Origin of the sequence: Acinetobacter guillouiae CIP 63.46 (genome assembly GCF_000368145.1) — a bacterium.
Taxonomy (GTDB): domain Bacteria; phylum Pseudomonadota; class Gammaproteobacteria; order Pseudomonadales; family Moraxellaceae; genus Acinetobacter; species Acinetobacter guillouiae.
In genome coordinates, this window is the sequence record NZ_KB849283.1 from 1 (window position 1) to 57,671 (window position 57,671).

The 57,671-nt window shown below is 37.8% G+C and carries 50 protein-coding genes and 1 tRNA gene; 22 read left to right on the forward strand and 29 right to left on the reverse strand.

Features of this window, described 5'->3' with window-relative positions:
* The 4 genes from F981_RS05040 to F981_RS05055 all read left to right on the forward strand — a co-directional run.
* On the forward strand, positions 1 to 1,989 hold a 1,989-nt coding region (locus tag F981_RS05040), incomplete at its 5' end, for a SwmB domain-containing protein (protein ID WP_004719206.1).
* Between the two features lie 110 nt (positions 1,990 to 2,099).
* A complete protein-coding gene (locus tag F981_RS05045) occupies positions 2,100 to 2,696 on the forward strand; it encodes an IMPACT family protein (protein WP_004719208.1) in 597 nt (198 codons plus the stop codon).
* On the forward strand, positions 2,689 to 3,306 hold the full coding sequence (locus F981_RS05050; RefSeq protein WP_004719210.1) for an acyltransferase: 618 nt from the start codon (positions 2,689 to 2,691) through the stop codon (positions 3,304 to 3,306). Before F981_RS05045 ends, F981_RS05050 begins: the two co-directional genes overlap by 8 nt.
* Before the next feature lie 131 nt (positions 3,307 to 3,437).
* Positions 3,438 to 4,280 carry a universal stress protein gene (locus F981_RS05055; protein WP_004719212.1) on the forward strand — a complete coding sequence of 281 codons (843 nt, stop codon included), beginning with the start codon at positions 3,438 to 3,440 and terminating at the stop codon, positions 4,278 to 4,280.
* A 382-nt stretch (positions 4,281 to 4,662) separates the two neighbouring features.
* On the opposite strand, the gene F981_RS05060 is transcribed toward F981_RS05055, so the two are convergent.
* Together F981_RS05060 and F981_RS05065 are read right to left on the reverse strand one after the other, a co-directional pair.
* The gene (locus F981_RS05060; protein WP_004719214.1) at positions 4,663 to 5,328 is read right to left on the reverse strand and encodes an O-methyltransferase; all 666 of its coding nucleotides are present in this window, start codon (positions 5,326 to 5,328) and stop codon (positions 4,663 to 4,665) included.
* A 199-nt stretch (positions 5,329 to 5,527) separates the two neighbouring features.
* On the reverse strand, positions 5,528 to 6,580 hold the full coding sequence (locus F981_RS05065; RefSeq protein ID WP_004719216.1) for a Rieske 2Fe-2S domain-containing protein: 1,053 nt from the start codon (positions 6,578 to 6,580) through the stop codon (positions 5,528 to 5,530).
* Positions 6,581 to 7,439: 859 nt separating this feature from the next.
* Here F981_RS05065 and F981_RS05075 point away from each other — a divergent pair.
* The 4 genes from F981_RS05075 (at position 7,440) to pstB (ending at position 12,250) form a co-directional block, all read left to right on the forward strand.
* Entirely contained in the window at positions 7,440 to 8,447 is a 1,008-nt protein-coding gene (locus F981_RS05075) for a substrate-binding domain-containing protein (RefSeq protein ID WP_004719220.1), read from the forward strand.
* Positions 8,448 to 8,550: 103 nt separating this feature from the next.
* Entirely contained in the window at positions 8,551 to 9,930 is a 1,380-nt protein-coding gene (pstC, locus tag F981_RS05080) for a phosphate ABC transporter permease subunit PstC (RefSeq protein ID WP_004719223.1), read from the forward strand.
* Complete coding sequence (pstA, locus tag F981_RS05085) at positions 9,927 to 11,321, forward strand: phosphate ABC transporter permease PstA (RefSeq protein ID WP_004719227.1); 1,395 nt, start codon at positions 9,927 to 9,929, stop codon at positions 11,319 to 11,321. The genes pstC and pstA overlap by 4 nt, the downstream gene beginning before the upstream one ends.
* Positions 11,322 to 11,338: 17 nt before the next feature.
* Positions 11,339 to 12,250, forward strand: coding sequence for a phosphate ABC transporter ATP-binding protein PstB (pstB, locus tag F981_RS05090; protein WP_004719228.1), 912 nt, complete (start codon positions 11,339 to 11,341; stop codon positions 12,248 to 12,250).
* Positions 12,251 to 12,840: 590 nt separating this feature from the next.
* Here pstB and F981_RS05095 read toward each other — a convergent pair.
* Positions 12,841 to 14,187, reverse strand: a complete 1,347-nt coding sequence (locus F981_RS05095; RefSeq protein WP_004719230.1) for a dicarboxylate/amino acid:cation symporter — start codon at positions 14,185 to 14,187, stop codon at positions 12,841 to 12,843.
* Positions 14,188 to 14,816: 629 nt separating this feature from the next.
* On the opposite strand from F981_RS05095, the gene sohB reads away from it, so the two are divergent.
* Positions 14,817 to 15,779 (forward strand): protease SohB, encoded by a 963-nt coding sequence (gene sohB / locus F981_RS05100; protein ID WP_004719233.1) that lies wholly within the window; start codon positions 14,817 to 14,819, stop codon positions 15,777 to 15,779.
* 194 nt (positions 15,780 to 15,973) lie between these two features.
* Positions 15,974 to 17,116 carry an acyl-CoA dehydrogenase family protein gene (locus tag F981_RS05105; protein ID WP_004719235.1) on the forward strand — a complete coding sequence of 381 codons (1,143 nt, stop codon included), beginning with the start codon at positions 15,974 to 15,976 and terminating at the stop codon, positions 17,114 to 17,116.
* A gap of 85 nt (positions 17,117 to 17,201) precedes the next feature.
* On the opposite strand, the gene F981_RS05110 is transcribed toward F981_RS05105, so the two are convergent.
* Positions 17,202 to 17,720: a DJ-1/PfpI/YhbO family deglycase/protease gene (locus tag F981_RS05110; protein ID WP_004719237.1), complete on the reverse strand. Its 519-nt coding sequence runs from the start codon at positions 17,718 to 17,720 to the stop codon at positions 17,202 to 17,204.
* Between the two features lie 251 nt (positions 17,721 to 17,971).
* On the opposite strand from F981_RS05110, the gene pheA reads away from it, so the two are divergent.
* From pheA to F981_RS05130, 4 genes are all read left to right on the forward strand, one after another.
* Positions 17,972 to 19,078: a prephenate dehydratase gene (gene pheA, locus F981_RS05115; protein ID WP_004719240.1), complete on the forward strand. Its 1,107-nt coding sequence runs from the start codon at positions 17,972 to 17,974 to the stop codon at positions 19,076 to 19,078.
* A 32-nt stretch (positions 19,079 to 19,110) separates the two neighbouring features.
* Positions 19,111 to 21,357 (forward strand): bifunctional prephenate dehydrogenase/3-phosphoshikimate 1-carboxyvinyltransferase, encoded by a 2,247-nt coding sequence (locus F981_RS05120; protein ID WP_004719242.1) that lies wholly within the window; start codon positions 19,111 to 19,113, stop codon positions 21,355 to 21,357.
* 118 nt (positions 21,358 to 21,475) lie between these two features.
* Entirely contained in the window at positions 21,476 to 21,856 is a 381-nt protein-coding gene (locus F981_RS05125; protein WP_004719243.1) for a hypothetical protein, read from the forward strand.
* 20 nt (positions 21,857 to 21,876) lie between these two features.
* Positions 21,877 to 22,461, forward strand: coding sequence for a GAD-like domain-containing protein (locus F981_RS05130; RefSeq protein WP_004719245.1), 585 nt, complete (start codon positions 21,877 to 21,879; stop codon positions 22,459 to 22,461).
* Positions 22,462 to 22,549: 88 nt separating this feature from the next.
* Here F981_RS05130 and F981_RS05135 read toward each other — a convergent pair whose 3' ends face one another.
* The 9 genes from F981_RS05135 to F981_RS05175 form a co-directional block, all read right to left on the reverse strand.
* Complete coding sequence (locus tag F981_RS05135; RefSeq protein WP_004719248.1) at positions 22,550 to 22,993, reverse strand: DUF2147 domain-containing protein; 444 nt, start codon at positions 22,991 to 22,993, stop codon at positions 22,550 to 22,552.
* Positions 22,994 to 23,178: 185 nt separating this feature from the next.
* Complete coding sequence (gene rtcA / locus F981_RS05140; protein WP_004719249.1) at positions 23,179 to 24,210, reverse strand: RNA 3'-terminal phosphate cyclase; 1,032 nt, start codon at positions 24,208 to 24,210, stop codon at positions 23,179 to 23,181.
* Between the two features lie 403 nt (positions 24,211 to 24,613).
* Positions 24,614 to 24,793: a CPCC family cysteine-rich protein gene (locus F981_RS05145; protein WP_004719252.1), complete on the reverse strand. Its 180-nt coding sequence runs from the start codon at positions 24,791 to 24,793 to the stop codon at positions 24,614 to 24,616.
* Between the two features lie 486 nt (positions 24,794 to 25,279).
* Positions 25,280 to 25,741, reverse strand: coding sequence for a DIP1984 family protein (locus F981_RS05150; RefSeq protein ID WP_004719253.1), 462 nt, complete (start codon positions 25,739 to 25,741; stop codon positions 25,280 to 25,282).
* Positions 25,742 to 25,767: 26 nt separating this feature from the next.
* On the reverse strand, positions 25,768 to 26,019 hold the full coding sequence (locus F981_RS24460) for a DUF7684 family protein (RefSeq protein WP_434087043.1): 252 nt from the start codon (positions 26,017 to 26,019) through the stop codon (positions 25,768 to 25,770).
* A 25-nt stretch (positions 26,020 to 26,044) separates the two neighbouring features.
* A complete protein-coding gene (locus F981_RS05160) occupies positions 26,045 to 27,310 on the reverse strand; it encodes an RtcB family protein (protein WP_035371851.1) in 1,266 nt (421 codons plus the stop codon).
* Between the two features lie 722 nt (positions 27,311 to 28,032).
* Positions 28,033 to 28,314 carry a hypothetical protein gene (locus F981_RS05165; RefSeq protein WP_004719259.1) on the reverse strand — a complete coding sequence of 94 codons (282 nt, stop codon included), beginning with the start codon at positions 28,312 to 28,314 and terminating at the stop codon, positions 28,033 to 28,035.
* Positions 28,315 to 29,482: 1,168 nt separating this feature from the next.
* Entirely contained in the window at positions 29,483 to 31,114 is a 1,632-nt protein-coding gene (locus F981_RS05170; RefSeq protein WP_004719262.1) for a TROVE domain-containing protein, read from the reverse strand.
* Between the two features lie 593 nt (positions 31,115 to 31,707).
* Positions 31,708 to 32,685 (reverse strand): ribonuclease Z, encoded by a 978-nt coding sequence (locus F981_RS05175; protein ID WP_004719264.1) that lies wholly within the window; start codon positions 32,683 to 32,685, stop codon positions 31,708 to 31,710.
* 273 nt (positions 32,686 to 32,958) lie between these two features.
* Here F981_RS05175 and rtcR point away from each other — a divergent pair, with 273 nt between their 5' ends.
* Positions 32,959 to 34,560 carry an RNA repair transcriptional activator RtcR gene (gene rtcR / locus F981_RS05180; protein ID WP_004719265.1) on the forward strand — a complete coding sequence of 534 codons (1,602 nt, stop codon included), beginning with the start codon at positions 32,959 to 32,961 and terminating at the stop codon, positions 34,558 to 34,560.
* A gap of 49 nt (positions 34,561 to 34,609) precedes the next feature.
* Here the strand turns inward: rtcR and F981_RS05185 are convergent, their stop codons facing one another.
* Positions 34,610 to 35,242, reverse strand: a complete 633-nt coding sequence (locus F981_RS05185; RefSeq protein ID WP_004719268.1) for an alpha/beta hydrolase — start codon at positions 35,240 to 35,242, stop codon at positions 34,610 to 34,612.
* A gap of 124 nt (positions 35,243 to 35,366) precedes the next feature.
* Here F981_RS05185 and yaaA point away from each other — a divergent pair, with 124 nt between their 5' ends.
* Positions 35,367 to 36,146 (forward strand): peroxide stress protein YaaA, encoded by a 780-nt coding sequence (gene yaaA / locus F981_RS05190; protein ID WP_004719270.1) that lies wholly within the window; start codon positions 35,367 to 35,369, stop codon positions 36,144 to 36,146.
* Positions 36,147 to 36,188: 42 nt separating this feature from the next.
* Here the strand turns inward: yaaA and F981_RS05195 are convergent, their stop codons facing one another.
* A complete protein-coding gene (locus tag F981_RS05195; RefSeq protein ID WP_004719271.1) occupies positions 36,189 to 36,761 on the reverse strand; it encodes a hypothetical protein in 573 nt (190 codons plus the stop codon).
* Positions 36,762 to 36,817: 56 nt separating this feature from the next.
* Between F981_RS05195 and F981_RS05200 the strand changes: the two genes are divergently transcribed.
* Positions 36,818 to 37,450 carry an HD domain-containing protein gene (locus tag F981_RS05200; RefSeq protein WP_004719274.1) on the forward strand — a complete coding sequence of 211 codons (633 nt, stop codon included), beginning with the start codon at positions 36,818 to 36,820 and terminating at the stop codon, positions 37,448 to 37,450.
* A gap of 137 nt (positions 37,451 to 37,587) precedes the next feature.
* A complete protein-coding gene (locus F981_RS05205; RefSeq protein ID WP_004719277.1) occupies positions 37,588 to 38,277 on the forward strand; it encodes a hypothetical protein in 690 nt (229 codons plus the stop codon).
* 36 nt (positions 38,278 to 38,313) lie between these two features.
* On the opposite strand, the gene F981_RS05210 is transcribed toward F981_RS05205, so the two are convergent.
* Both F981_RS05210 and F981_RS05215 read right to left on the reverse strand, forming a co-directional pair.
* Positions 38,314 to 38,751, reverse strand: coding sequence for a PaaI family thioesterase (locus tag F981_RS05210; protein ID WP_004719280.1), 438 nt, complete (start codon positions 38,749 to 38,751; stop codon positions 38,314 to 38,316).
* 108 nt (positions 38,752 to 38,859) lie between these two features.
* Positions 38,860 to 39,105 carry a hypothetical protein gene (locus F981_RS05215; protein WP_004719281.1) on the reverse strand — a complete coding sequence of 82 codons (246 nt, stop codon included), beginning with the start codon at positions 39,103 to 39,105 and terminating at the stop codon, positions 38,860 to 38,862.
* Between the two features lie 166 nt (positions 39,106 to 39,271).
* Here F981_RS05215 and F981_RS05220 point away from each other — a divergent pair, with 166 nt between their 5' ends.
* Positions 39,272 to 39,691: a GFA family protein gene (locus tag F981_RS05220; RefSeq protein ID WP_004719283.1), complete on the forward strand. Its 420-nt coding sequence runs from the start codon at positions 39,272 to 39,274 to the stop codon at positions 39,689 to 39,691.
* 108 nt (positions 39,692 to 39,799) lie between these two features.
* Here the strand turns inward: F981_RS05220 and F981_RS05225 are convergent, their stop codons facing one another.
* From F981_RS05225 to F981_RS05250, 6 genes are all read right to left on the reverse strand, one after another.
* Positions 39,800 to 41,812 (reverse strand): esterase/lipase family protein, encoded by a 2,013-nt coding sequence (locus tag F981_RS05225; RefSeq protein WP_004719284.1) that lies wholly within the window; start codon positions 41,810 to 41,812, stop codon positions 39,800 to 39,802.
* A gap of 102 nt (positions 41,813 to 41,914) precedes the next feature.
* On the reverse strand, positions 41,915 to 42,841 hold the full coding sequence (locus F981_RS05230; RefSeq protein WP_004719286.1) for an ABUW_2363 family tetratricopeptide repeat lipoprotein: 927 nt from the start codon (positions 42,839 to 42,841) through the stop codon (positions 41,915 to 41,917).
* Positions 42,842 to 43,303: 462 nt separating this feature from the next.
* Positions 43,304 to 44,128: a serine O-acetyltransferase gene (gene cysE, locus F981_RS05235; RefSeq protein WP_004719288.1), complete on the reverse strand. Its 825-nt coding sequence runs from the start codon at positions 44,126 to 44,128 to the stop codon at positions 43,304 to 43,306.
* Positions 44,128 to 44,961 (reverse strand): RNA methyltransferase, encoded by an 834-nt coding sequence (locus tag F981_RS05240; RefSeq protein WP_004719290.1) that lies wholly within the window; start codon positions 44,959 to 44,961, stop codon positions 44,128 to 44,130. Before F981_RS05240 ends, cysE begins: the two co-directional genes overlap by 1 nt.
* 41 nt (positions 44,962 to 45,002) lie before the next feature.
* Complete coding sequence (gene dnaE / locus F981_RS05245) at positions 45,003 to 48,575, reverse strand: DNA polymerase III subunit alpha (protein WP_004719292.1); 3,573 nt, start codon at positions 48,573 to 48,575, stop codon at positions 45,003 to 45,005.
* A 484-nt stretch (positions 48,576 to 49,059) separates the two neighbouring features.
* Complete coding sequence (locus F981_RS05250) at positions 49,060 to 49,932, reverse strand: ATP-binding protein (RefSeq protein ID WP_004719293.1); 873 nt, start codon at positions 49,930 to 49,932, stop codon at positions 49,060 to 49,062.
* Between the two features lie 201 nt (positions 49,933 to 50,133).
* On the opposite strand from F981_RS05250, the gene F981_RS05255 reads away from it, so the two are divergent.
* From F981_RS05255 to F981_RS05265, 3 genes are all read left to right on the forward strand, one after another.
* The gene (locus F981_RS05255; protein WP_004719294.1) at positions 50,134 to 51,645 is read left to right on the forward strand and encodes a DUF3336 domain-containing protein; all 1,512 of its coding nucleotides are present in this window, start codon (positions 50,134 to 50,136) and stop codon (positions 51,643 to 51,645) included.
* On the forward strand, positions 51,642 to 52,454 hold the full coding sequence (locus F981_RS05260; RefSeq protein ID WP_004719295.1) for a protein kinase domain-containing protein: 813 nt from the start codon (positions 51,642 to 51,644) through the stop codon (positions 52,452 to 52,454). The genes F981_RS05255 and F981_RS05260 overlap by 4 nt, the downstream gene beginning before the upstream one ends.
* A 108-nt stretch (positions 52,455 to 52,562) precedes the next feature.
* Positions 52,563 to 52,647 (forward strand) — tRNA-Leu (locus F981_RS05265).
* Positions 52,648 to 52,819: 172 nt separating this feature from the next.
* Here the strand turns inward: F981_RS05265 and F981_RS05270 are convergent.
* The 6 genes from F981_RS05270 to F981_RS05295 form a co-directional block, all read right to left on the reverse strand.
* A complete protein-coding gene (locus F981_RS05270) occupies positions 52,820 to 53,023 on the reverse strand; it encodes a hypothetical protein (protein WP_004719296.1) in 204 nt (67 codons plus the stop codon).
* A gap of 322 nt (positions 53,024 to 53,345) precedes the next feature.
* Entirely contained in the window at positions 53,346 to 54,086 is a 741-nt protein-coding gene (locus F981_RS05275) for an alpha/beta hydrolase (protein ID WP_004719297.1), read from the reverse strand.
* Between the two features lie 24 nt (positions 54,087 to 54,110).
* Positions 54,111 to 54,842 carry a hydroxyacylglutathione hydrolase gene (gene gloB, locus F981_RS05280; protein WP_004719298.1) on the reverse strand — a complete coding sequence of 244 codons (732 nt, stop codon included), beginning with the start codon at positions 54,840 to 54,842 and terminating at the stop codon, positions 54,111 to 54,113.
* A gap of 204 nt (positions 54,843 to 55,046) precedes the next feature.
* Positions 55,047 to 55,667 carry a hypothetical protein gene (locus tag F981_RS05285; protein WP_004719299.1) on the reverse strand — a complete coding sequence of 207 codons (621 nt, stop codon included), beginning with the start codon at positions 55,665 to 55,667 and terminating at the stop codon, positions 55,047 to 55,049.
* Positions 55,668 to 55,868: 201 nt separating this feature from the next.
* Positions 55,869 to 56,564 carry a methionine ABC transporter permease gene (locus F981_RS05290; RefSeq protein WP_004719300.1) on the reverse strand — a complete coding sequence of 232 codons (696 nt, stop codon included), beginning with the start codon at positions 56,562 to 56,564 and terminating at the stop codon, positions 55,869 to 55,871.
* Positions 56,561 to 57,586, reverse strand: coding sequence for a methionine ABC transporter ATP-binding protein (locus F981_RS05295; RefSeq protein ID WP_004719301.1), 1,026 nt, complete (start codon positions 57,584 to 57,586; stop codon positions 56,561 to 56,563). Before F981_RS05295 ends, F981_RS05290 begins: the two co-directional genes overlap by 4 nt.
* Positions 57,587 to 57,671: the final 85 nt, after the last annotated feature.

Here is a 57,671-nt window from a genome sequence, read left to right on the forward strand (position 1 = left end):
ACAGCGCCTACATTTGTCAGTGCTACAGTGGGTCTATTAGGCACCACATTGACACTGACCTATAATGAACTGCTTGATTTAAATCCTTTGCACTTACCAACAGCAGGTAGCTTTACCGTGACTGCAGGTGGTCAAGTGGTGACTGTCACTGGTGTTGCGGTAGTGGGTAATAACGTGGTGTTGACTTTAGGTACGGCAGTGACAGTAGGCCAAGCGGTTACAGTGGCTTATACCGATCCAACAGCAGGCAATGATCTCAATGCAATCCAAGATCTTGTAGGGAATGATGCAGCAACACTTCCAGTGACTACAGTGACCAATAGTTCAGCTGTACCAGATATCACACCGCCAGTTTTTGTAAGTGGTACTGTGGGAACTTCAGGGACAGTATTAACATTAACCTACAACGAAGCACTAGATTCAGTTCATTTGCCAACAACGGGTAGTTTTGTAGTGATGGTTGGTGGTCAAGCCGTAACGGTGAGTGGCGTAGCAGTAGTTGGAAGTAATGTTGTGCTGACATTGGCCACCGCAATTGCAACAGGTCAAACGGTGAGAGTGGGCTATACTGATCCAACCATACTTAATGATGTCAATGCGATTCAAGATCTTGCAGGTAATGATGCAGCAACATTGAGCTTAACATCAGTAACAAATGCTTCTCTGATTCCACCTGCACCAATTATTTTAAGCGCTCAAGATAATTTTGGAATAGCAGCAAATCTTTATTCAAATGATAGTACAGATGATACAACACCAACATTATTTGGTACTGCTCAAGCAAACAGTGTCGTAACGATTTATGTGGATGGTACTCAAGTTGGAACGGCAAATGCAGATGTTAATGGTCATTGGAGCTATACGCCGACTCTGAGTATAGCAACACATACAATTACGGCTACAGCTAAAGATACTTTAGGAAATACAAGTATTAATAGTGATGCATTTGTAGTTAATGTAATTGCGCCAATCACAGAATCGAATCCTACAGTTCTACTAAAACAAGGTGCATTGTTAGGATTGGTTGAAGCAAATGTTTTAGGTTTAATTAAGTTAGATAATCAACCACTTGTCGCAATAGATGCAAACAATGATTTGAAAAAAGTGATTATTAATACAACTACTTTAATTAATCTAGGAAGTTGGACTTATTCTGATAATTTGGCAAAAATTTTAGGATTAACTGTAACTTCAACTGCATCGATTATTGGAGGTTCGGAAATAACGATCACAGCTGCAAATGGTGGAACTATAAGTAATGCAACAATGGTTGAGTTTCTAGCAACTGTTCATAACTCACAACTGTTGGGGTTGGGATTAGCTACAACTACTTCAGTAAAAGCATGGGATAGTCGTTCAGATTTATCTGTAGAGTCTGGGATAGGTTTTTCTAAAGTTGCTGTAACTAGTTTATTGGATATAAAATTACTCAGCGGAGCTGCATCCAATTATTACGATACTGCTCTTGGTTATGATCAAAGTTTAAATATAAATAACGTCCGAATATATGGTTCAGATAACGCTGAAACTATTAAGGGGGGAGCAGGAGATGACATACTTCGTGGTGGTGCTGGTAATGACATACTTATAGGAAATGCTGGTAATGATTGGTTAGAAGGTGGTAAAGGTAATGATACGCTAACAGGTGGTGCAGGATCTGATACAGCAGTTTATCGTTTGTTGGTCTCTAATGATGCGACTGGCGGAAATGGAACAGACACATGGACTGATTTCCATAAAGGGAATGTGAGCACAGATACCGAAGCTGATAAGATCGATATTAGAGGGTTACTAGACTATAATACGGTCAATATGGGTAATATCTCACAATATGTCTTTACCACTTACGATGCTGTAAATAACAAAACAGTTGTTCAAATTGACCGTGATGGTTCAGGTGGAACTTATGTCAAATCAGATCTTTTAATCCTTGAACATGTCAATACAACACTTGAAGAGTTGCTGCAGAATCATCAGCTTATATTCTAATTGATGAGAAATAAGAAACCCTAAGTTCGCTTAGGGTTTTTTATTGCCCAATGTTTTTAAAATCCACGTTATAATCAGAACATGTTGAGTTTGAATGTTTTATTTTCATTATGGTTTATACACTTGCATCCGAAACGATTTTTGAAGAAGAGATTAAAAAAAGTCGATTTCAAGCCATTGCAGCGCCTGTTGAAAATGAACAGCAAGTTAAAATGTTTATGGAAAAACATTTAGATCTAACAACAACACATCAATGCTGGGCATGGAAAATAGGTCATAATGTTCGTTTTAATGACGATGGTGAACCTTCAGGTACAGCAGGTCGCCCGATCCTTGCCACCATTGAGGGCAATGATTTAACCAACGCAATTGTATTGGTCAATCGTTGGTATGGTGGCATCAAGTTGGGTACAGGTGGTTTAGTTCGTGCTTATGGTGGCTGTGCAGGGCAATGTTTGCTTTTGGCTGAAAAAATAGAACTGATTGAAAAGAAGAAAATTTATTTTCAATGCCAATTCAGCGAATGGTCAATTTTTCAGTATGAATTGAATACTCAAGACATTGAATATAAAGAACAATATACTGTTGATGGGGTTGAAGTTGAGGCATTATTACAAATACATCAAATTGATCCACTTAAGTTAAAAATTCAAGATGTAACGCGTGGGCGTGAGCAACTTAAATTGTTGGAAGACGTTGATGATTGAACAAGACCCATTATTGAAATATCGCGAACAACATAAGCATCGCTTAAATTATATGCCGTGGCTGTATTATTCACTTAAACCGAAAAATCGAGTTTGGGCGGAGCAGTGGCAGCAGCAGTATCAAGCGTATTTAATGGCTATGGAAACCGTTGAAATAGGTCAAAATTGCTTTATTTCACCATTGGCGCATATATTTGCTGAGCCTGGACGGAAAATTGTCATTGGGGATGATACTTTTATTGCGGCAGATTGTACCTTGCATGGACCGTTAGAGATTGGTAATGAAGTCGCGATCAACCATCATTGTATTTTGGATGGGGGCAAAGTCGGTATTAAATTACATGATCAAGTTCGTATAGCCGCCTATTGTCATCTTTATGCTTTTGATCATGGGATGGATTTGAGTATTCCTGTTTATCAACAAGCTGTGACTTCCAAAGGCATTGAAATTGGTCAGGATGTTTGGTTGGGCGCGCATGTTGGTGTGAAAGATGGTGTAAAAATTGCTTCACATGCGGTGATTGGAATGAATAGTATGGTTACTAAAAATGTAGCTGAACGAGAAATTGTGGCAGGGAACCCAGCGCGTTTTATTCGTTATCGTGAATGAACGCACAGTTTGTACAAATACATAATTAAATTATGGGATTAATTACATAAAGTTGTCCAAACTTATAAAAACTTATGCTAATTTAAAACAATAATATAGACCCAAAGCTGTAAAGCTAAAGCGAGGTTAAAATGAACAGAGTAGTTGCTTGTATTGACTCTTCTCCGTGCATCAATGCATTGGCAGAAGCAGCCGCATGGATTGCTCAAAAAACTGGTCGTGAACTGGTTTTATTGCAAGTATTGGATTATTACCCTGCAAGTTATCATTTAGGGGAAATTAGTGGGGTAATTGGCTTTGAAAGTAATGCGATGTTACTTAAAGAGCTGGCTGAACTTGAACAAAAGCAAAGTGAGTTAGCACTGGATTACAGCAATAATTTACTCAAGCATATTTCTGAAATGATTCAAGAAAAATACAATATCACACCGATTCAAATTCAAGCCAAAGGTGATTTTCTCGAACAAAGCTTCAATGAATTGACTGAAGATGATATCGCTGTCATCGGTCGAGTGGGTGAGCGTTCAGCTGAGAAGAATAAAATACTGGGCAGTAATGTTGAAAACTTTATTCGTGGAACGAAAAGTACCGTATTAACCGTTGGGCAAACATTTAAACCACCTACACGGTTTATTTTTGCTTATGAGCTTTCAGAAACATGTCAAAAAATGCTAAAACGTGTTGAAAAAAGTGATTTGCTTAAACTTTTGCAATGCCATTTACTCTATGTTGGTGATCATCCTGAGATTCTCAATGAGCCTGCGCAACGTTTAAAAGATGCGGGTTTGGATGTGGTGGTAGAGTACCGTTATGGTGATGTTGCTGAAAATATTTTGGATTATCAAGATCAGCATCAAATTCAATTGATTGTTTTAGGTGCATTTAGTCATAGTAAAATTCATCAGTTCTTTTTAGGTAGTGTAACCACCACTATTTTTAGAAATGCTGCAGTTCCATTGTTGGTCGCAAAATAAGTTTGATTTGAAGTTAAAAGACAACGCGTCTGAGCAATCGAGATTGAGTCAAATGACCGATCAAACAGAAGAGATTAAATGCCACAAATAATATGATTTGTGGCATTTTTTTTGATTAAAAAATTTGATAAAAATATTGCATTTTGAAATGCAAGCACTTTTTCATGAACCATGAATTTAACTGGTTGAAAATTAATCGACGATTAAAAGTATTTTATTTTCATGAGTTTATTAAAGCATTATTGAGTTATCCACAATTCTACAAACAAGTTCAGGGGATAACTCTAAGAAGAATGATTGAAGCTAAGATGGAGTTGTTAAAATTTTAGCTATAAAAAAGCTGCTATCTAAATAGCAGCTTTAAAAATTAAATCAGCATGCTTTATTTTACAATTGCAATGGCAAAACCATCATGCCCTTTGCTACCTACAGTTTGCAAAGCCGTACATGACAGAATTTTAGGATGGTTTTGCATGGCTTTATACATGTCACGGATCCCTTCAATACTTGGTTTGACATTGTCTGGGTCAAGAATGTCACCAGCACGAATCACGTTGTCCAAAACAATCACTGTACCTGAATGTGACAGACTTAAGCTTAATTCTAAATATTCAGGATAGCTTTGTTTATCAGCATCGACAAAAATAAAGTCAAAAGGTTCTGTAGCTTCAGGCAACGCTTTTAAAATATCGGCTGCACGACCACACTTTAATTCAACGGTTTGTTTGAGCTTGGCCTGATCTATATTTTCTTGACCTAGAGCAGCATGCGTATCACGACCTTCAATCGTTAAAATATAACCATCATCAGGTAAGGCACGGGCTAACCACATAGTGCTATAAGCTGCAAAAGTACCTAATTCTAAAACACGTTTGCATTTGTTCATTTGAATCAACATTTGCAATAACATGCCCTGATTTGCGGCAACAGCAAGGTGGTCTGGAAATCCTTTATCCTCAGTGTTTTTTAATGTTTGTATGAGGATTGGATCTTCAGGAATTAAATGTGATTCGATATAGGCATCGATGTCTGACCACATTTGTTGCATGTTATACCACCTAATTGGAGTCACTTCATTTATGTAATGTGCATTTTAATCTTTTAATCGAAGAGTGCAATTTTAATAGAAACTTTTGAGTTAAATTTAATCAACTTGAAAAAATTATAAATATATAGAGCGATACGTTCAGGTTTTATTGTTTTAAAGAAGCCTGATCAACTTCTATAAAACATGGCATGAAACTGATTTATGCGGCGAATAATGGGCTAAATCCTATTTTTCTTAATAAACGGCGATACATACTTGAACTGCGGTCAGCAGGGAAGTGCGCCTCAATGGATAAATCTAAAGGTAGATATTCTGGTTTTTGAGTCTCAACGATCAAACGGTCTTCTTCAAAGATTTTAAGGTTGTATTCATAAGCATCTTCTATTGGTAAATCTTGATCATAGTTACGACAAATTGGGGCAAATAATCGAGTACTACGTGCTGTCATGGGCGAGGCAGCATTCATAATGACCTGTTTCGCTTGATTGGGGAAATGAATGGTTAATGTTGCGGTAAAAGGCAAATGAATTTCAAAATGGCGTAACCATTGAAAATCCGCTTGTCCTAATTGATCTAGACCAATCGGGTAACGACCTACACTACTGATATAATCAGCACTAAAACCATAGTCTGTTTCTTGCGTGGTGTAATCAGGCACTTCAGTATTTTCTGGGTCACCAAAAGTTTCTGGATGTACCCATGCAAAATGAGCAACATCGATAAAACCTTCCAATTGTCGACCAGCAAAACATTTTAAATCGACTTGAGGGCAAATCAGTTGTTGATACGTGGTCTCATCCCAATGCGGCATATTTGGGATATTGGGTATATCTTGCTTTTTTGCTAAAAGTGAACACCAGATTAATCCATAACGTTCAACTGCAGCATAGGTTTTTAGGTGGAAGCGGTCCGAAATTTTATGATTGGGATGCGCAGGGATACGATTACATTTTCCATTTTCACCAAAGCGTAAACCATGATAACGGCAAACGATACCTTGACCATCATTTGTTCCGATGCTTAAAGGAACACCGCGATGTGGGCAGGCATCTTTGGCAACAATGATTTCAGTATCTATTTTATAAATGACCAATGGCATATCCAGCAACATGGTTCCGAGTGGCTGCTCAGTAATGTCTCTTGCTAATGCAATTGGATACCAATATTGGGCTAAGAGCTGCCAGTCATGTTCTGAGAAGGTCATATGAACGGGAAGGTCAGGATTGAAGCTGCTAGACGTTTTGCTATTCATATTCAAATCTTTTATGGAGTGCTCATTTGAATATAAAACAATGCCGTGTTCTTTGAAATTTCAATTATTGTGTTGAATGATTAAGAAAAATAGAACACTTGATTGAATAGTGGGCATGTTAAGCGGTGGATCTTTTGTATTGGCTTAGCTGTAATAATCTTTTAACATTTTTCCAAAATTTAATAAAAATGAGCTGACTACAATGAGTGCGATGGAGAAACTGCTGCAAAAGAAAATTATTTTTTGATAATTTAACCTGCAACTATTCATTAAAGGTAAATAGTAGACTTGATACATTGAACGTAAGGTTTGCATGGTTAATATAAATAAACTGATGAAGCTAAAACTAATGACAATATTTTGGATCAGATTGTATTGACTAGTTTGTGCCAATAAAAAGTAAATGATCCAACAACTCATATAGATAATGAACGTAATCATGCTGGCCGAGGCCACCATCTTTAGAAAAGTTTCATGCCATTCTTTACGATTTAATCTGATCATTTAAATTGCTCTTTTTTATTTATTTTAAGGGTTTTTAGATGGAAAAATAAGGCTATCACGACTTAACGTGTCGTTTGAAATGGGTAAACCTTAATACAACTTTTGTGACATACACATGAAATATTACAATTTGAATTGTAATATCCTTAATTTTAAAAAATAGAACACAGTTAATTACATATTGAATTTAAAAGATTTTTAATAAAATCAAATGTGAATTATCAAATATCATAAAAGCGTCATAAAGCTGTAACTTATTTGTCATATTTTAAAATCAAAATGCAGTTATCCGAAAAGTACGACACAACAAGAAGTGGTGTACTTCAAAATTGCAGTTTATTTAAGAGAGAAAAGAATGCGCATTAATCACATCGCACTTGCATTAGCAGTTTCAGGGGCAGCAGTAGCAGCAAACGCTCGTGATACCATCCAAATCGCTGGTTCTTCTACTGTACTTCCTTATGCGAGTATTGTTGCTGAAGAATTTGGTAATACTTTCCCTCAATTTAAAGCACCTGTAGTTGGCTCAGGCGGTAGTTCTGCTGGTCTTAAACAGTTCTGTTCAGGTGTGGGCGATAACACAATTGATATCGCAAATGCTTCACGTAAAATTAAAGATACTGAAATCGCAGCGTGTAAAAAAGCTGGCGTAAATAAAGTCCAAGAAATAAAAATCGGTTATGACGGCATCGTTTTTGCTTCGAATGCAAGCAAAGCAGCTTATAAATTACGTCCACAACACGTATTTGCAGCCCTAGCAGCTGAATTACCATCAAATGGTAAATTGGTACCAAACCCATATACACGTTGGAACCAAATTGATAAATCGCTTCCAAATGAGCCAATTACTTTAGTTGTTCCTGCTTCTAACCACGGTACACGTGAAGTGTTCCAAGAAAAAATGGTTGAAGCGGGTTGTGAAAGTTATGATTACTTTAAAAAGTTAGACAAAGATGCTCAGAAAAAAGCATGTTCTAGCTTCCGTAAAGACGGTAAAGTAATTGAAATTGCAGGTGATTATACTGAAACTCTAGCGCGTTTAAAAACATCTCCAAGTGCGGTAGGTGTATTTGGCTTAGGTTTCTATGATCAAAATAAAGATAAATTACGTGTTGCTACAGTGAACAATGTTGTTCCTTCTGAGCAAACTGTTTTAAATGGTACTTACCCTGTATCTCGTCCTTTATACTTCTATGTAAAAGGTGAACACTTACAGTCAATCAAAGGCTTAAAAGAATATACTGAATACTTCCTTAACAAGAAGGTATCTGGTAAAGGTTCTAAGTTAGATAAAGCTGGTTTGATTTCATTGTCAGACGCTGAACGTGCAAAAGTATTGGCTGGTTTTAAAGCTGGTAAATAATAAAACCGCAATAATGGAGCTGATGGTGGGTGACTACCATCGGCTTTCCTTGCTAAGTAGAGTTTTTTCAAATTATTGAAATTGAAAAAACGGTGGAGAATACATGAATCTGCTACTCATTGGCGTGTTATTGGCTTTAATCGCTATCGCATATCAAATCGGGCTACGAAAAAGCCGAAGCCTAGCAGGTAAGGGAAATAACACTGCAATTTTACATTCACGTCCTGGCTATTATGGCTCTTTGGTGGCGTTGTGGTGTGGAATTCCAGCTTTTTTAATTTTGATAGTTTGGAACTTGGTAGAACCAAGTGTTTTACAACATCTAATTTTAAAAAATGTTCCAGCAAATATTGCTTCAACGCTAGATACAGCTGGGGTAGATGTACTGGTGGATCGTATTAAAGCAATTGCCTCTGGCTTTGGTGTGACAGATACGCCAGCAGCTTATGAGGTTGCAGCTGCAGAACAACTCTCAAAATTTGAAAGAATTGGCTCGTTTGCAAAGTTTGCTGTGGTAACTTGTGCTGCGATCCTTGGATTGATTTGGGCAAGAAAAAGAATTAGTCAACAATTTCGTGCACGTAACGAAGTTGAAAAAACCATTAACGTTGTTTTGATCCTGTGTTCAGGTGTTGCGATCCTCACGACTGTGGGTATTGTGATGTCGATGTTCAGTGAAGCGATGCACTTTTTCCAGTTTGTCAGTCCAATCGACTTCTTCTTTGGTACAGAGTGGAATCCTGGCTTTAGTACTTCAGGTAATGCTGAAGGAAGTTATGGTTTATTACCATTACTGTGGGGAACACTCATGGTCAGTGGTATTGCACTACTGGTTGCTGTTCCACTGGGTTTAATGATTGCAATTTATCTTGCTGAATATGCATCACCTCGATTCCGTTCATGGGCAAAGCCAACAATTGAAGTTTTAGCGGGTATTCCAACCATTGTTTATGGTGTTTTTGCCATGATGGTGATTGGTCCAATCTTCAAATCTATTGGCGACTCTATTGGCGTTGAGGTTAATGCGACCAGTGCTTTAACAGCAGGTTTTGCAATGGGTATTATGATTATCCCATTTGTATCTTCTTTGTCAGATGACATTATCACTCAAGTGCCACGTGCCTTACGTGATGGTTCTTTAGGTTTAGGTGCGACCAAATCTGAAACTATTCGTCAAGTGGTTCTTCCAGCGGCCTTACCAGGTATTACGGGTGCATTCTTACTTGCAGTATCTCGCGCAGTCGGTGAAACCATGATTGTGGTACTCGCTGCTGGTAATAGTCCACTGTTACATATCAATCCACTAGAAGCTGTCTCAACAGTCACTGTAACGATTGTAAAACAATTAACAGGCGATACAGACTTTGCAAGTCCGCAGGCATTGGTTGCGTTTGCACTGGGTTTAACTTTATTTACCATTACATTGTGTTTAAACATTGTCGCACTTTATATTGTGCGTAAATATCGTGAGCAATACGAATGAGTACATCAAATACATCTCCTGTGGATCAAAATGTATTTGATCCTCAAGCTGCCGCTGAGTTGCGAGAGAAACGTAAAGCTAGAATCGCCAGCTCATTGTCAAAACGTCATCGTAAAGAAAAGACCTTCCGTTTTGCTGGCTTTTCAGCAGTGATTATTGGTTTGGCATTTGTTGCAATTTTATTTGGAAGTATCTTATACAAAGGGTTGCCAGCATTTTGGCAAGCAAGTATGACTGTACCTGTGTATTTTGATCCAAGTATGATTGATGCAGGACCAAAACCAACACAAAAAGTAGGTGAATCTCCTGCTGTATTTCAAGAACGTTATGTCGACTGGCAAACTAAAATGGGTATGGTTGATTGGGATGCATTGATTGTAAATGCAATCATTGCAAAAGACCCAGCACTTGAAAGTCGTCGTGATGATCTTTCTGGCATCTATACCAGTTCAGAGGCATATCGTATCCGTGATATGGTCTTTAAAGATCCAGCATTGATTGGTAAAACAGTAGAGCTCAATTTCCTTGCTGATGCCAACATTGATGTGTGGTTAGCTGGTCATATTGATCGTTCATTGCCTGATGAGCAACAACAACTTAGTCCAGAAGTACGTCAACTTTCTGATGACTTAGCTGCGAAAGGGATTATTAACCGTACTTTTAACACGCAAATGTTCACCAACCCAGATTCACGCAGCTCACCAGCAACAGCAGGTTTGGCTGGTGCATTTATGGGTTCATTGTTCATGATGTTAATTGTGATCGCGATTTCTATTCCATTGGGTGTAGCAAGTGCGATTTATCTAGAAGAGTTTGCACCGAAAAACTTTATTACTGACATCATTGAAGTCAATATCAATAACCTTGCAGCAGTTCCATCGATTGTATTTGGTCTGTTAGGTGCTGCCATCTTTATTGGTTGGATGCATTTACCTATATCCGCACCTTTGGTTGGTGGTTTGGTCTTAAGTTTAATGACTTTGCCTACAGTGATTATTACCACACGTGCTTCATTGAAGGCAGTACCACCATCAATTCGCCAAGCGGCGTTAGGTATTGGTGCTTCTCGTTTACAAACAGTATTCCACCATGTATTGCCTTTGGCTCTACCGGGGATTATGACAGGTGCGATTATTGGTATTGCTCATGCATTGGGTGAAACCGCACCATTACTATTAATTGGTATGAGCGCTTTCGTTGCAAATATTCCAGTATCTCCATTAGATCAATCTACGGCTTTACCTGTTCAAGTTTACTTATGGCAAGGTAATGAATTACGTAACTTCTTCGAAGGGCGTACGGCTGCAGCCATCATTGTGTTATTGGCACTTATGGTCGGTCTAAACAGCTTTGCAATTTGGTTACGTAAGAAATTTGAAGTTCGCTGGTAAAAGAGGGCAGAATAGAGATGAATACTGTAGAAACTAAAAATTCCTTAAGACAGGATACAACCGTGAATTCTGAACAATCTCAATTTACATCGACTGATAGTAAGCAAAAGCAAGCAAGCACTTCTTTTGTCTCCCAGTTTGAGTCTTCGACACCGAAGAAAGAAAAAAATACAACTGTGAAACTTAGTGCTGAAGATGTGCATGTTTACTATGGTGACGCAGAAGCGATTAAAGGTATTGATCTTCAAGTTTATGAAAATGAAGTGATTGCATTTATTGGACCATCAGGTTGTGGTAAATCAACATTTCTACGTACCTTGAACCGTATGAACGATACGATTGATACTTGCCGTGTAACAGGTAAAGTGCGTTTAGACAACCAAGACATTTATGATCCAAATCTAGATGTTGTGTTGCTCCGTGCTCAAGTTGGAATGGTATTTCAAAAACCAAACCCGTTCCCTAAATCAATTTTTGATAATGTTGCTTATGGTCCTAAACTGCATGGTTTAGCCAAAGATAAGTATGATTTAGAAGAGATTGTTGAAAATAGTTTGCGTAAAGCAGGTTTGTGGGATGAAGTAAAAGATCGTTTAAGTCAGCCAGGTACAGGACTTTCAGGTGGTCAGCAACAACGTTTGTGTATTGCACGTACGATTGCGGTAAGCCCTGAAGTGATTTTAATGGATGAACCATGTTCTGCGCTCGATCCAATTGCAACAGCAAAAGTTGAGGAGTTAATCTCTGAGCTTTCTACGCAATATACAATCGCAATTGTAACCCACTCCATGCAACAAGCAGCGCGTGTCTCTGATCGTACAGCATACTTTCATTTAGGTGACTTAATCGAAGTTAACTCTACAGAGAAAGTCTTTACTCAACCAGATCACCAATTGACTGAAGCTTATATTACCGGCCGTTTTGGTTAATTCGAGTACTGATTAAGTTAAGTTTAGATGTGTAATTAAAGAGCCGAAAGGCTCTTTTTTTATAGATAAAGTATATAAACCTCTGTGGCAATGAATCAAATTGACGAGAATGGTAGATCAAAAAACAATTAAAAATTTAAGCTTCAAAATAATGAATTGATTGTCTAAGTCTATTCTTTGATAAGTGTTGAAATAGGGATGTAATGCAGTTTTAATGAAGTCTTGTAAGTGAGGTATTGTTGACTAAGTTTATTTTGTTCTAGTAAAACCCACCTAATATGAATGGGTGAGGCTAAATAATTTAAGAGGCTGGAATAGATGAGCTATGTGTTCATACTTTTATATACGTGATACGAAATAAATGCTTAATTGTTTGAACTTATAATCGCGGAACATTAGACAAATGTTTTTTTAAGAAACACATCATTTTAAGCTTTGTGTATTAAACATATTTTTCAGTTAGTTCTTCATTTTATATGCAAATAGCAGTTGATTGTTATTTCTAATTTTCTGATCTATTCATAGTTACTTTATATAAAAAAGGAGCTCAAAAGCTCCTTCTTATTACAAATATTGCTTATAGGGTGTTTTTAATCGATTGGATCTTCACGATGTTGTTCAACTGCTTTAGCATCATAGTGTGCTTTACTCGGATGAGCGAATGCAGCAGCCAGTTTGTCTTTATCTAAAGCATTGTCCCAACGTGCCACAACAATCGTTGCACACGCATTACCGACTAAATTGGTCAGTGCACGGCATTCAGACATAAAGCGGTCAATACCTAGAATTAAAGCCATACCTGCAACAGGAACTGCTGGAACAACAGATAATGTTGCAGCTAAGGTAATAAATCCAGCACCTGTAACACCAGCAGCACCTTTAGAGCTCAGCATTGCAACGAGCAATAATAAGATTTGGTCTTGAATACTCAAATCGATATTACATGCTTGTGCAATAAAGAGCGCCGCCATCGTCATATAGATGTTGGTACCATCGAGGTTAAATGAATAACCAGTAGGAATAACCAAGCCAACTACAGATTTTTCGCAGCCTGCTTTTTCCATTTTACGCATCAATGATGGAAGTGCGGCTTCGGATGAACTGGTCCCTAAAACTAACCATAATTCATCTTTGATATAGCGAATCAGATCTGTAATTCTAAATCCATTATAGCGCGCCACTGCACCCAAAATAACCAGAATAAAGAGTAAGGCCGTGATATAGAATGTCATAATTAAAAGTAAAAGATTTCCAATACTTTCAATACCATACTTACCAATTGTAAATGCCATTGCACCAAAAGCACCAATCGGAGCAAATTTCATCAGCATTCCAACTAAATGAAATACGGGTGCTGTAAGATTGTTTAAGAAGTCTACAATCGGTTGACCTTTTTCGCCTACCGCAGCCAAGGATAAACCAAATAATACGGCAACAAATAGAACTTGTAGAATGTCGCCACTTGTTAATGGGCTAACGATGGTTGTTGGAAGAATATTCAGTAAGAAGTCGACAATAGAAGCGTCATGTGCTTTCTCAGCATACTCAACAACTTTCTCTGATTTTAATGATGTAGGGTCAATATTTAAACCTTGTCCTGGTTTAATAATATTGGCAACAATCATCCCGACGATTAATGCGAGTGTAGAGAATGTTAGGAAATAAAGCATCGCTTTACCCGTTACTCGTCCTACAGTTCCCATATGTTTCATGCCTGATATTCCAGTGACAACCGTCAAGAAAATAACAGGTGCAATAATCATTTTGACCAGTTTAATAAATGCATCACCTAATGGTTTTAAACTTGCACCAATATCTGGCCAAAAGTGTCCAAGAAGGATACCAAGTACAATGGCAAAAATAACCTGAACATAGAGGATTTGATAAAACTTTTGTTTTTTAGGGGGTAGGTGTTCATCGTGTGAGGAGATATCCATACTCAATCCTTATCCTTGATGTTGATAAAATTAAACATTTTTTAAAAAAATGACTCATAAATGTTCATAAATTTACAAAATGTAATTATTCTTTTTAACGTGTTGATTTTAAATAGTTTAATCAAAATAACAAATATGTTATTTAGATAAAAAGAGTTGGTAAATAACCTATTATAAATTTTAAAAATGTGTGATATATGTTTATTTGTATTATCTGTTTGATATAAACATGTCTATGTTTTTTTATGTGAATTTATCATAAGAAAAGCCAGCAAAAGTTCTACTAAGTGGCATTTGCGTTATTTTCGAGGTAAAGTCACTGAATATGCTGAAATCAGCAAGGCTTAACTTAGATGTAAAAACTATTAATAAAATCTTAATTTATTCAAAACGCGTATCTTTACTCGAATTTTCATGCGTTTTTAACTATAAAAAAAAGCTATGTATTCTATAACTAAAATTTAATTATTGTTGTTTGTTAAAAGTGTGTAGACAAAGCTTTTTATCATGCATAAAGACTAAGTGGACTGAGCTTTGTCGAATTTTTCAAAAAGTGTATTGAAATTTAGCTGATCCGTCCGCATCTTATTAGAAAAGCATTTCCTTAGATATTAGAGATTATAAATTCTATGTTATTTCATTTACCCAAAGTACCCGCAGAAATTCGTATCAGTCATTTAAATGCCCGAATAAATGAGCAGCGAAAAAGAATTGCTCAATCTACTGCATCGAAATTGGAACTGTTTCAACTGACTCAACAGTTTGTAAAAGAAGCGCGAGTACGTAAAAAAAATAATCAAAAAATCTATGTCCTAGATTTTAAAGGAGATGTACAGGCTTCAGCTGTAGAAAACTTAAGAGAAGAGATTACATTGATTCTTGCGACAGCAAAAGCAGGCCGTGATCGTGTCATTGTTCGTTTAGAAAGCCCCGGTGGTATGGTGCATAGTTATGGTCTTGCAGCTGCACAATTGGTTCGTTTACGTGATGCAGGCTTTAATCTTACGATTTGTGTGGATAAAGTGGCTGCGAGTGGCGGTTATATGATGGCGTGTATCGCAAGTGAAATCGTCTCTGCACCATTTGCTGTGGTTGGTTCGATTGGTGTTGTTGCCCAAGTCCCTAATTTTAATCGACTGTTAAAAGAACATCATGTTGATTTTGAGCTATATACCGCAGGTCAGTTTAAGCGTACTGTGACGATGTTTGGTGAAAACACCCCAGAAGGTAAAGCAAAATTTGAAGAAGAGTTACAACAAACGCATCAACTATTTAAGCATTTTGTTGAAAAATATCGCCCGCAACTCAATGTCGAAAAAGTTGCAACAGGTGAACACTGGTATGGTGAAGACGCGCGCAATTTAAATTTAGTGGATAAATTGCAAACTTCAGATGAATATTTGCTGAGCTTATTGCCACAACATGACGTATATGTGATTCAAACACGTCGTAAGCCAACACTTGGCGAGAAGTTAGGTTTACAAGCTGCACAAATGGCAGATGCCTTAATTCCATCAGTTGTGAATAAATTGATGAGTGAGATTACGAAGCTAAATTCCTCTTTACCGATGTTTAAAGATGATAAATTCTAAGTTTTAATTGCTTATTGACAACCTGAAGAGTAATTGGCGAAAGCTGATTACTCTTTTTTTATGGAAAAGTCTTTTCTTTATTCGCAAAAATGCTCAGAAAAAATGACCTCATGTGGTCATGACAAGTCTGCAAAAAATGATTAGCATGCTAAGGATCATAAAATCAAAAACTCAGATTGAAAGGAATACAAGACATGTTGGCATATGATGCAGATTTAGAACTTTTTCGTGATAACTTTAAACGTTTTATGAGTGAACACGTTGCTCCATTTTATGAGCAATGGGAAAAAGAAGGTTTAATGCCACGTTCAGTATGGTCATTATTGGGTGAAAATGGCTATCTTTGTGTTGATGTACCTGAAGCGTATGGTGGTTACGGCGTTCCAACTGAATATTCATTGATGTTGGTTGAAGAGTCTGCACGTGCAGGCTATGGTGCATTGTCTACCGCGATTTCATGCCATTCAGAAATTGCAGCTCCTTATATTTTGCATATTGCCAACGAAGAACAAAAACAATACTGGTTACCTAAAATGGTGTCAGGTGAAGTGGTGGGCGCAATTGGGATGACGGAACCGGGTGCGGGTTCAGACCTACAGGGCATGCGTAGTAGTGCGATTTTAAATGGTGATCATTATGTTTTGAATGGTTCTAAAACATTTATTTCAAATGGTCAACATGCAGATTTAGTGGTATTGGCAGCAAAAACTGACCCGCAAGCGCGTGCAAAAGGTGTGTCACTTTTATTGGTTGATACACATCTAGATGGATTTAAAAAGGGCACCAACCTCGATAAAATTGGTTTGCATTCTCAAGATACCTCAGAACTGTTCTTTGATAATGTTAAAGTTCCAGCAAATCAATTGTTAGGTAGCGCAGGTCAAGGTTTTGCCTATTTGATGCAGGAGTTACCTCGTGAACGTACTGCAATTGCAGCAACGGCACTTGGTGCAATTCGTGGTGCAATCGATATCACTACTCAGTATGTACAGGAACGTCAAGCGTTTGGTCAGAAAATTGGCAGCTTCCAAAATACTCGTTTTGTTTTGGCTCAAGCAAAAATTGATGAGTTGGCAACAGCAGCATTCTATAACCAAAATTTAGCTTTATATAAACAAAGTAAATTGGATGTTGAAACAGCAGCGGCTTTAAAAAGTTTTAGTACGGATATGCAGATGAAAATCATCGACAGCTTGCTACAACTGTTTGGTGGTTATGGCTATATGACGGAATATCCAATTTCTCGTTTCTTTGTAGATGCACGTATTCAACGTATTTATGGTGGAACAAATGAAATCATGAAAGAGATCGTGGCACGTGGCATCATTGGTCGATAATGCATAAATAAATAGCAACGATAAAGTTTTTAAATAAAAAACCTTCTTTATTTAAAGAAGGTTTTTTATTATCAAGGTTCAGGGATTAAGCACTTAATACATTTAAACATTCATTAATAAAGATAGGCAGTTCAAAAGTCGAGCGTGAAGAAATATATAAATTGTTGTCGTTTACCACTTCGCGATCAAAAACCACAGCGCCAGCGTCTTTAAGTTCTTTGAGGATATCTTCAATCGAAGTTAAGCGCCGTCCAATTGCAATTTGTGCATCGATAAGCAAATGGCTACTGTAACAACATAAAAAAATAGGTTTTTGTGCGTTGGCAAAATTACGTAAAAAATCAATAAATCGTTCATCTTCTTTAAGATGATAAGGGGAATATCCACCAGGAATCATTAGCGCATCAAAATCCCGAACAGAGATTTCATCAATGCCTAAATCTATACTGACCGAAGATTTTCTTTGTTTGCTATACACAATATTCCCCGCAGACTTTTCAATATTGCGCACAGAATGGCTTGCAGCTCGAAAAGCTTCAACGGGATGATGATATTCCGCATCTTCGAAATCATGGGTAATGAGAACAGCGATTTTTTTATTCATATTCTATGACTCGAAATGCGCTTATGCTTTTTATCATAGAGCGCAATGCTTAAAATTCTATAGCTGCTTTGTAATTCATTTTGTGGTCAGAAAAGTTATAAAGTGATGACATTTTATTCAATATATAAGTTGAAAGTGAAACATTGAAAAATGCACTATTGCCCAACAAATTAAACTGAACTATTGTTATACTGTCAGTGGTCTAAAACATAGACTTCTCGTAATTCTCGACTTTAAAGGGCGACATAACAATGATCAACGATGATCAAAAAACGACTTCTCTAGATCTTGCTCAAATCCGTGAAGATATTGACTCTGTAGATCAGCAAATCCAACAACTTATCAATCGCCGTGCAAAACTGGCGGAATCAGTTGCTAAAGCAAAATTTGCAGCAGAAGAGAATCCGTTATTTTATCGTCCTGAACGTGAAGCACAGGTTTTACGTCAAGTTATGGAGCGCAATGAAGGGCCATTGTCAGATCAAACCATGGCACGTTTATTCCGTGAAATTATGTCTGCATGTTTGGCACTTGAAGCACCACAAAGTATTGCATTTTTAGGTCCAGTCGGTACTTATACACATTCTGCTGTATTAAAACATTTTGGTCAGGATGCTGTGGTTCGTCCACTACCAACGATCGATGAAGTGTTCCGTGAGGTTGAAGCGGGCAGTGCACATTATGGTTTAGTTCCAGTTGAAAACTCGTCTGAAGGTGTGGTCAACCATACTTTAGACTGTTTTAAAGCATCGCATTTAAATGTGATTGGTGAAGTTGAATTGCGTATTCATCACCAATTCCTGATTTCTTCAAATACTCGTAAAGACAGTATTAAACAAATTTATGCACATCAACAAACACTTGCGCAATGTCGTAAGTGGTTGGATGCACATTATCCGGGTGTAGAACGTGTGGCTTTAAGCTCAAATGCGGAGGCTGCACGCCGTATTCGCAATGAATGGCATTCAGCAGCAATTGCATCTGATGTGGCTGCAAGTATCTACGACTTAGAAGTTCTCCACGGCAATATTGAAGATAACCCTGAAAATACGACACGATTCTTGGTAATCGGCCGTGAAAAAGTACCGCAAAGTGGCAATGATAAAACCTCATTACTGATTTCAGCACATGACCGTGCAGGGGCTTTATTGGAAATTCTTGCACCATTTGCAAAACACAACATTAGTTTGACCAGTATTGAAACCCGTCCTGCATTACCTGAAAAATGGGCGTATGTATTCTTCATTGATCTTGAAGGTCATGTGGAACAGGACAATGTTAAAGCGGCGATTGAAGATATTCGCCCACTGGTTAAAGAAGTACGTGTACTGGGTTCATATCCGATTGCTGTGCTTTGATGTCGTTGTGAAATAGGTAGTTCAAAATCGTTATGTCACAACCTTTATTTAAAAAAGTTGCTTTTATTGGACTTGGACTGATTGGTTCAAGTCTAGCCCGTGTGATTGCAGCCGAACATCTTGCTGAAAATGTTGTTGCATCAACACGCTCAAAAAAAACATTGGAAGATGCAAAAGCTTTAGGAATTATTTCTGCGGGTTTTAGTGATCCTGTCGAAGCTGTAAAAGATGCAGATTTAATCGTTCTGGCTTTGCCCGTTCGCGCGACACAGAAAGTGCTTGAAACGATTCAAGCCTATGTTTCTGAAAACGCCATCATTACCGATGTCGGAAGTACCAAAGGGAATGTGGTGGCTGCGGCACATGCTGTTTATGGTGAAAATCTTCCTGTAGGTTTTGTACCTGGTCATCCAATTGCTGGTGCAGAACATACAGGTGTCCATGCTGGTAAAGTTGACTTATTTGTGAATCATAAAGTGGTTCTAACGCCGTTGCCGAGCAGTGCTGATTGGGCAGTTGAAAAACTGATTCAGCTTTGGCAGGCTGCAAAAGCAGAAGTCATTTGTATGGATGTGGACAAACATGATGAAGTGTTGGCACATACCAGTCATTTACCGCATCTGATGGCATTTAATCTGGTCGAACAGCTTGCAAATCGTGAAGATAACTTAGATATTTTCCGTTATGCCGCTGGAGGTTTTCGTGACTTCTCACGTATTGCTGCCAGTGATCCGCAGATGTGGCATGATATATTTTTTGCCAATAAAACAGCCATATTGAAAGCAGTTGATGGTTTTGAAACGCAACTTGCGACATTACGTCAACTGATTGAAGATGAGAATTCACAAGCCCTGATGGGATTGCTAGGACATGCACAAGCGGCACGACAGCATTTCAATCATATGCTCGCCAATAAACCTTTGATGGAGAAAAATAAGGTGACACAACAATTTACCATTTTGCCAGGTGAGAAGACATTTAAAGGTAAATTTACCGTGCCGGGTGACAAGTCAGTGTCACATCGTTCCATCATGTTTGGTGCAATCGCTGAAGGTACAACCCACGTTACAGGTTTCCTTGAAGGTGAAGATGCTTTAGCAACACTTCAAGCATTTCGCGATATGGGTGTCAGTATTGAAGGCCCTAAAAATGGTGAAGTGACCATTCATGGTGTGGGTATTCATGGTTTAAAAGCACCCAAAACGGCACTGTACATGGGTAATTCTGGTACGTCGATGCGTTTGCTTTCAGGCATGCTTTCAGCACAACAGTTTGACTCTGTGATGACGGGTGATGCGTCTTTGTCTAAGCGTCCAATGGAGCGTATTGCAAAACCTTTACGTGAAATGGGTGCGCAAATTCAAACCACGGGTGAACGTGGTACTCCGCCTGTTTCAATCACTGGTGCTCAAGCATTGAAAGGCATTCACTACGATTTGCCAATGGCATCTGCGCAAGTCAAATCTGGGATTTTATTGGCAGGTTTATGGGCAGAGGGTGAAACCTCTGTGACTGAACCTGAACCAACCCGTGACCATACTGAGCGTATGTTACGTGCTTTTGGTTATGCTGTGAAAACGGAAGGTAATCGTATTTCACTACACGGTGGTGGTAAGTTGGTTGGGACAGAGATTCAAGTACCTTCTGATATTTCTTCTGCTGCATTTTTCATGGTGGGTGCTGCCATTACTGAAGGTTCAGATATTACCCTTGAAGCTGTTGGGATTAATCCAACTCGTACAGGTGTAATCGAAATCCTTAAGCAAATGGGTGCAGACTTAACTGTTGAAAATGAACGAATTGCAGGCGGTGAGCCGATTGCTGATATCCGTATCCGTGGTACCCGTACATTGAAAGGCATTCATATGCCAGAAGATCAAGTACCTTTGGCAATTGATGAATTTCCATCTTTGTTTATTGCTGCTGCATGTGCTGAAGGGCAAACGGTGTTGACAGGTGCCGCTGAATTACGGGTTAAAGAGTCTGATCGTATTCAAGTGATGGCAGATGGTTTAAAAACCATGGGGATTGATTGTACGCCAACTGATGATGGCATCATCATTGAAGGAAAAGGTAAATCGGGTGACTGGTCTGCTATTTTCTCTGGCGGTGAAATTGAATCGCACCATGACCATCGTATTGCAATGAGTTTTTCGATGGCGGGGTTACGTAACTCTGGCGAGATTAAGATTATTGGCACTGAAACTGTAGCAACAAGTTTCCCAACATTTACTGAACTCACCAATCAGGCAGGGCTTCAGATTCAAGTCACCGAATAAATCAGTCCTTGTCTAATATTTGTATAATTAATTAAAAACAGCCAAGCAAATGCTTGGCTGTTTTGTTTATATTGCTTATTCTAAAACCATACAACTATAAAGCCTTTTGGATGAAGCAATGAGAACATTACAATTTACAGCAAACTGTGAGAATCATAGTAACAGTCACAATCATGGTGAAAATGTATGTTATGTCACTCAGGAATACGTGACGACTTTGTTGTTAAAACAACTGTCTCAATATGGCTTTAAAGCGGAAACAACACACTCCGATGAAGACCTTGCTGTCAGCGTAGAAAATCATCCAATTGGTTTGGGAGTTAATTGTCATTTAAATGATCAGGGCTTATTAACTTGTGAAATTTCAGCCCATGCTGATGAAGAACAAGCGTGGTTTAAGAAGATTGCAACCCAGAGCATGATTAAGCAATTGGCAAATGCTGTAGAAAATACATTAAAAGAAGATGATGCATTTAGTGGATTTGAATGGAAAGTATAAGCAGGGCCTAGGGGATAGCTATGCAATTACAAACATTTATTAATAAATTTTCAGTAGATCAGGCGGGAAACACAGTAAGCTCTGAAACTGTAAAAAAATATCAAGCGTATTTACCTGAAGCGCTCTTAGAGCTTTGGCAAAATCATGGTTTTGGCTTCTATGGTAACGGTTTGTTACAGATCATTAACCCTGAGCTTTATCAAGATGTGCTTTGGTCATGGTTAATGAAAGATCAACCTGATATGACTCGGTTACCCATTGCTATTTCAGCATTTGGTTTGGTGTTTTATTATCGCTTATTAAGCGAAGATGGCGATGAAGATATATCCTTTATTGATCCACACAACTCGGAAATTGGGGTAACAGCTTGGTCATTAACAGATTTTTTTAATGACTGGATTTTTGATGATGAGATCATTGAGCAATTTTTAGAAAAATCAGCCTTAGCAAAGGCACAAACTCAATATGGTAAATTAGTTGATAATCAAATGTATTGTTATCTTCCTGCACTGAGATTAGGTGGGCGTGCTAGTGATCTCAATTTAGATAAAGGTGATGCAGCCACACATTTAGCTTTTTTATATCAACTTGCTGTGAATAACTGATTTAAAAATCATTTAAAAAATAGATGTTTAGAAATGACAGTTTGATTGAGATAAAACTGTCATTTTTATTGTGAATGAAATTATGCTACTACTCGACACGTAACCATGTTTGGCTACGACCTACTGCTGAAATACCTAAATATCCACGAAGAAATAGTTTCTTGCCATTTGGGCTGACTTTACCTTTTAATCGATAGATTTTACCTGAAACTGGGTCAATAATTTTCCCATCAGTATAACTCACATGATCATCTGTCTTTAGCCCAGAGATTACCTGTAAGCCAATAATTGGCTTGTTGGTATAAGGTGCGGGGCAATTGGTGCAAAATTCTTTTGGGGTGTAGCCTGGGCGTGGTGTTGCTTTTAATGCTGTACCCGCATAGGTACCGTTACTTTGTTTTTCAATTTTAACCAGTCCCTTTGCTTCACCAGTTTTGTCATCGATATAGCGCCAAGTTCCCGATATATCTTCTGCAAAAGCTGTCGATGTTGAAAATGCGATAGATGCTGTCCCCAATAAAACTCTCATCATTTCCCTTGTTCCTTAAGTGGGTATTTTCTACTTTAAAATCATACTTATTTAAGGCGTTGATTATATAATGAATAGTTGGGTCATTTATTTACATAATGTGCCAATAAGTATGAAATTTAAAATGAATTGGCACATAAAGATAAGTAATTGATGAGCTTGTAAACTGGATTTAGCATAGCTGAAACTTATGTGATGACACTCACCTTAAAAATATCATTGATTGCTTCAAAGTGAATTTCACAATCTAAGAATTTTTGAATCATTTCAGCTTGTGTCGAGGTGTGTTCACTGACAACTTGAGCAGTAAACTCACCACCTTTACCTAAAGCTAAAGGTAATAAAAGTTGGTCTGCTAGATATTCGTCAGCCACAGCATCGCAAGCTAAAAAGGATTTAACTTCTTTGGCTAAATCATGCGCTACTTTTTCTGCACTTTTTTTCATTTCACCTAACACAGAAAATACTTGTTGGTGGTGTTGGTAATTTAACACCACAAAAGCTGTATTCCCTTGGCTAATCCCTTGAAAGTTTAGTCTGTTACGTTGGCTTAAGCTCAATTTGTTATGTAATACTTCCAGTTCACGATCAGCAATATTCTGTTGAATATTTAAGGCAGCTGCATAGCCATGTATTTCCAGTAATTTGCCTTTATCTAATACTGAATATTCAAGCTTATCTATCCAAGGATAAGTTGTAATATTGATTTGACCCGCACCAATTGGAAAGAAACCAGCACGTTCGCATTCAAAGTCGACTTTTATTCCAAGTTTATGAATAGCAGGTAGAAAGCAAGATTCTATGAAATCTGCAGTCGGTGCCATTGGATTATGTGTTCCGCCGTGGATACTGATGTGACTGATTTCATTTTGCATCATCAGTGCAGGCAGTAGTGTTTGTAAAACCAATACTGTGCTACCGGCTGAACCAATATGAAAATCATATTTACCCGCCTGAACTTGTTGGGGTTGAAAATATAATTTTTGTGAATGTAGTTCAGCACCTTCCACAATGGCATTACTGATGCGTTGTGATGCTTGTACACAGACTAAATGCTGTCGCATTAAGCCCGGCTTTTTACGGCCTGCACGGATATTCACAAGCTCAAATGGAATACCTGTTAACATAGACAGTGAAAGGGCAGTTCTTAAAATTTGCCCTCCACCTTCGCCTTGTGAGCCATCAATTTGGATAGCTTTATTTTTTACTAATGTGTTCATTTTGTTCTTCATCATTTCTTTCTAAATCATTCGGTTTTCGAACATGTTTTAAAAACCGTAATTCACTTACACCATATTAGGGTCTGTAGACATTTCATAAATGGCTTGCGTTGTAGGTTAAAATTGAGCAGGCAAGGCATGAAACGAAGAGAATAGCGAGACTATTTTCGAGTTTCATAACGTAGGCTGAGATAATTTTAGCTACAACCCTGAGCCAAGAACAAAGCACTGCTTTGTTTGCAGCGCAAGGCGCAGCGGGGGACTTGTGTGTTTTTTGCCGCTACGTCGTTACCTTGCGAAACAGTGTTTCTCATCATTTAGAATGACTAAATTTCGTATTTCGCGCCTAGTATCGTCTAAAAAACACACGTAGTCGCAAACATAGACGAATTGTCAACAGACCCTATTGATAATTATCTTGTGCCTCTGCTAATGAGATTGCATTTGCACCACTTTTTGAATTTGGATGAATATTTTGTACAGGATCATCTTCCCAAAAAAAAACTGGACAAATCTCAAAGTCAAAATTACCAGAGGGTTGATCTCTAGTGTAATGATGACAACAAGAACAATGGTAATTCATTAAAATTCCTAAAAGGGGTGAACATACTGTCAGTGCATGGTGATGCTCAGTGCATTGTAACTTTGCTTTCACAAAGGTTTGCCTTGTACGTAGTGATGGGTTGATTTGTGCTTAAAGTTTTAAGCTAACCCGCTCGCTCATCAAGCCACTACACCTTATTTTCAATCCTGTGTTGTGGAGGTAGGGGATCTTGCACTCGCCCAGTATGTTCGGGTTTTCTCAAATGACGAATCACTTGAGAAAAGGTGAAATATATTGTCAGTACGTGGTAATGCTGTGTAAATAGTCACTCTGATTCACAAAGGTTTAAGTGATGATAGGTGATGGATTTGATTGGTGTGTTTCCGCTCTAAATCCGCTTCGCTGTCATTACCCAAAAATGATGCTGACTTTTATTTCAATCTATACAGCCTTAGATCTTGTACTCGCCCAATATATTTCGAGATCTGATAGGGTAAACCCTATCAAAGCTTTTAAATGATGGCTTTAAACGTCAAGTAAATCAACTTGCCAATTGGTGGCTTGTATCAATACATTCAAGTCGCGTAATTTGGCACTGATATCATCGGATTGTTTTTGCAAGGATGATACTGGAATGACCTTATGCCATTTGATTTCACGTGTACTATAGCGGTCAGGCTCACGTTGTGTGTTGCTGATGGCTGAGGTTAAAATTTTATGGCGCTCGACAAGCTCATCACGTTGAGTAAGTAAAGCCAATAATGAACGACCATCTGTTAATTTTGCCAAAGCATTGGTCTGATGAATGGTATAAACAAGTTTTTGGGATTCTTGAGTTAATGCAAATATTTGCTTTAATAACTCGTTTGGATCCTCGGATGGCTCATCACCATCTTGTACCAATACGTTCGCATTGATACGTTGTTTTAATGAAGCGAGTTTCTTTTGTTGATCGCTTCGTAATAAGAGTGCTTCTGCAAGTTTCATTTTATTTTCCTTATCGCTTTTACTAGTCAATAAATATTTAACACAACGATTTCATATAAAGTTTGCTGGGGTAGTGTATCAACTGGGATTGATTCGGCAAATTCTCTAACGTCTTCTAAAGTTTGATTTTCATACCAAGTGGTCATGAAATTATAATCATTGTCTTCAGGTAGATCATAATTACAAAATTCTAAATAAGAATAATCCAATGCATCATCCCAAATTGAACATTCATAGCCCCAAGCTAAAGCCCAATAGCATTGTTTAGATTTTACAATCTAAACTCCCTAATTTATGCATCAACTAACCTTTTACACAAACAACCTGACTTAAGGTATAAACCACTTCCACTAAATCACTTTGTGCTTTCATCACATCTTCAATTGGCTTATACGCAGATGGAATCTCATCAATCACGGCTGCATCTTTACGGCATTCTACACCTTTGGTTTGTTCAATCTGATCTTCCACAGTAAACAACTTTTTCGCTGCAGTACGGCTATGTATACGACCAGCACCATGCGAACATGAACAGAAAGACTCCTGATTTCCCTTACCTTTGACAATAAAAGACTTGGCACCCATTGAACCCGGAATAATTCCATACTCACCCAAACGGGCACGTACAGCACCTTTACGTGTTACCAGTACTTCCTGACCAAAGTGTTCTTCTTTATCCACATAATTATGGTGGCAATTTACGGCTTCAACTTTGGCATTAAATGGTTTATTGATGATGATTCGTAAAGCTTGAACCGCAGCTTCCATCATTAACTCACGGTTTTTCATGGCAAATCGTTGTGCCCAACCCACCGCAAACCAATAATCATCAAAGTGTTCAGTCCCTTCTACTAAATAAGCTAAATCTTTATCAGGCAGGTTAATAAAATGCTTTTGCATATCTTTACGTGCAAGCTCAATAAAGTGATTACCAATCGCATTTCCTACACCACGAGAACCTGAGTGCAACATAATCCATACTTGTTGATGCTCATCTAAACAGACTTCTACAAAATGGTTTCCTGTTCCCAAAGTACCCAACTGTTTATGGTTGTTGGTGTTTTTTAAACGGGGATGCTTGGCACAGATATATTCAAAATCAGTCACCAACTCAGCCCAAGCCTGATCAACACGTGCAGTAGGTGTATCCCATGAACCTTGGTCACGACGACCACGACCTTTGGTCATACCATGCGGAATTAAACGTTCAAGTTCGGTACGCAGTGCGTATAAGTTATCTGGTAAATCTGATGCGCTTAGCGAAGTACGTGCGGCCATCATTCCACAGCCAATATCTACACCGACCGCAGCAGGGATGATTGCGCCTTTGGTTGGAATTACACTTCCAATCGTTGCTCCGATTCCTACATGTACATCTGGCATTACTGCCATCCATTTATAAATAAAAGGCATTTGTGCTGTTTTTAATAATTGGTCTTTTGATTTCTCATCAACAGGGACACCTTTGGTCCACATTTTTATAGGAACACCTTTAGCATCCTGAATTACGTTATAAGTACGTTCCTGTGCTAAGGAAGTTTGTTTTTCGATTTGTTCTGCGACTAACATTGTCATTGCTTTGATCCTTTTCAAAACCTGCCTGCCAAGCGGTTGCAGGCAGGTGATATTTATATACATCTCATGATGTATGCTCTATATATTGCAGAGAGTGTGCCAAGTTTTATGGGTTTGAGATTTTTATTTATAAGCTATTGATTTATAATAAACAAATAAATTTAAATTTTATTTTAAATGTGCGTTTTAAAAAAAATATGCAAAATTAAATATCATTTTAGATAGTAATTTATCTATTTTTATATTTTAAATAAAATATAAAACAACCAATTCCTAGACATAATAACAAAAGTAGGCTAAAACCAATTGAAAAGATGAGGCTTATTTTAGAGCCTTGTAAATATGCAAATAGAGTGATTGAAAATATTAGGTTATAAATACTACTAAGAAAATATCTTCCACAATGTGGTGCAAATTTAGTTGTAAAATAGCCGAGCCAAATAGCTATTGGAAAAATTGATATAATTGAAAAATAATAAATTTTTGAGCAGGTTGGGATATTTTCTTGCTGGAAACCGCAACCCAAAGTGAGTGAAAGTAAAAAAATGACATAGAAGAAAAATAAGAATACAAAAATTACTAAAGGAAATAAGAGGAAAGCAAACCAAGTATGCATTGTTATTATTCAGGATATTTATCATGTTACAGATTATAGTATGAAATCTAGCTTGGGAGAATTTCTTCTCCCAAGCTAGATTTGATGAAATTTGTGAATCTTAATTTTTGTTCATATCCCATATCGTATTATCATCAGTTGGTTGATAATGTTCTTCGATATGAATTTTTAACCTCAGTGCGAGAGGATCATCTTCTAGGATTTGACTATGCCCATCTAAAAGTTTCAGTTCGCTTTTTTTACGACTTTTACTTGGCGGTTTTTCATGATAGTTCTGGCACTTCTTATACCAGTGGTTAGTTTCTAAATAGTACTTTTTAACTCTTAGTTTTTCTAAAGCAAGATCAAGATTGTTATCGTCAACAATAACTTGTATAGACATAATTGCGTTTTACAGACTGACACCTGTCTTTGGTTTTAAGGTGAGTCTCCAAGCTAGCAAATTTTTTGTTGATTCACAAGCATCGCTTTTAAACATGATGAGTTTAAAAAGAAAAGCAGCCACAAACGTTAAGATTAGATTTTGTGAGTGAACACGATAGGAGGGTTTAAACCCTACACTAAAGCGTTACCATGAAATCCAATCTATATTCGTGACTGCTTATCGTGTAAATCTATTTATTATAATGAGAGTACATCAACAAAGAGCTGAAGACAGTCGTGGCTCTACCAACTGAGCTACTGTATTTTGTCATACAGGGTGGTATCGAAGCACCGACAAACGCGTAATGTAGTCCTCAAAGCATTTGATCTACTTTCATTATTGCATATACAAGATCAAAAAAAGTTGGTGTTGGATATGTGCAGTACCCGAAATACTGTGCGTGAGATCGCGATGTAATCCAACAGGCATTTGATCGTTTAAACATAGGTCACAAGTCCATCAACAAATTTGATTATAAGACAAACAATTCACCGCTTTTGCTTTAAGCGACTGTATGTATATACAGCAGAGGAATCTAACCTCTGATCTGTGAATTCTAATGTAGTCCTATGCGTATTTGATGGACTGATGGCCCCAGTATATTTTCATATACTGCCCTACAAGTGAATCAACAAGTTTTTCAAAGACGCTCGTGCCTTACCGCTTGGCGACCATCATCGAAATGATGGGGTGGATTCGAACCACCGATGACGTCAATTTTAAGATGTAGTCCTTGAAACATTTGATTCTTTTACTGCTTTGCATAAACAAAATGTTAAAGACGTTTCGTTGCTCTATCCAACTGAGCTACTTTTCAAACTTGGAAAAGCGTGAAAAGGGTGGATTTGAACCACCGACCTACGCATTAAAGATGTAGTCCTTAACGCATTTTATGCGATGTATTTTGCCAACAAAGGTGTCGATAAAACATCAATTATTCAAAGTAATGTAGTTCTATCTGCATTTGGCAATTTCTTACTTAGCACAACAATTAAATATAGAAACAGCATAATCTTGAAATGTAGTTCCTATGGCATTTGTGCTTTTTATCTAACCCAGTCTTATCAAGTGTGGACATTGTTAAATGTAAACACTTGAAGAGACTCGATCAAATTTGTTTATACATTCAGCTTGCATAAAGCTGAGTTTGTGTAATATCTATTTTTTCAATTTCGTTTACCCAATGATCTGCATGCATTTCATTTTTGGCAAAACTTTCAATCAGTTGAAATACCGTATCGGAAAATCCACCGACATTCATCACATCGCTATGTTCAGGCATTTGCGTAGTGGTATAGGGTTGCAGATCAACACACACCAGTTTTGCATCAGGGTTATGCTGTTTTAGCTGTTTCCAATAATGCATCATCCCAGTTTTTCGATGTGATCTTGGAACTTGATCTGCCCATGATTCATTATCAGAGAAGTAAATTACCATATCGACTTTGGCATTTTCTTTCACTAACAGTTCCAAAGGCTTAGAGCAATCAGTTCCACCACCACACATACTGGCAAATTTTTTAGCCAAAGCAAAAATATCAATTTCTGAATTTTGCTGTTTTCCAAAATTTTTTCGTTTTAAATATTCCTGTACTTTGCTGAAATTGGATAATTGACGAACTTCAGTATCAAACGGCATCAAACGAATATTTGGATTTACATATTTAAATGCACTAGCAAATAATGCAGCAGCATCTACGCAACGTAACTGAGAGGTTGCACCCTGACGATAACCTGTCACAGAACTTGACATCGAACCGGAAACATCAATCGCAATCACCACATTTCCTTCAAGTTTCGGTACATTGGCGATGGCACGCTGCATAGCAAACTTTAGCGCATTGGCAATTTCATGTGGCATATCCTCTGCAAGTGCTGACCAAGCCATCATCAATTGATATGGAAATACTCGACTTTTGGCTATGGCTTGCTCATCCATCAATTTATCGGCAATGATTTTTGTCATTCCTTTGATTTTAAAAACATCATGGCGTAAGAAGGTGTTTAAGTTCATACGTAGCATTTGCCAAGAACCATTTTTTGCAATTTCGGCCCATTGTTTCGCATTCAAATTTAAATTGGTTAGAAGCTGCATCGGCACTTTAGGTACTTGTGTTGCTGTTCCCAATCGAAACTCTTCCAATGCTTGCACTTGAGTCGGTAGTTGGACAAGTTGGTATTCTTTTCCTAGGACATAGGCAAAAAAAGCATCGTGTTGAACTGTCTTTGGTTTTGGATGAGTCATTTTTAACACATCGGCAAGTGAAGGGCTGTTTCCAATATTGGCCGCAATCAATTGTTGATCCGATGCTGAAAGAATCCATTCATTGACCATACGTTTCGGTAATGAACCTAATGACTTACGACCAATCATTCCAGAGCGCATGATTTGAACAAAATTTCTCAACTGTTTTCCATTATCAATAATCAAAGGAAAAACTTGCTTAAATAATTCTGCATTAAGTTCAGAAAGTAAAGCCAATAACACTACAGGTGTATCTTTCATATGTGCCTTTTGGCGTGCATAAATTGCAGTTTTAGCCACAAATTCAGGCTCTACTTCAAGCGCTAGGTTTAGAACATTATCAAGTTGCACTTGTGCATTTTGATAAAAGGTCTGATTCAGTGTACCTGTTGCAGCAAGCTGCGCTAATGCGGCACGAGATTTTAATTTATATGCGCGACCACCAGCTTCGTTGTATTCAATGGTTTTTGGTTTTGCCTGTTGTTTAGAGGCAAAAATTGTCTTGTTCGCCATGACAGCATCCTCAAGTGATTTTTTAATTTCTTGAGATAGATATAGCAGAGAGTGTGCCAAGTTTTGTTTTGGAATGAAATTTTATTTTTAAGTGACTGATTTTATAAGTTTAAAAAATTTAAAAGTTCAGTGGTTATTTGTTTTTAAATTTAAAAGGTATAAAATAAAATATCTTTATTTATAGATTTTTATCTTTATTTCTATTTTTAAAGTAAAAAATCAATGAGCCTAATGTTGTGCAAATAAAAAAGGACACTAACTCCAGCTAAAAGCAAAGTTAGTTGGGGTACAGTCAACCTATTAAAAAACTCAGACACAAAAAGATGTTTTTTTTAATTCATATTTTTAATTAAATTAATTGCATGGCGGAATAAACTATTTGAATATAAAAAGCTTACACTGCCACACCTTTTGAAGATGAGGCCAAACCTTGCCCTGCAAACAAAGCTGAGCTTTGTTTTGCTCATGTTGGGCGAGGGATAGATCCTGTACCCAGCATTCCTACACAATGGGCGATATCCATATCTCCACACGATAGAACGACCATCTATGATTCAATAATATTGCATAGCGTTAAATTGAAGTTGGGAAAATTACTTTTCCCAGGGTTTCCCAGTGCGAAACTGTGTTAATTCGCCGTGCATATTTAGTTCATACTGATCAAAATCATCAGCAATGTAAAAATTGCCATGATAGTACTGGGCAATTTCATTACCAATGGTTTGCACACCTTGTGCATCGTGGTAACGGGCACTGAGATGCGTTGCAATTAAATTAGGTAGTTGAATAGATTCTGCAAACTCAGCGACCATTTTCGCAGAACTGTGCATTGGGCCTGCGCCTACTTTGTCTAATATCGATTGAGTATAGGTGGTTTCATGAATCAGCAGTGCTGCATCCTGACAAGCGTTCGATAGTAATTCTGGCTGATCGTTATCTCCACCGACAATGGCATAAACACTTTGAGTGTTTTGAATGAGAACATCTTGACTTAAGACGGACTGCCCATTCCACTCAATATTTTGACCTTGTTGTAGATCACCCCATAGTTTACCTTTTGGAATTTTGAGTTGATTTAAAACCTCAACATTGAGTTTGCGCTGAGTTTGTGTCGCTTTAAAACCATAAGCATAACTTGTCACACGGTGGTGTAAGTGATGAACGTCAATGGAAATATGCTCATCCAATTGAAAGGGATTCGTCAAAGTATTTACATCGATAAAATGTATTGGATAAGGCAGGAAAAGTTCAGTGAATTGACAGGTTACTTCAAACCATTGCTGAATTTCTTTGGGTGCAATCAGCGTGATCGGATCTTTGCGTGCATTCATACCAGCACTTGCCAGTAAACCCATCAAGCCATAACAATGATCGCCGTGTACATGTGTAATGCAAATGGTTTTTAAATGTTGTAAAGAGAGTTTTGCTTGTTGAATACGATGCTGTGTACCTTCGCCTGCATCAACCAATATCCAGTCTTTGCTTTTGCAATAATGAATCGCTAAACCTGACACATTGCGTGTTAATGTGGGCACACCAGAGGATGTCCCTAAGAATGTAAACTGTAACATGAGGAATTAAAACCTATTGAATATTTAAAATGTTTTCTATGATTGTTTTTACAACAAAGCAGGGTGGATTCCATCAAAAAAGTGTCGAATCAGACGGTGATGGGAGAAGTGAGTAAAAGCTTTGTACATCAATAGTATAGTCGCATTATATTCAAAAGAGAAACTGAGATTTTTAAAATATTAAAAAATGACGGTATAAACAGTATTTGATTTTTGACAAAATAAAACTATGCTTTAAGCAAGATATATAAAATTTTATAGATTTATAGAAATATGCAAAAATTTAAAAAAACAGTCGTGATTGGTTTTGTGGGTTCAACTTTAGATCAAGGGAAAAAACTTGATCGCTGGCAACGCTGGCGTCCTACCATGAGTTTGTTGATGCATGAAGATTTAGTGGTTGATGAGCTGGTTTTGTTACATGATCGCCGTAATGTCAGCTTAATTGATCATTTGCGACAAGATGCTTTAGAAATCTCACCGCAAACCCAGATTACTGGTCATAAGGTGAATATCCGTGATCCCTGGGATTTTTCGGATATGTATGGTGCATTATATGACTTTGTAAAATCATATTCTTTTGATACTGAGAACAATCATTATCTATTACATATCACCACAGGTACGCATGTTGCGCAAATATGTTGGTATTTATTAATTGATGCGCATTATTTACCAGCCAAACTCATTCAAAGTGCACCTACAGGTAAACAACAACCTGAGGGTGAATATCGGATTATAGATTTAGATTTATCTCGATATGCAGCATTAACCCAGCGGTTTGAACATGAACAATCTGAAAATTGGCAGCAGTTAAAAGCCAATATTGCCACGAAGAACCAAAACTTTAATCAAATGATTCAAGAAGTAGAACTGGTTGCAACACGCTCAAGTGCGCCAATTTTGATTATGGGTGCAACAGGGGTCGGTAAGTCGCATTTAGCCAAGCAAATTTATCAATTGAAAAAGGAAAAATTTCATCTTTCAGGGCGCTTTATTGATGTGAACTGCGCAACGCTAGTTGGTGATAGTGCGATGTCGACATTATTTGGTCATAGTAAAGGTGCATTTACAGGTGCTATTGCAGCACGTACTGGTTATTTAAAAAGTGCGGATAATGGCATTTTATTTCTCGATGAAATCGGCGAGCTAGGGTTGGATGAGCAAGCCATGTTGCTCAAGGCCTTGGAGGATAAGTCATTCTTTCCTGTAGGAAGTGATAAAGAGGTTCAGGCTGACTTTCAGTTGATTGCTGGAACCAATCGAGATTTACGTGAGGAAGTCCGTGCAGGGCGGTTCCGTGAAGATCTATGGGCTCGCTTAAATACATGGACCTTCTTTTTACCGAGCTTAAAAGATCGTGTGGAAGATATTGAACCGAACATCACCTTTGAGTTACAGCGTTTTGCTGTTGCGCATCAACGGCAGTTACGTTTTCATACCGATGCTTTGGAAAAATATTTAAAATTTGCGCAATCTTTAGACGCCAGTTGGCAAGGGAATTTTCGTGATTTAACTGCAAGCGTGACACGTATGGCGACTTTAGCCAATGGTGAGCGTATTGGTTTACATGAAGTAAATGCTGAGATTGGCCGACTACAACAAATTTGGAATATTGCTGAAAATAAAGAGGCTTTAACCCAATCGTCACTGATGAAAATTTTAAGTGCTGAACAAGTGGCGCAGATTGATGAATTTGATCGTATTCAATTGCAGGGGGTGATTGATGTTTGCCAAAAATCGAAATCCATGGCCGATGCTGGACGGCGTTTATTTTCTGTATCTCGCGAGCAAAGACAAACCACCAACGACAGCGATCGCGTGAAAAAGTATTTGGCGAAATTTGGTTTGAGTTGGGATGATGTGAACGGATAAATAAAGTGAATCACTCACCTTATTTATCCTAAATTTTTTAAATTCAGATTTATGGCACAAGAAGAAAACGCGAAATTGCGATTCTTAACTGCTTTAAATAACCTGTAAAGAAATGGTTTGCACCTGGCAATACGGTGATCAAATGACGTTGTGGTTTCGCCCATTCAAGCAAATCAGAGAGTTTAGTCGTCGGATCTGCTTCACCGTGTACAAACAGGATATCGCCTTTAATTGCTGGGGTAACATAATGACGTAGACCATCTACAGTGGATGTTGGTAAACCACATAAGATCACTTGTTGCGGTTTAATTTCATCAGGGAGCGCATGATAGGCTTTTGCCATTACATGTGCACCAAAACTAAAACCGCCAACATAGAAAGGTAGACTTTTGTGTAATTGTCTAACGTGTCTAATGACCTCTAGAATATCTTCAGTTTCAGCAAAGCCTTCATCATGGATTCCATCGCTTTGTCCAGAACCGCGAAAACTTGGGCGATAGACCACACAACCCTGTTCAGAGAGGATTTGTGCAAGTAAAGCAGGAACTTTATGTTGAGGTGTACCACCTTGCAGTGGGTGAGGATGACAAACGACAGCAAAACCTTTTACTTCGCCCACAGGATAGTCAACAAAAACTTCAATTTTGCCAACCGAACCTTGAATGAACAGTTGTTCGGACATAATTTAAACGATCATAAGCAGGGAAGTGCGATAGTTTACCGATTCTGTTCACAGAAAACATGAATTGGAATTAAAATATCCCGACTGTTATAGTTTGATTAGTTATTTTTTGATCAGGAAGACCATGCTCGCCTTAATTTCCCCTGCTAAGACACTCGATTACCAGTCAGCACTCCCGACCGATACGCACACTCTACCAAGACTGCTGGATCAATCTCAACAGCTTATAGACCTAAGTCGTAAACTCTCCGCTTCAGATATTGCCAGTTTGATGAGTGTCAGTGAAAAAATTGCCAATCTCAATGCGGAGCGTTTTCGTGACTGGAATGCTGACTTTAGTTTTGCCAACGCGCGACAAGCAATTTTTGCATTTAAAGGCGATGTTTATACAGGTCTGGATGCTTATAGTTTGTCGCAAGACGATCTCAATTTTGCGCAAGATCATTTACGCAGCTTATCCGGTCTATATGGCTTATTACGTCCTCTTGATTTAATGATGCCGTATCGTTTGGAAATGGGAATAAAACTTGCCAATACCCGTGGTCATAATCTTTATGAGTTTTGGGGGGATCGAATTACCGATTTGATCAATCAGGATTTGCAACAAAGCGGCTCAACGTTATTGGTCAATATTGCTTCTGATGAATACTATAAATCGGTCAAGGAAGCAAAAATTCAGGCTGATATTATTAAACCAGTATTCTTAGATCAGAAGAATGGTAAATATAAAGTGATTAGCTTCTATGCTAAAAAAGCGCGTGGCTTAATGGCTCGATACATCATTCAAAATCAATTGAAAAAAATGGATGATCTTAAATCCTTTAATACTGATGGTTATTATTTCGATGCCGAGAGTTCATTGAAAGGTGAACTGGTATTTAAGCGTGATGAGCAAGTTGCTTAAGTATTTCAATCGTTTAATGTATTGAAAGAGAGTTGGCTTGCTTTAAGCCAGCTCTTTTTCAAAAATAATGTATTCATGACCAAGCGAATTTACCGCTTTGATTTGAACAAAATCAAAGCCATCTAATTTTAATCTCTCAACAGAAATTATTTCCCCCGAAATAAGCTCAATTTCACCGTCTTGATTGAGAAAATCATCTAGTTTTTCATCATAATCTATATTGTGATAGACACTAAAAATGATCTCGAATTGATCCTGATTGTCCTGATCTTTATAAAAATGGATTAACGGTCTTTCGGTGATTTGTTTATGTGTAAACTCATCGCAGAACATGGGATCATAGCCATGTTGCGTACCATCAAAAAGTAAAATTTCTTCATTGCTTTCTACATCTACCGCGTAGATGAGTTCTGGTGCAAAGTCTGTCCCACAAATGAGCTGATATTCTTCAAAAATATCTCCATAATATTTGATTTTAAATCTTTTATTTTGTGTGGAGGACTGTATTTGACCTCGCCATTCAATATCAATGAGATCTTGAAAATAGTCAGCGTGTTTATAACAAGCAAATTTGTCTAAATGAGAAGGGGCTAAAAATTTTGATTTATTGATCATGGGATAACAGCCAAAAGTGTTGTATTAATATATAAAGTCTTAGATGTTCTATAAATATGATCATAGCTAAAACAGAAAATTACCTCAAACCATTCAATCAATATTGGGCTGAATTTGCGAATCAGATAGAAATCGAAACAGAGCAGTGTATTTTTTTACAGCAGTTGCTTGTTGCTGCTTATACTGAGCCACAACGTCATTATCATACGGTTCAACATATTGTCGAATGCCTTGAGTTATTTCACCAAGTAAAAGCGCAATTGAATGATCCTGTTGCTGTTGAGTTGGCAATTTGGTTTCATGATGCCGTTTATAATCCACAAGCAAAAGATAATGAGCAACAAAGTGCTCAATTAATGCACAAGCATTGTGTGGGTATTTTAACGCAATCGGTCTTAGACAAAGTTTCTCAATGGATCATTGCAACACAAAAGCATCAGCCGTCTAAACAGCATGATTTAAATTATTTACTTGATATCGATTTGGCTATTTTAGCTAGTCCAGTTGAACGTTTTGCAGAATATGAACAGCAAATTCAACAAGAATACGCGTGGGTTGATGCTGAAATCTATAAAGTCAAAAGAGCAGAAGTTTTACAGCATTTTTTTCACATGCAACCTTTGTATCAGACTGAATATTTTAGAAAAAATTTTGAGCAAAATGCGAAAGTAAATTTTTCAAAACTTTAAAGGTGAATCTAGATCAGCATAGAAATCGTTATTATTCGGTCTTTTATGGATTTGCTGATTTCATTTTTATATTTAAATTTCATAACTTTAAGTATTTATTTTATTAAGAAACCTTAGTTTATATTTAGGAAAATATTTTGAACATTGTCAATATTTTGAGTTTATCAGTGCTTGTTTTCTTAAGCGCTTGTTCTCAACAAAATTCTCAGAATGCAGCTCCAGCGGAGTCTACGAAAAAAGTAGCGATTGCAGCAGATAATAATGACAAAGTTGATCGTGCAAAAGCTGATTCAGGAAAGTCAAGCAGTGAAGTTGAAGTCGAAATTCCTACGACTGTTACTGAAGCAAAAATAGAGCATAAATCTAAAGCGTTAAATTATCCTGATGAGCTTATACAGCAGGTAAAAGATGCACAGAAACATTGTAAGCAAGCTGTAGCGGTTGATATGAAAGATGTTGTTACGGTTGTGGATTTAATTGGGGATGATCAGCCAGAATATATTTATGAACCTGACTCAATTCGGTGTGTTGAAGATGGTGTATTTAGAGGGCATGGGGGAGATCAGCTGGTGATCTACCAATCTAAAGATCATAAAACCATACAAGAAATTTTTAACAGTGCGGTATTTTCTTATCAGATTATCAATAATCAAGCCAAAGCTATCGTTCAAGTCGAAGTTGGTGGGGGATATTGTGGGCAAAACATGGCAGAAATTAGCCGTGCAGAAGCAATCAATTGTAAGCGTAATTTGGAATGGGATGAGAGCCTAAAACAGTTGAAGATGGGTAAGATGTATGTTGATGAACCGAAGGCTAATGCTGAATAAGTGCTATTCAATATAAATAGCACTCTAAGCAGTCAATTATGTACGAATAATCATACAGGTCGCTGTTGCATGTGCATATAATTTGCCATCTTCATCGACCAATTTCCCTTCAGAAATGGCAAGACTTTTACTTAAATTAATCAACTGTCCAATAGCAAATAATTGCTTATTTTGAGGTACAGGGCGGCACATTTTTACATTTAAATCGATGGTGCCATAACCTACGCCTGCTTCTAGGGTGGTATGTACTGCACAACCTGTTGCTGAGTCTAAAACTGTTGCTGCAAAACCGCCATGTACGCCGCCTAAAGGATTTAAATGACGTTGGTCCGCTTTGACTTTAAAACTTGCATGACCATGCGAAATTTCATGTAAATCCATCGGGATGGTTTCACTAATCGATGCTCTAGGAATTTGTCCAGCAACCATTGCTTGTAGAAATTCAAGCCCTGTCATTTCTTTTGGGTGTTTCATATATTTATCCTTTATATAGGGTTCTAAAAGAGAACTTAAAGTAAAATATGATGTTGGGGGATTTACTGTCAAACTTTTTATTGAATTTGAACGATTGAGTTGATCTTTTTAATGTTCAAAATCGTAGAATTTTTCAATATGGTTGGATTGATGAATGATTTTTAAATCAATTCTTTCACCCGTTGCCCACGTGGCAATCGATGCTTGTAAGTCGACATCAATAATATCGAGCTCTTTACATAAGGTTTGATCACTTTCAATCACAATGAATTGAGGTGATTGTGTCTTTAGGCACTTTGCAATATACCGTTGAATATTTTGGAGCTGATAAACATCTATAATTTTATAACGCATACTTTTCCAAATATTATATTTAAATTGTTGTATTGACTAATTTAGAGTGAATCATTTTGCTTTTCAATTAAAAAACATGGATATGATAAAAAATATCTGTTTCACTATAATTTCACTACATCATCGTAGTATCTTTGTGGAAAATTTATAAAACAAGGAAATCATTATGAAAGGGCAATGTGTTTGTGGGGCAACAACTTTTACGGTTGAATTAAAAAATCATGATGTTCATGCGTGTCATTGTTCAATTTGCAGAAGACAAACGAGCGGTGTAATTATGACGATTGATGTCGAACAGGGCAGTTTACAGTTTACTCAAGATGAGCACTTAAGTATTTATAATTCTTCTGATTGGGGCGAGCGAGGCTTTTGTAACTGCTGTGGCACAAATTTATTTTGGCGGACTAAAGACCAGAGTTATTGCAATATCAATGCATTTGCATTGGATCAACAGCCTCAAGATATAAAATTCGATATGGAAATTTTTATAGACAATAAGCCTGAGTTTTATGCTTTTAACAATGAGACAAAAAAACTAACCGAAGCAGATGTAATCGCGCTTTTTGCAGGAACCACTGATTTATAAATAAGTTATTCACTGATTCGGATAAGACCTTAGATTTTTATAAAACCAATAATCCTATGCCAGCCAATTTAAGATTGACTGGCATTTTTATGTGCTTGGACGCTGAGTTTAAGGTTTATAAAGCCCAAGCTCAGTCAAATGTAATCTTAAAATCCGTCTAAGTTCCAATACGGCTTCAGGTGTCTCTTGGATTGAATGGCCACCCTTGATAATTTTCTCAGATACTGCGCCGTCTAAATGTGAGCTGGTATATGGAACGATTCCATCCGTCATCACGTTAGGATCAGTGCTATTGGTGATATTCCCCATAATTGAATGATAGATCATGTCTTTCTTTGGCATAACGTTTTCAGTCAATTTGGTGAAGTTTGAGCTATGGCTTAAGTCACTTGGACCATTTTGAATCAGTCCATGCCCAACATCTTTTAAAAAGTTTTTTGCATTTAAATCACGATCATCTATAGAGTCAGCTAAAGCTCCCAAGAAGGCGCCTGGCAGCTTAATAATTCGACGAGCAGCCAAAGTGAACCAGCGATCAGCAAATGCAGTACCACGATGTGGTGCTGAAATAAAAATAGCACGATCAAAATTAGGCACAGCTTGAATAGTCAAGCGCGATTTGAACATTGGATCATCTTTAAATTTATCAAATTTACGATTGTTCAACATCTTTAAGGCGGGTTGTGTTAGATTGGCATCACTGACTAATAAGCGCGCAATAATCCCGCCCATACTATGCCCAATCAACACGGCATCTTTAGCAGAAGCAGAATTTTGATTAATTGAAGCAAAACCTTGATTAATGATAGCATTGATCTGAAAACGGCTTTCTAATATTGGCATATTGGTTGAATAAAAAACCTGCCAAACTTGATAGTGCTCACGCAATACATTGTCGCCCATAATATCATTGGTTAAACGAATCCAAGCTTCAGGGCTACTGGCTAAACCGTGTACCAAAACAATCACTTTTTTATTTGGGTTGTACGGTTCAAGCATATATAAATGAGGCATGGTCAGGCTTTGATCACGATCGATTAAGCTAAGATAAGCCGCAATACCTAAGTTATTTTGAGCCAGCCATAGACCATAGGGAGCTGAAAAGTTTGCAGCAAGCGGGTATTGTTTGCCACCAATTTTTAAATTTTCAATGCTATAAGGATCATAAACATTCAGTTGAAAGTTTGGGTTGTGTAAGATGTTTTGTAGTGATTCATTTGCATTTTCAGGTTGTGCTGCAATACTAACCGATAAATAACGTGGTTGATGAATATTGGGATTTATGCCATTTTTGTATTTATAATCAAATGGATTCACAATATATTTGTTTTCTTCAGGTGCTGTTGTGTTGGGTAAAATTGCGACAAATTCTGCACCGAAACCGTCTCTACGGTTGATCGAACGTAAACCTGAAAAGTTTAAATTATAGCTTGAAACAAGATCCTCAAGTTCAATCTGAGCCAGTGCAGGGTAACCATTAAAGTTAATGCGATAAGTGCTTTTGCCAACTTTAATTTGTTTTGCTACTTTTTGGTTTTTATTTCTTACGGCATATGTCGAAATCAGTTTAGCTAAGGCTTGATTATAAAAGTCACGTATCTGAACTTGTCGGTTATTAAAAATACGGTCTTGAGGTTGGCGTTCAGTTTTAAATAAATAGGCATAACTATAGCGGATGCTGTTATCTAACATCACCATTTGCTGATCTAAACATTGCTCATAGTTTTTCTGCGAGGCTTGTTGTTTATCAGTGGATTGATGCTTAGAAAAAAGACTGACTTTACAATCTGATGAGTCGCCAAGATTGATTGCTTTGGTTAAGTAAATTTCACTTGCGGTCGAAAGCAGTTGTTCATCTTGAATCTGTGGGATTTCAGCTAAATCTGCCACACATTTTTCGGGTTCATCTGTACAAGATTTGGCTTCTCGTCCAGTCATCGACAAGACATTTAAGCTGGCTTCACTCATTTTTGAACGGGTCAAAATGCTGTCACGTTCATTGGTAATGGTTACATTCACCTTTTGATTTTTTACACTGACAACTTGGCATCCAGATAAAATCAATGGGCTCATTGCTAAAGCACAAAGCAAAATATTGTTTTTTGAGTATTGCATAATCATTAACTAGATCAATCTTTGTTTGAATCATACGTTAGTTTTATTCAATTTATAAACAAAAAAATAGACTGAATGTTCAGCCTATTTTTTCAAAAATTTATAAATTTATTTTGCTAGAGCTGGGTTTTTCAAAACCTGCCAAACGTTGTAACGACCTTGCTTTTCAATTTCTTGAATTAAGCGATCTGCAACTTCAGCTTCTTCTGGGTATTTCACTTTATAGTTTTTCAAGGTTTGGATCGCATTTTTCTTTTGCTCCATACCAATAAAGTTGTTTGCAGAAGATAAATAGGCTTCTTGAACACCTTGTTTGATAGCTTTATCTAAATATGGAATCGCTTCTTTTTGACCGCCACCCTCAGATAAAGAGAAACCAAACCACAAGTTTGCTTCAGCATCATCTTTGTTGATTTTGAGAATACGTTGAGCATACTCTAATGACTTGGTGGTATAAGAAGAACCTAGGTCAAGGTTACGTCCCAAAACACTGGCTTTAAATGCACGAATCAAAATATCAAAAGAAGCATTTGGTGCTGCAGCTAATTGGTCAAGCTGAGTAGAGACTTCTTTCAACTTAGCTTCAAAGCCTTTACGTTCTTTACGATCACTAAATTGTGGTGGGTAATGACGTGCTTTGCCTTCAACCATTTGTAAGAAATCATCAATTGCAGTGATGTCAATTTCATTGTTTCCAGCAAGTACTGCATATTTCATAGCACGTTGTGAGCTATTTACTGTAGGTACAATCAATTTATTGGTATCTAAAATGATTTTTTGGCTTGGATTTGCAGGATCAGTAACTTCGAGTTTGTTTACAGGTTGAGCCGATGCTTTTTTTAACTCTAATTCAAAAACAGGCGGTTGCGAGTAATCGAAAGGGTTTAATGCATAGAACGGAGGAGACAATTCAGGCTCAGTGTAAATAAACGGCTCGTTTGCATCTATTTTATTTTGTTGCTTGGTGGGTGTTGTTGAACACGCAGTAAGTAATGATGTTGCGAGCAATGCATATGCCAAAGGCTTAATCGTCATGTGTTTCTTCCATTAATTTATATTAAAAAACGTGCATGCGCATCAGTCTATGAAAAGACGTCTGAACATGCAACTTGATTTGGTTCGTATTATTAAAAATTATACATTACAGTCTATTGACACTTCATTTTGTGAAGTAGTTGGGTCTGTTGACATTTCATAAATGGCTTGCATTGTAGGTTAAAATTGAGCAGGCAAGGCATGAAACGAAGAGAATAGCGAGACTATTTTCGAGCTTCATAACGTAGGCTGAGATAATTTTAGCCACAACCCTGAGCAAGAACAAAGCACTGCTTTGTTTGCAGCGCAAGGCGCAGCGGGGGGACTAGTGTGTTTTTTGCCGCTACGTTGTTACGAACTACTCATTTAGAATAACTAAATTTCGTATTTCGCGCCTAGTATCGCCTAAAAAACACACGTAGTCGCAAACATAGACGAATTGTCAACAGACCCTAAGCAACCTTATGCTTTCGATGAGTGGTTTTGTGCTGCACATTCACGTCTAACTTCTTCAATAATTTTGATTTCATCATCACTCAAAGGCTGTTCAATATTGTGCTGTAAATTGAACGTTGGGTCTAAAAGTGATAAACGTTGGCACAAACTATTGATGCGTTTTTCATTTTGTTCCAAACGATCTAACAGAACACGCATGCCGTCCAGCATAGGGTCGGATTGTTCTGGTACGGCTGCATAGGCTTGAAATTCTGTGTTTTCAATGCCACTGCTCATTTCTTCTGGACAACTTGGTTCTGGTGTAGTGACGATTTCTTTATCTTTGCTAATAAAGCGAGCAGGGTTGCCTACCGCAGTGACGCCATCAGGTACAGCTTTAGTTACAACAGCATTTGAGCCTACTTTGGCATTTTTACCGACCACAAAAGGACCTAGGATTTTTGCACCAGCACCTACTACAACACCATCTGCTAAAGTCGGATGACGTTTACCTTTATTCCATGTCGTGCCGCCTAAAGTCACCCCATGATACAAGGTGACATCATCACCAATTTCTGCTGTCTCACCAATCACCACACCCATGCCATGATCGATAAAAAAGCGTTTACCTATTTTAGCGCCAGGGTGAATCTCAATACCTGTTGCAAAACGACTAAAAGAAGACAAAATGCGCGCTGAAGTTTTGCAATCTTTTTCCCATAATTCATGGGCAACACGATGCATCATTAATGCATGTATCCCAGGATATGTGGTTAAAACTTCAAATGTATTACGCGCAGCAGGATCTCGCGCAAATACAGCTTGGATATCTTCTTTAAGCTGTTTTAGCATTAGTTTTGATCCTCATCTTTTGACTTTTTCCATGTACCATTATTCAAGGCTTGAACTCGGCTAAAAATGCCTCTTAATAAATGATATTCCATCTTATCTAATTGTATACGCCCAAATAATCGACGCAAGCGTAAAGGCAGTAAACGCGGGTTTTTAGGGTCTAAAAATTCGATATCAGCCAACATTTTTTCAATATGCGGATAAAATTGTTCCATTTGCTCATGTGTGACCAAAGGTTCATCCCAATGCATATCTTCTGAATCTGTTACCCGCATCACCGCTTCAGTATCCAGTTTCTTGTCAGCTAATTCCAATGTTGCCATACGCATTTCATAGCACAGTACCTGAATTGCTTGAGCAACATTTAACACACCATAATCACTATTTACTGGGACTGTGACATGAAAGTTTGCCAGCGCAAGTTCTTCATTGGTTAAGCCACGATCTTCACGACCGAAGACAATAGCGATTTCTTGTTGGTGTTGGATAACAGCTTGCATTGATTTTTGCGCCGCAGGGCGTGCATCAAGCAAAGGCCACGGAATGGTGCGACTACGTGCACTGGTTCCAAATACGATATGACAATCTTTAATGGCATTTTCTAAGCTGTCGACAATTTCAATTTGCTCGATCAGATCTGCTGCGCCAGCCGCTAACGCATCTATATCAGGGTGAGGGTAGGTTTTAGGCGCAACGAGCACAAGTTTGGTTAAGCCCATTGTTTTCATCGCACGTAGAGCACTTCCGATATTGGCAGGAAGCGTCGTATTGACCATGACAATACGTACATGACTTAAATGCTGTGAAATCACAGCATTGTCGAAAATATCCATGAATATTCCAAAATATTAAGCTTTAAATTCAAATAGGGAGGTTAGGAGAATTGGCCTGCATCTGCCATATAGTCATCCATTGCATCATCCATACTCATATTTTCTGGCGGTGGTGCAACTTGACTCGGTTGGGCAAGTCCACGATGATCCACGGCTTTTGCCGCTTTAGATTTGACTTGGTATTCAATATGAATAGATTCTTTACCAAAGTAATCACGTAATTTAGAAAGTAACTCATCCAATGGGGCAACTTTCCATTGTTGCCCTAAATGTAACTCAGCCGTGGCATAGTCGTAATCTAACTGAATCTGCATTGGAATGTGTTGACACATATCGACATTACAGAAGGGCAGTAAGATCTTTTGAATATCCGAGGCTAAAGTTTTCGTCATCACTTCAGTATTCAGTGTTATGGCAATGCTATTGGCGCGCTTTTGTCGAATTTCATTAAGGGTGAATGCTTTGGTCAAACGGCCCATAGGACGGTCAAAACCTTCACGTTCATAAATTTCACCTTCAATCACCACCACTTTTTCATTTTGAATGATGTCTTTAAAGCGTTGGAAGCGTTCATGATTCGCAGAGACTTCGATACGTGCTGTACCGTCATCAAGGGTAATCATCATCCGATTCGGGAAATTGGCAATATCGACCACTAAACCTGCGAAAACAGTAGTTACACCACGACGAGTAGGGGTTAATTCATTAATTTTATTTGGAATAAAGGATTTTAATTCTGCACGATAGACATCAATTGGATGACCTGTCAGATATAAACCCAATGTATCTTTTTCACCTTTTAGACGTACTTCATCAGACCACGGTTTTACAGGTTTAGCTGGCTTACGTTGAACCTCTTCAACTTCACCAAATAAGTCCATAATGCCCGTTTCACGATTAGAACGTGCCTGTTCAGCGGCTTGGACAGCTTCTGGAAGTTGAGCCATTAAACTTGAGCGTTCAATTCCCAAACAGTCCAGTGCACCAGCGCGAATCAATGCTTCCAATGTTCTTTTATTGATTTTTTTCAAATCTACACGGTGGCAGAAATCAAATAAATCTTTAAAAGGACCGTCTTGCTCACGTGAATCAATCACGGATTGCATGGCCTGTTCGCCGACACCTTTAATTGCACCTAAACCATAAATAATGGTGTTTACATCACTGGCATAGAATTGGTAGAACGACATATTTACCGATGGCGGCAATACGACTAAGTTGTTGATTCGGCAGTCATCAATTAAAAATACAATGTTATCTGTATTTTGCATTTCCGAAGACATGACCGCAGCCATAAATTCAGAAGGGTAATGTGCTTTTAACCAAGCCGTTTGATAGGCAACTAAAGCATAAGCGGCGGCATGTGATTTGTTAAAACCATAGCCTGCGAATTTTTCCATATAGTCAAAGATATGGTTGGCTGTACCTTCATCAATATCTTTTTTCGCAGCACCTTCAATAAAGGTGGCACGTTGCTTGACCATTTCCTCGACTTTCTTTTTACCCATCGCACGACGAAGTAAATCTGCACCACCCAGTGTATAGCCTGCACAGAACTGTGCGGCTTGCATCACCTGTTCCTGATATACCATGATCCCATAAGTGGGTTCGAGTACACTTTCTAACAGTGGATGTAAGTATTCAAACTCACCACCATGCATACGATGGATAAAGTCGGGGATAAGGTCCATTGGACCCGGTCGATATAAGGATACGAAGGCAATAATTTCTTCAAATTTACTTGGGCGTGCTTCTTTAAGCATTTTTTTCATGCCCACGGATTCAAACTGGAATACCGCGGTGGTATTTGCGTCAGCAAATACTGCATAGGATTTAGGATCGTCCAAAGGAATGTTTGAAATATTTAACGGCTTATCAGATTGAATACGCTTATTAATATTTTGAATTGCATCTTCAATTACAGTAAGGTTACGTAAGCCCAAGAAGTCGAATTTTACTAAGCCCGCAGCTTCTACATCATCTTTATCGAATTGGGCAACCCGTCCTGTGCCATCAGCTTCACACAAAATTGCCGAATAATCGGTGATTTTGGTTGGTGCGATGACTACACCACCTGCGTGTTTACCTGTATTACGGGTAATGCCTTCAAGCTTGAGCGCCATTTCCCAGATTTCAGCAGCATCATCATAATCTGGGTTGGATGGATTGGTCACAATATCTTTAAGTTGTGGTTCAGCCTCAATAGATTCTTCTAAGGTGAGACCTAAAGGTTTAGTCGGAATCATTTTAGAAATACGATCTGCCAAACCGTAAGATTTACCTAAAACCCGTGCTACATCTCGAATCGCACCTTTAGCAGCCATGGTACCGAAGGTTGCAATCTGAGAAACCGCATCACGACCATAATGGCGTGCCACATAATCGATGACCTTATCACGCCCAGCGATACAGAAATCGATATCAAAGTCGGGCATGGATACACGTTCTGGGTTTAAGAAACGTTCGAAGAGTAGGTCATAACGCAACGGGTCTAAGTCAGTAATTTTTAAACTATAAGCGACGAGTGAGCCTGCACCTGAACCACGACCGGGACCTACAGGAACCCCATTGTTTTTAGACCATTGAATAAAGTCCATGACGATGAGGAAGTAACCAGGGAAATCCATTTTATTGATAATGCCAAGCTCATAGGCCAGACGTTCATCATAAGGCTTACGAATTTCAGCCCAATCTTCATCACGCGTTTCAATAGGGTAAAGGAAGTCTAAGCGTTCTTCTAAACCAATTTCAGAGAGATGCTCAAAGTAAGAATGGATGGTATGACCTTCCGGAATTGGATAGTCTGGTAGGTCATGGAATCCTAAACGGAGTGAAACTGTACAACGTTTTGCAATTTGTAAGGTATTTTCTATCGCACTTGGAATATCTGCAAATAGCTGAATCATTTCAGCAGAGGTTTTAAAATATTGCTCAGGGCTGTAATGCTTAGGACGTTTACTATCGCCTAGAACATAACCATCTGCGATACAAACGCGTGCTTCATGTGCTTCATAATCTTCTGGTCTAACAAAATGCACATCATTATGTGCCACAACACCAATATTATATTTTGCAGCGAGTTTAACCGCTTCTTCATTGAAGCTTTCTTCTAATGGGCGACCTGTACGCGTCAGCGCTAAATAAACACGATTGCCAAATTTTTCGATCCATTGTTCTAACAGTGGTTCGGCTTTTTCAGGATAAGCTGCACAGAGCATTTCTCCGACATCACTATGTAGGCCCAAAAGTACAATAAGGTCTTGAGACTGTTCAAGCACCCATTCTTTTTGTACACATGGAATCGACAGCTGTTGTCCTTCAATAAAGCCGCGAGAGACAATTTCAGTCAGACCACGCCAGCCTTTATTGGTCATTGCCAGTAAGGTTGCTTTATGGTTTGCATCGTTTAATCGAATTACACTGCCGAAAATAGGTTTAATCCCTTTCCCCAGCGATTTGTTATAAAACTTAACAGCTGCATGCAGATTGGATAGGTCTGTAATGGCTAAAGCAGGCATTTCATCAGATGCGGCAGCTTTAATCAGATCAGGTATACGTACGATCGATTCTGTAATCGAGAATTCGGTATGAATACCAAGATGAACAAACTGCATAGACCTATCCTATATGAAACTGTCGACTATTTTATCACGCTTAAACTGTGATGTGCTGAAATAAAATGTTCTGGATGAATTATTGCTTTGTGTTTAAGTATTTGAAATATATTTAAATATATTGAATTTTTTAATTTTGGCTTTTAGTTGCATGATTAACCAGCAGTCAGCTTGAGTTGTGTGTTGATGGTTTTTTTTACATAGAAACGAATAATTTAAGCTTTATTTGAATGATAGGGATTGAATGAAACAGGGCAATCCATTCAAGCTATTGTTATCAAATGAGACAAAGAAGTAGTGAGATTTTATCGGGTGATAAATGGGTTTAGTATGAATGAGCTTATAAAAATATGATCTTTTATTGGACGTTTTGATATCGCTATTCGCTTAGCTTACTTATTCTTATCGCACATGATCTAACTGATAAATAATAAAAGCCCTGACTATTATTCAGTTAGGGCTTTGTATATCTAAAAAGTCAGACTTATAAAGCCTTTAAACGTTCTGAACCAATCCAATGTTTAGAGAATTGATATGCTGCACGCCCTGAACGTTGGCCACGAGCTTGACACCATCTTAATGCTTCAACACGAACATCATCAGCAAAGGGCATGTCTGCTTTTGCTAAATAGTGCTCCACAATTTCTAAATAAAGATTTTGATCCATTGGATAAAACGACAACCACATACCGAAACGATCTGATAATGAAATCTTTTCTTCGATAGCTTCTTGCGGATGCAACTCTTTATATTGCGGCACATCGACTTTGGTTACAGGCGTGTTTTCATGCATAAATTCAGGTAATAAATGACGACGGTTACTGGTCGCGTAAATCACAAAATTACTTGAGCCAGATTGTAGCGAGCCATCTAAGACACTTTTTAAACTACGATAATTTTCATCTTCAGCATTAAATGCCAAGTCATCACAATAAACGATGAACTTTTCTGGACGATTTTTAATAATTTTTTGAATTTCTGGTAAGTCTGACAAATCATCTCGTTCAATTTCAATTAAACGTAAGCCTTGTTCTGCATACTGGGTAAGTAAAGAACGGACAATGGATGATTTTCCTGTGCCGCGTGAGCCAGTCAGTAAAATATCGTTGGCAGGTAAGCCGTGTAGAAATTGTTCAGTATTTTGTAAAATTTTAGCTTTCTGACGTTCAATCCCTTTAAGATCATCCAAATGCATTGCTTTCGGGTTATAAATCGCTTTGAGTTGTTTATCGTGCCACCTAAAAGCCACTGCTGCAAAGTCGGTATCCTTTTTTGTTTCAGGAAGGACTTGATGTAACTGATCAAGAACAGTGGATAATTTTTGGATGATATTGTCAGGTAAGTCGAAAGTTGCCATATCCGTTCGCTATTTTCAGAAATTACAATGTGTGGTTGATATTAGCACAGTAATTTTATTGAGCTAATCTCAATAGGCGATAATTGGAATCTAAAGCAAGAATTAAATGACTTATGGTAATTGATTATCTGGTTATTTTTCAGCATAGTTTATCGACAGGTATCTAAAAGTGTCGGATTAAAAATCAAAGGAATATTAGAAATGTTATTAGAACTTACTCAAGATTTAAATCCGCATCAGGCTTATCGTATTAAAAAACTAAAAAGAAAACTGAAACATGCGGAAAACTATGAAGAGTGGAAATCTATAGCGTTAAAACTGGATGAAGAAACGGGGGCACAGGAGTGGAAGCTGGATAATACCTCTCCATATTTTGATGCTGAAATTATTTCCCATCGGTTAAATTTATTGCGTCGTTATCGTCTGCAAAATCGCACCCAAGATTTGATGTATATCCTAAGAGAAGGATTTAGTCACGATGTTGCCAACATCGGGCATCCGATGCTATTTGCACATACCTATGTTGGAACTAAAAAAATAATTGAAGATTATATCGATGAAGTCAGTAATAGTTTGGCATTCATCGCTTCAGAAAGTTGCCAAGCCTTGTGTCATGAAAGCAAAAGGAAGTTTTTCGAAAACTGTGAAAAGGCCTATGGTCAGCCCGCACTGATGTTTTCAGGTGGGGCAACCTTAGGTTTATTCCATAGCGGTGTTTGTAAGGCATTAATGGAACAAGACTTAATGCCAAAAGTACTTTCTGGTTCAAGTGCTGGGGCAATCATGACGGCGATGCTGGGGGTAAATGAACCAGGTGAGATTCCAAACTTGCTGAGTGGTGACCAATTTTATAGTGAAGCCTTTCACTTTCGTAGCTTAAAAGAATTAATCAAAGGCAATGGTGGTTTTGCAGATGTCCGATATCTTAAAAAGTTTTTGGTCGAAAATTTAGGTGATGTAACGTTTCAGGAGGCGTTTGAAAAATCAGGCTTGGATATCAATGTCACCGTCGCGCCTTATGATGTTTCCCAAGAAGATGTACGAATCATGAATAAATATACCTCACCAGATTTATTGGTCTGGAGTGCAGTATTGGCATCATGTGCTGTACCGGTTTTATTTCCACCTGTGCGTTTGATCAGTAAACGTTACGATGGTGTACATACCCCTTATTTGGCAAATACGCGTTGGGTGGATGGCAGTGTCCGCAATGATTTCCCCCAAGAGCGCATGTCACGTCTTTATAATTTGAATTACACCATTGCCAGTCAGGTTAATCCACATATTGTACCGTTTATGCAGAATGATGAAGAACGTTATCGTAGAGATTTACTGAGTTGGCCTGAACGTATTGTGCGTAGTCAAGGACGCATGGCTGCAATGGGGATCATGGATTTTGCCAGAGATCGTATGGGACGAGTTCCTTCTATGCGTCGTTTACTCGATCACGGTTACGGTATTATTGACCAGCGCTACTATGGTGATGTCAATATTATTGGGGAGTATAGTCTGCGCCATTATAGCTATATGTTACAGAACCCACGCCCATATCTATTCAAGCTGTTGCAACGAGAAGGTGAGCGTGCAACTTGGCCAAAAATTTCAAGCATAGAAACACATGCGCGTATTGGTAAAACAATCCAACATTGTCTAGAAGTTTTGAATCATCCAATGACGAAAGATATACCCGCAGAACAATTGACCGAAGTATGAGCCAAAGCAGAATTCTTCCAGTTGCATATAATTCAATCCAAAGTCAAAAATTTGGTCGCCGTGTTTATCAAATTCAACAGGGACAGCAATGGTTTTGGTTGAAATTACAGCTCAAAAATTCAAATCGCTGTTATCAACAGCACTTTTTCAATGAACTGAACTGTTATAGCGAGTTGAATGCATTGGAGACTGAAGCTCAACCTGTATTGTTAAATTTTTCAATATTTGATCCATTTCAGCAATTTAAAATTGAAGAAGAGGTCATTGATCAGACTTTATGGGTGGAAGATGCCCCAAAGCTTTTTCAGGATCTGCCTGATCGACTTAGCTTGGCTGAAATTGGTAAGCGATTAGTACTCAGCTTAGATGTGCTTGAACATTTGCATGACTATGGTTATCTGCATGGCGATATCAAAGTTGAGCACTTTCGAGTTAAGGATGAGAAAAGTTATTTGATTGACTTTGAACAGGCTGTAAACATCGCTCAAGAGGCAAATTTAACAAATATCGCAACACATACCGCAACACCTCGGTATATGGCACCAGAATTGTTTCATGGTCAACCAAAATCATTTCAATCCGATATTTATGCGTTGGGAATCGTTTGGTTGGAGTGGTTGACACAACAGCGCTTATCGGCGAAAAGCTATCAAGATTGGGCATTTTTGCATTGTCAGCAGTTAAATGTGGTGTTACCACAGCAATTTAAAATTTTTGAAATGGTTTTAACAGAGATGTTAATGAAAAAAATAGGGCAACGTTGCTCAAATATTTATCAAATAAAACAAGTATTAAGCCAAATTGTTTAAACAAAAAGCAGTATTTGCAACATTTGTTTTTTATTTAAACAAACGAGTGTCTTTTTCGAAAAAAGGGCTTGTCATAATAAAACGATCTCTATAATATACACAGCCATTGGGGACGTGGCGAAATTGGTAGACGCACTGGATTTAGGTTCCAGCGCCGCAAGGTGTGAGAGTTCGAGTCTCTCCGTCCCCACCAAATTTAAAAAAGCATGATGAAAATCATGCTTTTTTTATGCTTAAATTTTTATTCTAACTATGCTGTATCTTGATTAAAGGTTTTTTAGAATTAGAATTTTATCCAGATCAATAAAAAGACCTAAACGTAATCTTTTAGGTCTTTTCAAAGAGAAACTTCATTGAGACACTTACTAAGCCTTTAAGTGATCCTCAAACTCTTCACCGAGCTGCATTGCTAAGTTATTACCAGATAAATCACAAGTGACTAAACCATATTCTTTTTTAAAGCTGAAAGTAAATCCTTTTCCATCAGCTAAATTTTTTACTGAATAGCCTAATTTTTCTAACCAAATACGAAAAGCGATTAAATTCTTTGCCTTTACAACCTTTTTCACAGAAGATCTCCTTAATTCCTGCCTATAAATTTAATAGGGGTGATCATTAAATTTTTAAAGGGGAAATTTGATGAAACTTATTTTTTATATCAATATTTGAGCAATTTGAGAAATGACGCTTTTGTATCAATGCGTATTTTTTTGCTATCAATATGGATGAAATGTGAATTTACTTAAAAATTTTGAAATAAAACAACCAATTAATTAAATATTAAAACTGTGCTTGTAATATTTTGATGCAAAGATATCGTTTTAAAAAAGCAGAATTTTTCTCATTTTTACTTTGGCTAAATGTAAGTAAATTTAACAGAAGTATAGGTTATTATGCCTGTATGGGATGATGTTGATCTAAGAAATCTAAAATATCGCCAAACAGTTGTGTCTGATCTTTGCCTAAAGTCATGAGATGCCCTGTATTGGGATAACTTTTAATCTGTTTTTTTGTAGAATTCACATGATTATAAATGGTTTGTGCACTGGATTGATAATGTGCATCATCTAACTCGCCATACAATAAAAAAATAGGTGCGCGAATTAAAGAAACATTGCTTATGGTTGCGGCAACAAACTGATGAAATGCCTGTAGTTGTATTGCTGCTTTATTTTCTAAGTTTTTTAAGTCTAGCTCTACATTGCTATTCTGAAATTGATGGAGATATTCAGCATAGTACTTTAGTCGCTTAAAAAGATCATTTACACTTCGATCCTGTGGCGCAGACATGCTAATACATGCATCAATTGGAAAGTGCTCAGTGAGTTTTAACGATAAAATTGCACCTAAAGAAACCCCAATGACAGCAATATGCTTATAACCCTGATTTTCTAAGAGTTGATAAGTATTATATGTATCTTGCCACCAATCATCTGTAGTGTAATTGAGAAACTCATCAATCGTTAAACCATGCCCGGCGTAGCTAGGTGCATAGCAAGTGTAGCCATGTTTATGCAGAAATTTTGCTAAGGCCTTCATATCTTGAACGGTACTGGTATAGGCATGTAATAACAGTACCGCCCGCTGAGAGGCTTTTAAAAACAGAGGCTTAGGCTGGCGCAGTTTTAACATTGTGGGGACAATAATCGTGATTGCTTAAAAATGATCTTTCAATGCACGAATACGCGCAAATTCCTCAGCACTTTCTACACGTAAAAAAGGATTGGTTTCAAGTTCAAGTTCAATGGTGCTGGGCAAGGTGATTTTCCCATGTTCACGGAGCTGTTTGATTTCTTCGGCACGTTGTTGTATTGCTCGGTTCTCTGGCTCGATATGCAAAGCGAATTGTGCATTAGAAAGCGTATATTCATGGGTGCAGTAAACTTTGGTTCTTGGTGGTAAAGCAGCAAGGCGATTGAGAGAGTGATAAAACTGTTCAGCAGTTCCTTCAAACATACGTCCACACCCCATAGCAAAAAGGGTATCACCACAGAAAACACTGTCTAATGCATCAATAAAATAAACGACATGCCCTAGGGTGTGACCTGGCACAGCGATAATGTCGATGTTTAATCCATGAAATTCAAATTGATCATCGTGTTGTAGCGGGTAGGTAATAAAAGGAATGTGACTCAGTTCAGCGCGTGGCCCATAAACAGGAATATTATGATCTGCAATCAATTCTGGAACACCACCAATATGGTCTTTATGCCAGTGTGTAAGCCAAATTTGTTTTAAATTTAGTTGATGCTCAAGGCAATAATCTTCAACCAGCGATGCTTCTGTGGGGTCAATTGCAACGACATCATGGCTTTGACTGTCTTCGATCAGCCAAATATAGTTTTGTAATTGATTTTTTACATCTATGACGTGAATTTTAAATTGCATCGTTGAATTCCATGGATATGCTGACACAAATTTAATAGCAAAATCAGGCTATAGACAAGTTAGAAAACTGATTACAGTCTTTTTTATGTGAAAACATATGTAATTCGACAGTACTGCATGCTGTTTGCTTAAACAAACTAGTCATATGGTAGGTTATTCTTTTAGAGAATAGTATATAGATCAATATGCTATTCTCAATAAAACTTAACAGGCCATCCCTTGGTTGATTTCTAATTTGCTCAGTTTGCCATTTTTAAAACTAAAATCGACATAACTGCGATAGCCTGTTTCAAATTCAGCAGGATTTTTTAAAAACTCTTTGGCTTCCGATGCCGTTAAAATTAAAACACTGGTGCCTGTTTTGGCGCTGTTTGGGAAGTCTTTTTTAAATTGATTGATGCTATACAGATTAGTGATGGGTTTATTGTTAATCAGGATTGTATCCGTGATCGCTGGCGCATTTGACCAAGAAAGCCAAACTCGCCCTTTGGTCGTACCAAGTTGTTGAAAAGTATTTTTGCTTTTATAAAAAGCCTCAGACTTAATCTGTGGATTTTCTTCACTAAAAATGTCAAATGTTAGTTTTTTTCCTGATGCAGTAGAGCTTGAGTATTCATAGTTTCCTGTACATTCTGAAAATGTTTTTATGGGTTTTTGAGAGGTTTTTCCGACCAATTTTTCAATTTGTGTTGCACTTACTGCTTGGTTGAGCTCAACACCATTAACTTTCACTGTGGTGGTGTAATCTTCTGAATGTTGCGCAGCAAAACTGCAAATAGGTAGCATAAGGAGTAACGGGGCGATGGTTTGGGTAAAATTATTCATTTCAAATATTTCTTAAGTTTTCTATAACTTAATCAGTTCTGAAGGATTGATCAAGAGCAGTTGATCAAATGAGTAGAATTAAAAAGGATCTATAAATTTTATAAGTATTTATATCTGTAGCTAACTCAAGAAATAAAAAATACCCTCAACAAGGAGGGTATGATTTTAGAAAAAAGAACAGCTGGAAATGGCAAGCAAGGATTATCGAAGCTTTGATAACCAATTTCCAAGACTCTGTACAATTTGTACAAGGATCAATAAGACAATCACAGTGAGATAAACCACACTTTGATCGAAACGTTGATAACCATAAGAAATAGCTAAATCACCAATACCGCCAGCGCCTACAGCACCCGCCATCGCTGTTGCACCAATCAAGCTAATGGTTGCTGTGGTAAGGCTCAGAATGAGTGAGCTACGAGATTCAGGGATAATAAATTTAAAAATAATCTGCCAAGGCGATGCACCCATTGCTTGTGCAGACTCAATAATCCCTTCGTTCACTTCAAGCAATGATGTTTCTACAAGACGACCAATATAAGGACCAACATAAATGGTCAACGGTACAATCGCTGCCCAAGTACCAATAGTTGTACCCACGATCGCTTTAGTGAGTGGGAAAACCGCAATCAATAGGATAATGAAGGGTAGGGAACGTAGCGCATTGACGATAGGATTTAAAATCTGATAAACAGCGCGATTAGGTAAAATGCCATTAGGGCGAGTGACCAACAAGGTAATTGCTTGAACAAAGCCCCAAATAGTACCAAACAGCATTGCAAAAATGACCATTTGAATGGTTTCTTGCATCGCTGTAACAAATTGGTCAATGCTTAAAGAGCTTTTCCAAAATGGTGCTGTGAGCGTAGTTAGCCATTGTACAATGAGTTCTCTCATAGTCTAACTCCTGACTGTTCCACCTTGACCCCATTTTTTTCAAAGAAATCTATGGTTTGGCGAATGCTTTCAGCATCTCCCAAAAGTTGTATAAACATTTGACCGATCACTGAACCATTAATTTCAGTCATATTGGCAAATAAAATATTTAAGCTGACATCAAATTGCTTAATTGCTGCTTGTACCACGGTCTCTTGCGCTGAAGTACCCAAAAATTGCAGACTATAAATACTTTTATGATTTTGATTTTCGAGATTGTTTAAGATATTAACAGGGAGCTGTTGCTGTAAAACGGTTTGAATAAAGTTTTTCGTCGTCGGGTGTTGCGGTTGACTAAAAATTTCTAAGGTAGAACCAGTTTCAATCACTTTGCCTTGTTCCATGACCGCAACAAAATCACAAACAGATTCAATTACATCCATTTCATGCGTAACCATGACAATGGTAATCCCTTGCTCTTGATTAATCTTTTTAAGCAAAGCAAGAACAGATTTCGTGGTTTGTGGATCAAGTGCAGAGGTTGCTTCATCACAAAGTAAAATTTTGGGGTGGTTGGCCAAGGCGCGTGCAATACCGACACGTTGCTTTTGTCCTCCCGAGAGTTCATCTGGAAAAGCATCTTTTTTGTGCTTTAGATCAATAAACTCAAGTAACTCATTTAAACGTTTTTCACGTTGGTCTTTACTGACACCCAGCAACTTTAACGGCATTTCAATATTGTCAGCTACAGTTTTGGTTTGTAGCAAATTGAAATGCTGAAAAATCATGCCTATATTTGCACGTTCTTGACGTAATGCACGTGCATCAAGTGCCGTAAAGTCTTTTTGATTAATGATGACTTGTCCTTGGTTGGGACGCTCAAGCAAGTTAATCAAACGGATTAAGGTACTTTTACCTGCACCACTATAGCCGATAATGCCAAAAATACTGCCCGCTGGAATCTCAAGATTAATCTGATCCAGCGCACGTATGGTTTGACCTTTCAACTCATAGTGTTTTGAAATGTTTTTAAATTCAATCATATCGTCAAAAACTATAGCAAAAAGAAAAAACAGGCAAATTCACTTTGCCTGTTTTATGAGGGCCTACAGACCTTTCATAAAAGAA

Excerpts from the sequence above, each read along its gene's own strand:
- F981_RS05045 (WP_004719208.1), top strand. The coding sequence starts at position 2,100 with ATGGTTTATACACTTGCATCCGAAACGATTTTTGAAGAAGAGATTAAA.
- F981_RS05050 (WP_004719210.1), top strand. The coding sequence starts at position 2,689 with ATGATTGAACAAGACCCATTATTGAAATATCGCGAACAACATAAGCAT.
- F981_RS05055 (WP_004719212.1), top strand. The coding sequence starts at position 3,438 with ATGAACAGAGTAGTTGCTTGTATTGACTCTTCTCCGTGCATCAATGCA.
- F981_RS05060 (WP_004719214.1), bottom strand. The coding sequence starts at position 5,328 with ATGCAACAAATGTGGTCAGACATCGATGCCTATATCGAATCACATTTA.
- F981_RS05065 (WP_004719216.1), bottom strand. The coding sequence starts at position 6,580 with ATGAATAGCAAAACGTCTAGCAGCTTCAATCCTGACCTTCCCGTTCAT.
- F981_RS05075 (WP_004719220.1), top strand. The coding sequence starts at position 7,440 with ATGCGCATTAATCACATCGCACTTGCATTAGCAGTTTCAGGGGCAGCA.
- pstC (WP_004719223.1), top strand. The coding sequence starts at position 8,551 with ATGAATCTGCTACTCATTGGCGTGTTATTGGCTTTAATCGCTATCGCA.
- pstA (WP_004719227.1), top strand. The coding sequence starts at position 9,927 with ATGAGTACATCAAATACATCTCCTGTGGATCAAAATGTATTTGATCCT.
- pstB (WP_004719228.1), top strand. The coding sequence starts at position 11,339 with ATGAATACTGTAGAAACTAAAAATTCCTTAAGACAGGATACAACCGTG.
- F981_RS05095 (WP_004719230.1), bottom strand. The coding sequence starts at position 14,187 with ATGGATATCTCCTCACACGATGAACACCTACCCCCTAAAAAACAAAAG.
- sohB (WP_004719233.1), top strand. The coding sequence starts at position 14,817 with ATGTTATTTCATTTACCCAAAGTACCCGCAGAAATTCGTATCAGTCAT.
- F981_RS05105 (WP_004719235.1), top strand. The coding sequence starts at position 15,974 with ATGTTGGCATATGATGCAGATTTAGAACTTTTTCGTGATAACTTTAAA.
- F981_RS05110 (WP_004719237.1), bottom strand. The coding sequence starts at position 17,720 with ATGAATAAAAAAATCGCTGTTCTCATTACCCATGATTTCGAAGATGCG.
- pheA (WP_004719240.1), top strand. The coding sequence starts at position 17,972 with ATGATCAACGATGATCAAAAAACGACTTCTCTAGATCTTGCTCAAATC.
- F981_RS05120 (WP_004719242.1), top strand. The coding sequence starts at position 19,111 with ATGTCACAACCTTTATTTAAAAAAGTTGCTTTTATTGGACTTGGACTG.
- F981_RS05125 (WP_004719243.1), top strand. The coding sequence starts at position 21,476 with ATGAGAACATTACAATTTACAGCAAACTGTGAGAATCATAGTAACAGT.
- F981_RS05130 (WP_004719245.1), top strand. The coding sequence starts at position 21,877 with ATGCAATTACAAACATTTATTAATAAATTTTCAGTAGATCAGGCGGGA.
- F981_RS05135 (WP_004719248.1), bottom strand. The coding sequence starts at position 22,993 with ATGATGAGAGTTTTATTGGGGACAGCATCTATCGCATTTTCAACATCG.
- rtcA (WP_004719249.1), bottom strand. The coding sequence starts at position 24,210 with ATGAACACATTAGTAAAAAATAAAGCTATCCAAATTGATGGCTCACAA.
- F981_RS05145 (WP_004719252.1), bottom strand. The coding sequence starts at position 24,793 with ATGAATTACCATTGTTCTTGTTGTCATCATTACACTAGAGATCAACCC.
- F981_RS05150 (WP_004719253.1), bottom strand. The coding sequence starts at position 25,741 with ATGAAACTTGCAGAAGCACTCTTATTACGAAGCGATCAACAAAAGAAA.
- F981_RS05160 (WP_035371851.1), bottom strand. The coding sequence starts at position 27,310 with ATGTTAGTCGCAGAACAAATCGAAAAACAAACTTCCTTAGCACAGGAA.
- F981_RS05165 (WP_004719259.1), bottom strand. The coding sequence starts at position 28,314 with ATGTCTATACAAGTTATTGTTGACGATAACAATCTTGATCTTGCTTTA.
- F981_RS05170 (WP_004719262.1), bottom strand. The coding sequence starts at position 31,114 with ATGGCGAACAAGACAATTTTTGCCTCTAAACAACAGGCAAAACCAAAA.
- F981_RS05175 (WP_004719264.1), bottom strand. The coding sequence starts at position 32,685 with ATGTTACAGTTTACATTCTTAGGGACATCCTCTGGTGTGCCCACATTA.
- rtcR (WP_004719265.1), top strand. The coding sequence starts at position 32,959 with ATGCAAAAATTTAAAAAAACAGTCGTGATTGGTTTTGTGGGTTCAACT.
- F981_RS05185 (WP_004719268.1), bottom strand. The coding sequence starts at position 35,242 with ATGTCCGAACAACTGTTCATTCAAGGTTCGGTTGGCAAAATTGAAGTT.
- yaaA (WP_004719270.1), top strand. The coding sequence starts at position 35,367 with ATGCTCGCCTTAATTTCCCCTGCTAAGACACTCGATTACCAGTCAGCA.
- F981_RS05195 (WP_004719271.1), bottom strand. The coding sequence starts at position 36,761 with ATGATCAATAAATCAAAATTTTTAGCCCCTTCTCATTTAGACAAATTT.
- F981_RS05200 (WP_004719274.1), top strand. The coding sequence starts at position 36,818 with ATGATCATAGCTAAAACAGAAAATTACCTCAAACCATTCAATCAATAT.
- F981_RS05210 (WP_004719280.1), bottom strand. The coding sequence starts at position 38,751 with ATGAAACACCCAAAAGAAATGACAGGGCTTGAATTTCTACAAGCAATG.
- F981_RS05215 (WP_004719281.1), bottom strand. The coding sequence starts at position 39,105 with ATGCGTTATAAAATTATAGATGTTTATCAGCTCCAAAATATTCAACGG.
- F981_RS05220 (WP_004719283.1), top strand. The coding sequence starts at position 39,272 with ATGAAAGGGCAATGTGTTTGTGGGGCAACAACTTTTACGGTTGAATTA.
- F981_RS05225 (WP_004719284.1), bottom strand. The coding sequence starts at position 41,812 with ATGATTATGCAATACTCAAAAAACAATATTTTGCTTTGTGCTTTAGCA.
- F981_RS05230 (WP_004719286.1), bottom strand. The coding sequence starts at position 42,841 with ATGACGATTAAGCCTTTGGCATATGCATTGCTCGCAACATCATTACTT.
- cysE (WP_004719288.1), bottom strand. The coding sequence starts at position 44,128 with ATGCTAAAACAGCTTAAAGAAGATATCCAAGCTGTATTTGCGCGAGAT.
- F981_RS05240 (WP_004719290.1), bottom strand. The coding sequence starts at position 44,961 with ATGGATATTTTCGACAATGCTGTGATTTCACAGCATTTAAGTCATGTA.
- dnaE (WP_004719292.1), bottom strand. The coding sequence starts at position 48,575 with ATGCAGTTTGTTCATCTTGGTATTCATACCGAATTCTCGATTACAGAA.
- F981_RS05250 (WP_004719293.1), bottom strand. The coding sequence starts at position 49,932 with ATGGCAACTTTCGACTTACCTGACAATATCATCCAAAAATTATCCACT.
- F981_RS05255 (WP_004719294.1), top strand. The coding sequence starts at position 50,134 with ATGTTATTAGAACTTACTCAAGATTTAAATCCGCATCAGGCTTATCGT.
- F981_RS05260 (WP_004719295.1), top strand. The coding sequence starts at position 51,642 with ATGAGCCAAAGCAGAATTCTTCCAGTTGCATATAATTCAATCCAAAGT.
- F981_RS05275 (WP_004719297.1), bottom strand. The coding sequence starts at position 54,086 with ATGTTAAAACTGCGCCAGCCTAAGCCTCTGTTTTTAAAAGCCTCTCAG.
- gloB (WP_004719298.1), bottom strand. The coding sequence starts at position 54,842 with ATGCAATTTAAAATTCACGTCATAGATGTAAAAAATCAATTACAAAAC.
- F981_RS05285 (WP_004719299.1), bottom strand. The coding sequence starts at position 55,667 with ATGAATAATTTTACCCAAACCATCGCCCCGTTACTCCTTATGCTACCT.
- F981_RS05290 (WP_004719300.1), bottom strand. The coding sequence starts at position 56,564 with ATGAGAGAACTCATTGTACAATGGCTAACTACGCTCACAGCACCATTT.
- F981_RS05295 (WP_004719301.1), bottom strand. The coding sequence starts at position 57,586 with ATGATTGAATTTAAAAACATTTCAAAACACTATGAGTTGAAAGGTCAA.